The organism is Streptomyces sp. NPDC050147 (assembly GCF_040660195.1).
Taxonomy (GTDB): Bacteria; Actinomycetota; Actinomycetes; order Streptomycetales; family Streptomycetaceae; genus Streptomyces.
Genome location: NZ_JBFALJ010000010.1, coordinates 1 through 57,671, shown reverse-complemented (window position 1 = coordinate 57,671; position 57,671 = coordinate 1). Strand labels below are relative to the sequence as shown.

Here is a 57,671-nt window from a genome sequence, read left to right as displayed (position 1 = left end):
CACGACCTGAGCGTGCGCGAGTACTCCCTGCTGGACGTCCTCAGCCGCCAGCACGACGGGGAGGGCGGCCATCTGCAGATGAAGCAGGTTGCCGACGCCGTCGTGCTCAGCCAGAGCGCGACCACACGCCTGGTCACCCGGCTCGAGGACCGCGGGCTGCTGTCCCGCTACCTCTGCCCCACCGACCGCCGCGGCATCTACACGGACGTCAGCGAAGCGGGCGCCTCACTGCTCGCCGAGGCGCGCCCCACCAACGACACCGCGCTGCGCGAGGCGCTCGACGAGGCGGCACTGAATCCGGAGCTGGCGCCCCTGGTCAGGGCCGTGGAAGCGGTGCGGGTCCCGGCGTAGGGCCCACGCGGGCCGAGTGGCGATCTGCCTGGCTGGCGCGTAGCTGCATAGGCTGCGCTTCATGGGAGATCTTGAGATACGCCCGGCGGTCGCCGACGACATCCCCGCCATCGTGGAGATGCTCGCCGACGACCCACTGGGCAGCACACGCGAGTCGCCGGACGACCTCGCTCCGTACCTCGCCGCGTTCGAACGCCTCGCGGCAGACCCGAACCAGCGCCAAGTCGTCGCCGTGCGCGAGGGACGCGTCGTCGGCACACTGCAGCTCACGATCGTTCCGGGCCTTTCCCGGAAGGGGGCGCTGCGGTCGATCATCGAGGGCGTACGCATCCACGCGGACGAGCGCGGCAGTGGTCTAGGTACCCGCTTCATCGAGTGGGCCGTCGGTGAATCCCGGCGGCAGGGCTGCCAGTTGGTGCAGCTGACTTCCGATGCCACCCGTGCCGATGCCCACCGCTTCTATGAGCGCCTCGGGTTCACGGCCTCACATGTGGGCTTCAAGCTGCAGCTCTGAAGCTGCCGTTGGTGTGTCGCACCGGTGGGGCGTCGTGTTTCACGTGAAACACGACGCCCCACCGAGTTCTCACGAGCTGCGTAGGACCCACCAGAAGCCTGCCCGGCCCTGAAGCAGGCAGACCCTCAACACCCTTACGAAGGAAGCCCGCGCCACCCCTCCGGGTCCACCCCACCCGGCACGGGAGTCCCCGCCTCATACGGTTCCCGGGTGAAGAAGAACGAGCCGAGGTCGAGATGGCTTACCGTCCCGTCGGGCCGCCGCACCGCCCGCAGCTGCTCCCCTGCGAAGTAACCGTCGAGCCCGGTCCAGGCGCCGTCACCGTCCGGCCGGAACCACGATCCTCGGCCCCCGCCGGCAAGGGGCGTCAGCTCGAGTGCGCCGTCGGCCTTCGGCCGCAGCACGAAGGTGCTCGTCCCCCAGTACCAGGGGCCTGCCAGCTCCAGCAGGCCCTTGTCCAGCTCGGGCAGGGGGCGCCACGCCTCAGGGATACGGGGCTCTGCCTCCGCCACGATCTTCAGCAGGTCGAAGGCCAACGCCGTCACGGCGGGACCTGAGGTGCAGTTGGTCAGCGTGACCGCCACCAGGCCGTCCTCCGCACTCGCCCACAGCCCGGCCATGAAGCCCGGCAGCGACCCCCCGTGCCCGAACAGGGTGCGCCCGTCCCCACGGATCAGCTGCGTCCCCAGGCCGTACGTCACGTCCCAGTCCCCCGGCGGCAGAGGCGACGTCGGCGTGCGCATCTCCCGCACCGTGTCGGCTGACAGCACCCGGTCGTCGCCCTCCAGGAGGAAGGCGGCAAACCGCCCCAGGTCCGCTGTCGTGGACCAGAGCTGTCCGGCCGGAGCCATGATCCCCAGATCCTCGGCGGGTTCGGGCATCATCACGTCCGCCCACGGATGGACGGCCCAGCCACCCGCGTGCGGGGCCTGCGGCTGCGCGCTCGTACGGTCCAGGCCCAGCGGCTCCAGCACCTCGCGCCGCAGCACGGCTTCCCAGGTGTCTCCCCGCAGTGCCTCGATCAGCGAACCGAGCAACGTATAACCGGGGTTCGAGTAGTGAAACCGGCGCCCGGTGGGGTGCTTGAAGGGCTGCTCGCCCAGCACGTCCCCGAGCTCGGGACGCTGCGAAGCAGGCGTACGCTCCCACCACTCGCCGGGGGTCTCGGCCGCCAACCCGCTGGTGTGCGCGAGGAGTTCCGCGATGGTGACGTCGCCCGCGGCCGTACCCGGAAGGTGCTTCTCCAGCGGGTCACAGAGGTCGAGGGCGCCCTCGTCGCGCAGGCGCATCACCAGCACGGCGGTGAAGGTCTTGGTGATCGAGCCGATGCGGTACTGAACGTTCTCGTCCGGTGCGTGCCCCTCGACGCAGGTGCGCCCCTCGGTCCACACCAACTCACCGTCCCTGAGCACCGATGCGACGAGCGAGGGCGCCCTCCCCTCTGCCTGAGCGGTGGCGACGCGGTGCAACAGGGCTCGACGGGTGGTGGGCAACAACTCTTCACGCGGTGATGTCATGGCCCTAGTCCACCTTCGGATGGGCCACGCGTCGAGCCAATTCCGCTGTCCGCTGTTGCGAACGCGTACCCGTGGCCTTGATGAACGTGTAGCACCCCGCCCCGCCCGGCAGACATCGCCGAGGGCATGACCACCCTCGGCGAGGCCTTGCGGCGCCCTCCTGGCGCATCGCCTGAATCGCTACGAGGCAGAGCGGTGAGGGCACGTCACGCGACGGCAGTCCCCTCGAGCTCGATCATCTGGCCGGGGATCGCCAACCGCGTCACCCCGAGCATCGTGGTCGTCGGAGCCACCCCGGCGGCGCCCAACCGCGACGCCAGCACGCCGTAGTGCGGGAACAGCAGATCGACGTCGGTGGTGTAGACGTTGAGCCGGACGAGGTTCGCGAGGGACATGCCTGCCTCGCCCAGTACGGCCTCGAGGTTGGCGAGGCTCAGCTCCAACTGAGCGGCCATGTCGCCGTCATGTTGGGGCTTGCCGTCGGCGCTCATCGCGGTCTGCCCGGAGCAGTACAGGGTCCGGGTATGCCCGGAGACGACCTCACCCTGGTTGAACCCCATCTCCACCGACCAGGTCACCGGGTTGACTGCCGTTCGTTCCATTGCCACATCAGCTCCATTCGATTCATGGCGAGCAGGTACGTCCGCCGGCGCGGTAACCGCCATCCGTGACGCCGCTGCTCACGAGCCTCGCAACAAAACACGACATCCTCGGTCATGTATTCGATAGGGTTCTCGTATGCGCGCCGACCGTCTGGTCTCGCTGGTGCTGCTGCTGCGTCAGCGCGGTCGGCTGACCGCGGACACGCTCGCCCGCGAGCTGGAGGTATCCACCCGGACCGTGCTGCGCGACATCGAGGCGCTGTCCGCGGCAGGCGTCCCGGTCTACGCCGAGCGCGGCCGACACGGCGGTTTCGCGCTGTTGCCCGGTTTCCGGACCGAACTCACCGGGTTGAACCACGACGAGGCCCTCGCCTTGCTGACCGCCGGGTCGGGACGTGGCGAGCAGGCATTCGGCCTCGGCTCGGCGCTCGCTTCCGCCATGCGCAAGGTGGTCGACGCACTGCCCGAAAGCCATCAGGCCACCGCGAACGACGCGGCCCGGCGGATTCTCGTCGAACCGGAGACCGATCTGCTCTCACGGCGGCCAATCGCTGAGGAGGTACCCGACACCACCATGGTCGAGGTCCGGCGCGCGGTGCTCGCAGGCCACAGGCTGCGCATCCACTACGTGGCCACGGGCCAGCCCCCACAGTGGCGCACGGTGGACCCGATCGGCCTGGTCACCGTGCGCGACCGGGGATATCTGCTGGCCAGGAGATCCGGCGCGGACCGCACCTACCGGCTGTCGCGCATATTGGCCGCCGAGGAACTCCCCGAACCGGCTCAACGACCCAACCGGGTCGACCTGGAGCAAGCTTGGCGGGAACGCTGCGCGCAGTTTCTGTCCGACGGCCATATCGCCGTGTTGGTACGGGTGAGCCCGGAGCGGCGGGAGGAACTCCTGAGCACCGCGCTGGCCGTCCGCGCCGAAGAGCCCGATGATGACGGCTGGCTACGGCTGGAGGTGACGTTCCAGGACGCACGGCATGCCGAATGGGCGCTGTGGCAGCTCAGCACGGACGCCGAAGCCTTGGCCCCGGAGTCGTTGCGCACCACCCTGCGCGCCCGCGCCGCCACGATCGCCGCCCGCTACGGGGACCCACCATCCCGGTGACGCATCCGCACCGCACCCGCAACCCGCAACCCGTGACCCGCAGCCCGCAGCCCGCAGCCCGCAGCCCGCAGCCCGCTAAGCGGAACCGTTACGTCTGCGCCATGTCCACAAAGCGCGAGTAGTGCCCCTGGAAGGCGACCGTGATCGTCGCCGTCGGGCCGTTACGGTGCTTGCCCACGATGATGTCCGCCTCGCCCGCGCGAGGTGACTCCTTCTCGTACGCGTCCTCGCGGTGCAGCAGGATCACCATGTCCGCGTCCTGCTCGATCGAACCGGATTCACGCAGGTCGGAGACCTGGGGCTTCTTGTCCGTACGCTGCTCGGGACCACGGTTCAGCTGCGAGAGGGCGATGACCGGAACCTCGAGCTCCTTGGCGAGCAACTTCAGGTTTCGCGACATGTCCGAGACCTCTTGCTGGCGGCTCTCGGCGCGCTTGGAACCACCGGACTGCATCAGCTGCAGGTAGTCGATGATCACCATCTTGATGTCGGCGCGCTGTTTGAGGCGGCGGCACTTCGCGCGGATCTCCATCATCGACAGGTTCGGGGAGTCGTCGATGTAGAGCGGCGCCGCCGAGACCTCGGGCATCCGGCGCGCGAGCCGCGTCCAGTCCTCGTCCGTCATCGTGCCGGAGCGCATGTGGTGCAGCGCCACCCGGGCCTCTGCGGACAGCAGACGCATCGCGATCTCGTTGCGTCCCATTTCCAGGGAGAAGATGACGCTGGGCAAGTTGTGCTTGATGGACGCGGCGCGCGCGAAGTCGAGGGCCAGCGTGGACTTACCCATGGCGGGACGGGCCGCGATGACGATCATCTGACCCGGGTGCAGGCCGTTCGTCAGCGAGTCGAAATCGGTGAAGCCCGTCGGCACACCGGTCATCTCGCCGCTGCGCGAGCCGATCGCCTCGATCTCGTCGAGCGCGCCCTCCATGATGTCGCCGAGCGGCAGATAGTCCTCGCTGGTGCGCTGCTCGGTGACCGCGTAGATCTCGGCCTGGGCGCTGTTGACGATCTCGTCGACGTCGCCGTCGGCCGCGTATCCCATCTGTGTGATGCGCGTGCCCGCCTCGACGAGGCGGCGCAGAACCGCCCGCTCGTGAACGATCTCGGCGTAGTACTCGGCGTTCGCCGCCGTCGGCACCGTCTGCACCAGGGTGTGCAGATACGAGGCTCCGCCGACCTTGGTGATCTCGCCGCGCTTGGTGAGCTCGGCCGCCGCGGTGATCGGGTCGGCCGGCTCCCCCTTGGCGTACAGGTCGAGGATCGCCGTGTAGATCGTCTCGTGCGCCGGCCGGTAGAAATCGTGGCCCTTGAGCACCTCGACGACATCGGCGATGGCGTCCTTGGAGAGCAGCATGCCACCGAGCACCGACTGCTCGGCGTCGAGATCCTGCGGCGGTACGCGCTCGAAGGCAGTGCCGCCGCCGTCCCAGCCACCGCTGTCTCGGCCGCGCTCGTGCTGCTCTTCCCGGCCTCTGCCTCCGTCACGACGCTGGCGGGAGGCGGGCAGACGGTCACTGGGACCGCTGTCGGCCCAGGGGTCGTCCAAGGGCTCGGAGATACTCACCGGGCCACCTCCCTCATGTCCGCCGCGCGGACCTCGCCGTGCCCTACTTTCTTACGGCACGACACTGACAAATAAGCGGCCCAACTCCGGTTCTGACGCGTCGGATTTACGGGCTTTCCGAGGCAGGATCACGAGGGGGGCGCCGCCCCACGGTAGGCCCGTGGGCACCGTCAGCCAATCTGGTTATCCACAGGTGCTGTGGATGACGGGCGCGTTGCTGTGGAGAACCCCGCCAAACCTGTGCACGGCTCGGTGGACAGCCCTGTGAACAAGCACTCAGCGTTCCTCACGAACCCACCCTGACCTGCGACTTTCGCATCCACCGGCTGTGCAGAAGAAAAACTTTCGCAGTCAGGCCGAGTTCCTGCCGCACAGCGCCACGAAGAGCCTCCAACTCGTGACCACGTAAGGGTCTTAGGGGCATTGCATCTCTTACCTGTGGAAGATTAGATTGGTGCCCATGACACAGGCTCCCGCGGCGCCCAAGGCCGCTCGGCGACAGCATGACCGAGAGATCATCGCCCTCGCCGTACCCGCCTTCGGCGCACTCGTCGCCGAGCCTCTCTTCGTGATGGCCGACAGCGCCATCGTGGGCCACCTCGGCACCGCCCAATTGGCCGGACTCGGTGTCGCCTCAGCGCTCCTCACCACCGCCGTGAGCGTCTTCGTCTTCCTCGCCTACGCGACCACGGCCGCCGTCGCCCGCCGGGTGGGCGCCGGGGATCTCCAGGCCGCCATCCGCCAAGGCATGGACGGCATCTGGCTCGCCCTCCTGCTCGGCGCCGCCGTCATCGCCATCGTTCTCCCGACCGCACCCGCGCTCGTGGAACTCTTCGGCGCTTCGGACACCGCGGCTCCGTACGCGATCACGTACCTCCGCATCTCGTCGCTCGGCATCCCTGCCATGCTCGTCGTCCTCGCCTCCACCGGTGTCCTGCGCGGACTGCAGGACACCAAGACCCCGCTGTACGTCGCAATCGGCGGCTTCGTCGCCAACGGCGTCCTGAACGTGGTCCTCGTCTACGGCGCCGGTCTCGGCATCGCCGGCTCCGCCTGGGGCACCGTCATCGCCCAGTGCGCGATGGCCGCCGTGTATCTCTTCGTCGTCGTCCGCGGAGCCAGACGCCACGGCGCCTCCCTGCGGCCCGACGCCGCCGGTATCAGGGCCTGCGCTCAAGCAGGCGCCCCGCTTCTTGTCCGTACGCTCTCACTGCGGGCGATCCTCATGATCGCGACCGCGGTGGCGGCCCGCCTCGGCGACGCGGATGTGGCCGCCCACCAGATCATCCTGTCCCTGTGGAGCCTGCTGGCCTTCGCGCTCGACGCCATCGCCATCGCCGGCCAGGCGATCATCGGCCGCTACCTGGGTGCGAACGATCCCCAAGGAGCACGCGATGTCTGCCGCCGCATGGTGCAGTGGGGCATCGCCTCGGGAGTCGCTCTCGGCGTGCTGGTCGTCCTCGCCCGTCCACTGTTCATCCCGCTCTTCTCCAGCGACTCCGTCGTCCAGGACGCGGCGCTGCCCGCACTCGTGGTGGTGGCCATCTCCCAGCCGATCTGCGGCATCGTCTACGTCCTCGACGGCGTCCTGATGGGCGCGGGAGACGGCCCGTATCTGGCCTGGGCGATGCTGGCCACGCTGGCGGTCTTCGCTCCGGTGGCGCTTCTCGTACCCACCCTCGGTGGCGGCCTGACCGCCATCTGGGGAGCGATGACCCTGATGATGACGGTCCGCATGGTGACCCTCTGGCTGCGCACACGCTCCGGCCACTGGATCGTCACCGGCGCCACCCGCTGATCCGGCCCTCCGTACCGCTGGACCAGCTTGCTCTCTCCGGCTGTTTCACGTGAAACAGCTGCCTGTGAAACACGTTGGGCCGCACCCTGAGGGTGCGGCCCAACGGTTGCTTCAGCCCTGCCAAGCGCAGTGCTTAGGCGGAGACGACCTCGATGTTGACCTGAGCGGCAACCTCGGGGTGCAGACGCACGGACGTCGCGTGGGCGCCCAGCGTCTTGATCGGCGAGCCCAGCTCGACACGACGCTTGTCGATCTTCGGACCACCGGCGGCCTCGATCGCCGAAGCGACGTCAGCCGGGGTGACGGAACCGAAGAGACGACCGGCGTCGCCGGAGCGGACAGCCAGACGGACCTTGACGCCCTCGAGCTTGGCCTTGACCTCGTTGGCCTGCTCGATGGTCGCGATCTCGTGGATCTTGCGAGCACGACGGATCTGCTCGACGTCCTTTTCGCCACCCTTGGTCCAGCGGATCGCAAAGTTCCGCGGGATCAGGTAGTTGCGGGCGTAGCCGTCCTTGACGTCTACGACCTCGCCGGCGGTACCGAGGCCGGAGACCTCGTGGGTGAGGATGATCTTCATTTGTCGGTCACCCTTCCCTTATCGCGCGGTGGACGTGTAGGGCAGCAGCGCCATCTCACGGCTGTTCTTGACTGCCGTGGCGACGTCACGCTGGTGCTGCGTGCAGTTGCCGGTCACGCGGCGGGCACGGATCTTGCCGCGGTCGGAAATGAACTTCCGCAGCATGTTCGTGTCCTTGTAGTCCACGTACGTGACCTTGTCCTTGCAGAATGCGCAGACCTTCTTCTTAGGCTTGCGCACAGGCGGCTTCGCCATGGTGTTTCTCCTGTGTGATCAAGAAGTGTGGGAACGGCCCACCCTTGGCCCTGAGGCCTAGAAGGGGGGCTCGTCCGAGTAGCCGCCGCCAGAGCCGCCAGAGCCGCCGGCGCCGCCGGAGCTTCCGCCCCAGCCACCGCCGCCGCCCTGCTGGCCGCCGCCGGCCGGCGCGCCGGTCGCCCAGGGGTCGTCGGCGGGAGCACCGCCGCCGCCCTGCTGCTGACCGCCACCGGGGCCGCCGCCCCAGTTGCCGCCGCCCTGCTGGCCGCCGCCAGAGCCGCCGAATCCGCCGCCACCCTGGCCACTTCGACCGGTGGTCTTGGTGACCTTGGCCGTGGCGTTCTTCAAGCTGGCGCCGACTTCCTCGACGTCCAGCTCGTAGACCGTGCGCTTGATGCCCTCACGGTCCTCGTAGGACCGCTGCTTCAACCGGCCCTGCACGACGACGCGCATGCCTCGCTGAAGCGACTCCGCGACGTTCTCCGCCGCCTGACGCCAGACCGAGCAGGTGAGGAAGAGGCTCTCGCCGTCCTTCCACTCATTGGTCTGACGGTCGAAGGTGCGGGGAGTGGACGCGACACGGAACTTCGCGACCGCCGCACCGGACGGGGTGAAGCGCAGCTCGGGGTCGTCGACAAGATTGCCGACAACCGTGATGACGGTCTCGCCTGCCATGGGGGAACCTCTCGGCGGGTTTGCTGCTGGCTGCTTTTGCTGCTGCTACTCGGATCCCGAGTACCGCTGAGCTAGGAAGCTCAGTGGGTCTCGGGACGGAGGACCTTGGTCCGGAGGACCGACTCGTTCAGGTTCATCTGGCGGTCGAGCTCCTTGACGACCGCAGGCTCGGCCTGCAGGTCGATGACCGAGTAGATGCCCTCGGGCTTCTTCTTGATCTCGTACGAGAGACGACGACGGCCCCAGGTGTCGACCTTCTCAACCTTTCCGTTGCCCTCACGGACGACGGAGAGGAAGTTCTCGATCAACGGGGAGACAGCGCGCTCCTCGAGATCGGGGTCGAGGATGACCATCACTTCGTAGTGACGCATGTGGAACCCACCTCCTTTGGACTCAGCGGCCACGGTCGTTCCGTGGCAGGAGGGTCGTGATGCGTACGCAACGGTATCGGCAGCCACTGACAATCGGGCTCCCCGATCGTTGAACCGATCGGGAGTCCCTGCCATGGCCTGGGCAGACACCGGTGCAGACGGTACAGACTACCCGCACCTAGGCTTCCGGTTGAAATCCGGCTCCGGACGGGCAGAATCTGTACACATCGGGTGTGTATGGCGCTACGATGCGCCGCCTTCCGCAGGAGGTGCCTCATGGCACAGACATTGCGACCGAATTCCGCCGGCTCTCTCTTCGCCACGGACGGCAAGGCCCATCCCATGCAGGACACGCTGCTCGGCGTGACTCTGATCCTGGGTGCCATCGCCTTCGTCTCGGCGATGTTCCACAACCTCCACCTGCTCAGCTCGTGGGCCGGTCTGGTGGGGATCGCCACGGGCGCGTGGGGACAGTTCATCTCCGAGACGACCCGCGAACGCTTCGGCCTGATCCTCGGCCTCGGAGCCTCGGGGATCGGATTCTTCCTGGGTATGGCCCACGGCGGCCTCTTCGGCGGGCTCTGGTAGCCACCCCCGGACGCCCCCGCCGCGCATGCGCCGGGGGCCGAGGTCCCGTACGCCCAGACGGGGCGCTCTCAGGGCACAGTAGGCTTCGGCGCGAGAGCCGGAGCCCCTGTACCCATGGGGACACACCAGCCCGAGGAGCGCCCCGAATGAGTCTGACCCTGAGGACCATCAGTCGCGAGCAGCATCTGGCGTATATCCAGAGCCTGCCGTCGGCAAGTCATTGCCAGGTCCCGGCATGGGCGGATGTGAAGAGTGAATGGCGTTCGGAGAACCTGGGCTGGTTCGACGACCGGACCGGCGAACTCGTCGGTGCGGGCCTGGTGCTCTACCGGCAGTTGCCCAAGGTGAAGCGCTACCTCGCGTACCTTCCCGAGGGCCCGGTCATCAATTGGTACGCGCCGAATCTGGACGACTGGCTGCAGCCGATGCTCGCGCATCTGAAGCGGCAGGGCGCCTTCTCGGTGAAGATGGGTCCGCCCGTCGTCATCCGGCGCTGGGACGCTCCGGCGATCAAGTCGGGCATCCAGAATCCGGACGTGAAGCGCCTGCGGGACGTCGAGGCCACGCACATCGAGCCGCGTGCCTTCGAGGTCTCCGACCGGCTGCGGAAGATGGGCTGGCAGCAGGGCGAGGACGGCGGTGCCGGCTTCGGTGACGTACAGCCGCGTTACGTCTTCCAAGTGCCGCTGGCCAACCGCTCCTTGGACGAGGTCCTCAAGGGCTTCAACCAGCTGTGGCGACGCAACATCAAGAAGGCCGAGAAGGCCGGCGTCGAGGTCGTCCAGGGTGGTTACGAGGACCTGGCCGAATGGCAGCGCCTCTACGAGATCACCGCGATCCGCGACAAGTTCCGCCCGCGGCCGCTGGGCTACTTCCAGCAGATGTGGCGGGCCCTCAACTCCGAGGACCCCAACCGCATGCGGCTGTACTTCGCGCGGCACAACGGTGTGAACCTGTCCGCGGCGACGATGCTCGTCGTCGGCGGGCACGTCTGGTACTCCTACGGCGCTTCGGACAACATCGGCCGTGAGGTCAGGCCCTCGAACGCGATGCAGTGGCGGATGCTCCGGGACGCCTACGCGCTCGGCGCAACCGTCTATGACTTGCGGGGCATCTCCGACTCTCTGGACGAGACGGACCACCTCTTCGGACTGATTCAGTTCAAGGTGGGCACGGGTGGAGAGGCTGTCGAGTACATCGGCGAGTGGGACTTCCCGCTCAACAAGCTGCTCCACAAGGCGCTCGACATCTACATGTCCCGCCGCTGACCGCAACGACCCGGCACGATTTCGCGCAACCCCCAATACTCTTCATACCTCTGATACACCGCAGCCACGAGAAAGGTTCCGGGATCCGGCCATGGCGCTCACGCTCTATGTCGACACCGCGCGCTGGCGGGCACACCACAAGCACGTGCTGGAGCAGTTCCCGGGAATCGTCCCGGTCTGCAAGGGCAACGGCTACGGCTTCGGTCATGAGCGCCTCGCGGAAGAAGCGACCCGTTTCGGCTCCGACATCCTCGCCGTGGGCACCACGTACGAAGCCGCCCGGATCAAGGACTGGTTCAGCGGCGATCTGCTGGTCCTGACCCCGTTCCGACGGGGCGAGGAGCCCGTGCCGCTGCCCGACCGCGTCATCCGCTCCGTGTCGTCCCTGGACGGCGTACACGGCCTCGTGGGCGCCCGCGTCGTCATTGAGGTCATGTCCTCGATGAAGCGGCACGGCGTGAGCGAGCAGGAGCTCTCACAGCTGCACGCGGCCATCGAGGACGTGCGGCTCGAGGGCTTCGCGATCCACCTGCCGCTGGACCGCACCGACGGCTCGGACGCCGTCGAGGAGGTCATCGGCTGGATGGACCGGCTGCGTGCCGCCCGTCTTCCACTGCACACCATGTTCGTCAGCCACCTCAAGGCCAACGAACTCGCCCGCCTGCAGCAGCAGTTCCCGCAGACGCGCTTCCGCGCCCGCATCGGCACGCATCTGTGGCTGGGTGACCACGAGGCCACCGAGTACCGCGGCGCCGTCCTGGACGTCACGCAGGTGGCCAAGGGCGACCGTTTCGGCTACCGCCAGCAGAAGGTCGCGTCCGACGGCTGGCTGGTCGTCGTCGCGGGCGGCACCTCGCACGGCGTCGGCCTGGAAGCACCGAAGGCGCTGCACGGCATGGTGCCGCGGGCGAAGGGTGTGGCCCGCGCGGGCCTCGCGACCGTCAACCGCAATCTCTCGCCGTTCGTCTGGGGCGGCAAGCAGCGCTGGTTCGCGGAGCCGCCGCACATGCAGGTGTCCATCCTCTTCGTGCCCTCGGACGCGCCGGAGCCGAAGGTGGGCGAGGAGCTGGTGGCCCACCTGCGGCACACCACCACGCAGTTCGACCGCATCCTCGACCGCTGATCGCAGCCGGACCGGCCAACGACTGAAGGGCCGGGAGCGACGGTTGTCGCTCCCGGCCCTTCAGTCGTTCCCGGCCGCCTCGGCGGGCTGTTCGCTCAGGGCGAAACGTCGGTCGGCGTCGATCCCCACCGCACCTGGGGCCCTTCGGTGGAGTGGACCGCATGCCGCGGCGGGCGGGCCGCTTGCCCGAGGACGAAGACGTCCTGTGCGCCGTCCAGGACGCCCCCCGAGGGGTCGTCGTCGCCGGACCGCCGCACCGGGTCTCTCTCCGGCATCAGAATGTCGCGGACGACCACGGCACACAGGTACAGCGTCCCCAGCAGGTGGGCCACGATGGCGAGTTGGTAACCCTCGGTCGGCAGGCCCTTGTGGGCGTCTCCGCTCGTCGTGTACGCGAGGTACAGCCAGATCCCCAGGAAGTACGCGACCTCGCACGCCTGCCAGATCAAGAAGTCACGCCAGCGCGGCCTGGCCAGCGCGGCGAGGGGGATCAGCCACAGGACGTACTGCGGCGAGTAGACCTTGTTGGTGAGGATGAACGCGGCGACCACCAGGAAGGCGAGCTGCGCGAAGCGCGGGCGGCGCGGCGCGGTCAGGCCCAGCGCGCCGACCCCGAGGCAGGCCAGCAGCATCAGGGCCGTCGCCAGGGTGTTGACCGTGTCCGTGGACAGCGGGTCGTCCATGCGCTGCGAGAGGATCAGCCAGAACGATCCGAAGTCGACGCCCCGCTCCTGGCTGAAGGTGTAGAACTTCGCCCAGCCCTCGCGGATGTGGAAACCCGTCGCGTCGTGCGTGATCATCACGGGCAGGTTCACCACGAGCCAGGCGCCGACCGCGGCCCCGGCCGTCATCCAGAGGGCCCGCCAGCGCCCCGCTCGCCAGCACAGAATGAGCAGCGGGCCCAGGAGCAACGCCGGGTAGAGCTTCGCGGCGGTCGCCAAGCCCAACAGGACGCCCGCGGAGATCGCCCCGCCGCGCGCCCACATCAGCATGGCAGCGGCCGTGAGAGCGACGGCGAACAGGTCCCAGTTGATGGTGGCGGTCAGCGCGAAGGCGGGCGCCAGGGCGACCATCAGGCCGTCCCAAGGGCGACGCTTGTGGGTGCGGGCGACACAGACGGCGATGACCGCCGTACAGGCCATCAGCATCCCCGCGTTGACCATCCAGTAGAACTTCTCCTGGTGCTGGATGCTGCCGCTGCCCGGGGTCAGCCAGGAGGCCACCTCCATGAACACGCCGGTCAGCACCGGGTACTCGAGGTACTCCATGTCGCCGGGCAACTTGTCGAAGTAGGGGACGAGCCCATCGGCGAAGCCGCGTCCCTGATAGAGGTGGGGGATGTCGGAGTAACAAGCGTGCGTGTACTGCGAGCTCGCGCCCTGGAACCAGGCGCCGTCGTAGCACGGCATCTTCTGCACCATGCCGAGCGCGAACATCCCGATGGCCACGAGCGCGATGACGCGTACGGGAGTCCACCACGTCGCCGCGTACAGCACTCTGCGGCCGATGGGTCCGCCGATCAGCTCGCTGCCGGCCGCGGCGACCTCATCCTCCTTGGTCGGCCGTACGGGCTCCGGCTGTCGTGCACTAGTGGTTTTGTGCACGCTCGTGCGCGTCGTCTCTGCACTGGGCATGCCGCACATCCTGCCGTACGCGCCTGAGAAGACGACGAGGGCCGCCACACCGGTGCGGTGCGGCGGCCCTCGTCAGCGCTCGGTGGCGCATGTTTCACGTGAAACAGTGCGTTTCACGTGAAACACACGCACAGGAGGGTTCGGTCAGCCGTCCGGGCCGCCGAGCCAGCCTCCTCCGTTGCCGTTCCCGTTGCTATTTCCGCCGCCTGTCGGTTCGTCCGTGACCGGTGGCGACTCCCCGCCGGTACTGCCGTCGGTATCCCCGCCTTCAGTCGCGCCGCCGTTGTTCTCGCACTCCCAGTCCCAGTCGGCACAGGATTCACTGGGGTCGGGGCTTTCCGGCTGGGTCGGCGAGGGTTCACTGTCCGAGGGGGTCGGCGTAGGAGACTCCTCCGGCTCCTCGGACGGGGACGGGGTCGGGCTCGGGGCGGGCGGCGGGGTCTCACCGACGACCTTACCGATCGGCTGCGGGACCGGGAAGTTCTCTACACGCTCGCCCTTCAGGGCCTGCTCCATGTAGTCCTGCCAGATCTGCGCGGGGAACGAGGCACCGTGGATCTTCTCTTCGCCACCCGTGCCGAACATCTCCAGGAACTCGCGCTTCTTGTTCCCTTCGTTGTCGTCGAGGCGGTACATGCTGATCGCGGTCGACAACTGCGGGGTGTACCCGACGAACCACGCGGACTTGTTGCCGTCGGTCGTACCGGTCTTGCCCGCCACCTGGCGGCCGCTCAGCTGGGCCGAGGTGCCCGTGCCCTTCTCTACGACGGTCCGGAGCACGTCGGTGACGTTGTCGGCGACTTCCTCGTCGAAGGCCCGCTTGGTCTGCGGGTCGTGCTGCATGACGTTCTTGCCCTTGTACTCGACCTCCTTCACCGAGTACGGCTCGTTCTGCTTGCCGCTGGTTGCGAAGGTGGAGTAAGCGCCGGCCATGCGGATCGCGCTCGGAGACGACGTACCAAGGGAGAAGGACGGGTAATTGGCGCTGGCCAGGCTGTTCTCCTTGATGCCGGAAGCGATGGCCGCCTCCTTCACCTTGTCCAGACCGACGTCCATACCGAGCTGCACGTAGGCCGAGTTGACGGACTCCCGCATGGCCTCACGGAGGTCGATCTGGTAGGTCGGCGCGTTGTACGACGCGTCACCGTCGTTGGTCTGCAGCCACTCCTTGCCTTCTCGGTCCTTCCAGATGGTGCCGTCGTAATTCTGGATCTTGAGCTTGTTCTTGCCGCTGTAGAGGCTCTTCGGGTTGACGATCGTGCGCTGGTCCTCGCCCTGGTCCGGCGGCCCGTCCTTGGCACGCGTTCCATCCTTGAAAGCCGCTGCCAGCACGAAGGGCTTGAACGTCGAGCCGACCTGCGCGCCGGTCTGATCCGCGTTGTTGGTGAAGTGCCTGGTCGCGTCCTCACCGCCGTAGATGGCCTCGATCGCCCCGGTCTTGGGATTCACGGACGCGCCACCGAACTGGACGTGCGTGTCCTTGTCCGGACGCTGCTTGGGCTTGATCTTCGCCTTGCGAACCTTCTCCACGGACTTCTCGAGCTTGTCGACCTTCGACTTGTCGAAGGTCGTGTGGATCTCGTAGCCGCCCTGCTGGAGGTCATTGGCCGTGATCTGGCCGTCGCTGTTGTTGATCACGTACGCCTTGGCCAGGTCGACCAGATAGCCCACCTGTCCGCCCAGCTGAGCGTTGGAGCGTGGGTTCTCAAGCTTCGGGAACTTCGTGTACTTGTCCCGGACCTCGGCGGTCAGGTGGCCGTCCTTGACCTCTTCGTCAAGGATCCACTTCCAGCGCTTCGTGGCCCGCGCGCGGTTGGCTTGCGGCGAGGCCGCGGGGTCGACCTCGGGGGAGCCCGCCGGGTCGTAGTACGTGGCGCCCTTGAGCACTGTCGCCAGGAGCGCGCACTGGCTGGGGTTCAGCTTGCTGGCGTCCTTGCCGAAGTAGGCGCGGGCCGCTGCCTGGATGCCGTAGGCCCCACGGCCGTAGTAGGCGGTGTTGAGATACCCCGCCATGATCTTCTCCTTGGACTCCTGGCGGCCCACCTTTATGGAGATGAAGAGCTCTTTGAACTTACGCGTGAACGTCTGCGACTGGTCGCCCAGGCGTGCGTTCTTCACGTACTGCTGAGTGATCGTCGAGCCACCCTGGGTCTCGCCGCCCTTGGCCATGTTGACCAGGGCTCGCGCGATACCCATGGGGTCGACGCCCTTGTCGTCCTCGAACGTCTTGTTCTCGGCCGAGATGACGGCGGTGCGCATCGCCTCAGGGATCTTGTCGTAGTCGATGATCTGGCGATTCGTCTCACCACCGGTCGCGACCATCTGCTTGCCGTTGGCCCAGTAGTAGACGTTGTTCTGCGCCTTGGCCGCTTCGTCGACCTTCGGCACCTCCACCAAGGCGTACGCGATGCCCGCGACCGCCATCAGACCACCGAGGAACCCGACGAACAGGCCCGTGACCAGACGCCAGGACGGAACCCAGCGCCGCAGACCGTCCTTGTCCGCGCGCGGGTAGTCGATCAGGCGCTTCTTACGGGGCTCGTGGCCGCCACGGCCTCGGCCACGGCCGGGCCCGTTCGGGCCACCTCCACCGCGTCGACCACCACCACCGGCGCCTCCGCGCCCGGCGCCGGCTCCGTCGGCCGCTCTGCGGCGGCCTCCACCCGCGCCGACAGCGCCACTGCGCTGCGCGGCACGGCGGGCCTCGGCACGGCCGCCGTAGGAACGGTCCCCGTCATCAGGGGCCCCTGCTCCGTGCGAGCCGGTTGAGGAAGTGGGCGATCCAGTGGCGCCACGCGGTGCCGCGCGGCGACCCGACGACGCGTCGGGGACGCCACGTCTGGCCGCGGCGCGTCCGCCGCCCTGCGGCTGCGGCGGTTTGCGACGGTGCTCGCTCATCGAACGATTACTCCTCGGGCAGGCGCAGGTATCCGCGCCTGGAAACGGCGGCTGGTTTCCGGTCCCCCCGAAGTACGGATGCACCGTCGTCGACGCTCATCCGCACTACACCAGGGTCAACGACGCCCTCACGCGTCACTTGGTTCCCGGCGGTCTGCATGGCGCACAGACTACGCACCGTCAAAACCCTCTTAGGGCAGAAGTTCACCCCAAATCAGGCAAGTTACTTCCTACGAATCGGTGATGTGATCCCGTTCACCGTTTCCCCCCTTGCCTCAGCAGACGGGTCGTTCTATCGTCTCGATGTATCGAGTCGATACATCAGCTCGGCATAAAGACCGTGTCGACAGACGCTGGCAGAGGGGAGGCGAAGATGAGCAGACGCTCCGGCATCCTCGAGTTCGCCGTCCTGGGCCTGCTGCGCGAGTCCCCGATGCACGGCTATGAGCTGCGTAAACGCCTCAATACTTCGCTGGGAGTGTTCCGCGCCTTCAGCTACGGGACGCTCTACCCCTGCCTCAAGACGCTGGTCGCCAATGGCTGGTTGATCGAGGAAACGGGCGGCGCCCCCGAGGAGGCCCTCGCGGCTCCCCTCTCCGGGCGCCGCGCCAAGATCGTCTATCGGCTGACGGCGGAAGGTAAGGAGCACTTCGAGGAGCTGCTCTCCCAGACCGGCCCCGACGCGTACGAGGACGAACACTTCGCCGCCCGCTTCGCCTTCTTCGGGCAGACCTCGCGGGACGTACGCATGCGGGTGCTCGAGGGGCGTCGCAGCCGCCTCGAGGAGCGTCTGGAGAAGATGCGCGCCTCCCTGGCACGTACCCGGGAGCGCCTGGACGACTACACGCTTGAGCTGCAGCGGCACGGAATGGAGTCCGTGGAGCGCGAAGTGCGCTGGCTGAACGAGCTCATCGAGAGCGAGCGAGCGGGACGGGACCAGCAACGGTCCGCCCCGGACAGCTCCGCTCAGCACGACAGCACATCTGGGGAGTCGGGCGGCCTGCCCCGGCGGCGGAACGAGAACCCGCCGCCGGATCCGTCCGATGACACCGCCAAGTGAGGCCCCGCGGTTTCGCAGGGTCTCTTCCGGAATACACAGATCACAGGGAGCAACCGGAATGGGTTCGGTTCGCGTAGCCATCGTCGGCGTGGGCAACTGCGCCGCCTCGCTGGTCCAGGGCGTCGAGTACTACAAGGACGCAGACCCGGACGCCAAGGTCCCGGGCCTGATGCACGTCCAGTTCGGCGAGTACCACGTCGGTGACGTCGAGTTCGTCGCCGCCTTCGACGTGGACGCCAAGAAGGTCGGCCTCGACCTCTCGGATGCCATCGGCGCCAGCGAGAACAACACCATCAAGATCTGCGACGTGCCGAACAGGGGCGTCACCGTCCAGCGCGGCCACACCCTCGACGGCCTGGGCAAGTACTACCGCCAGACCATCGAGGAGTCCGACGAGACCCCGGTCGACATCGTCCAGATCCTCAAGGACAAGCAGGTCGACGTCCTCGTCTGCTACCTCCCCGTCGGTTCCGAGGACGCGGCGAAGTTCTACGCGCAGTGCGCCATCGACGCCAAGGTCGCCTTCGTCAACGCCCTCCCGGTCTTCATCGCCGGCACCAAGGAGTGGGCCGACAAGTTCACCGAGGCGGGCGTCCCGATCGTCGGCGACGACATCAAGTCCCAGGTCGGCGCCACTATCACGCACCGCGTGATGGCGAAGCTGTTCGAGGACCGCGGTGTCCGTCTCGAGCGCACCATGCAGCTCAACGTCGGCGGCAACATGGACTTCAAGAACATGTTGGAGCGCGACCGCCTCGAGTCCAAGAAGATCTCGAAGACGCAGTCCGTCACCTCGCAGATCCGCGACCGTGACATGGGCGCCGACAACGTCCACATCGGCCCGTCGGACTACGTGGCGTGGCTCGACGACCGCAAGTGGGCGTACGTCCGCCTCGAGGGCCGCGCCTTCGGTGACGTCCCGCTGAACCTGGAGTACAAGCTCGAGGTCTGGGACTCCCCGAACTCGGCCGGTGTCATCATCGACGCCCTGCGCGCCGCGAAGATCGCCAAGGACCGCGGCATCGGTGGCCCGATTCTCTCCGCGTCCTCGTACTTCATGAAGTCCCCGCCGGTGCAGTACTTCGACGACGAGGCGTACGAGAACGTCGAGAAGTTCATCAAGGGCGAGGTCGAGCGCTAAAGCTCTTCCCTTGAACGGCTGTTGAGGGTCCCCGGGCAATCCGCCTGGGGACCCTCCTCGTATGTGAGGCTGTGCCCCATGGCTGTCGTCGGTGACCTGCGCGTACTGCTGCGCCTGCGGGACTTCCGGCGCCTGCTCGCCGTGCGGCTGATCTCCCAGGGCGCGGACGGCGTCTATCAGGTGGCCCTCGCCACGTACGTCGTCTTCTCACCGGAGAAGCAGACCTCGCCGGGTGCGATCGCCTCCGCGATGGCGGTGTTGCTCCTGCCGTACTCGCTGATCGGCCCCTTCGCCGGGGTACTCCTCGACCGCTGGCCACGCCGTCAGGTTTTTCTGTACGGCAATCTGCTGCGGGCCGCTCTCGCCGCGCTGACCGCGGTACTGATCCTGAGCGGCGTGCCGGACTGGCTGTTCTACGCCTCCGCGCTCTGCGTCACGGCCGTCAACCGTTTCGTCCTCGCCGGACTCTCGGCGGCGCTGCCGCGCGTGGTCGATGCCGAGCGCCTGGTGATGGCCAACTCCCTTTCACCGACCGCCGGGACGCTCGCCGCCACCGTGGGTGGTGGTCTCGCGTTCGTCGTGCGCCTGTTGGGCTCCGACTCGGACGCGGTGGTCGTCCTTCTCGGGGCCGCCCTGTATCTCTGCGCGGCGCTCGCCTCGCTGCGGATGGCGCGTGAACTCCTCGGGCCGGACCCGGAACTGGTGCAGCCCCGGATAGGCGCCTCACTGGCCGGTACGGCGCGAGACCTGGCGGCCGGGGTGCGGCATCTGGCGCAGCGGCGCCCGGCCGCCCGTGCCCTCCTCGCGATGACGCTCATGCGGTTCTCCTACGGCGCCTTGTCCGTCATGGTCCTGATGCTCTGCCGGTACGCCTGGTCGTCCTCGGAGTCCGACGGACTGGCCCTGCTCGGGCTCGCCGTGGGGGTCTCGGGGGCGGGCTTCTTCGCTGCGGCCGTACTGACTCCCTGGGCGGTGAGCCGACTGACGGCCGGCGGCTGGATCGTCACCTGCGCCGGTGCCGCGGCGGTCCTGGAACCGGCGCTCGCCCTGCCCTTCACACCCGCCCCGCTGCTCATCGCCGCGTTCCTGCTGGGCCTGACGACGCAGGGAGCGAAGATCGCCACGGACACGGTGGTGCAGGCGACGGTGGACGACAGCTTCCGTGGCCGGATCTTCTCGGTCTACGACGTCCTGTTCAACGTCGCTTTCGTCGGTGCGGCAGGAGTAGCCGCGCTGATGCTGCCACCTGACGGGCGATCGGTCCCGCTGGTGATCACGGTCGCCGTTATCTACGCAGCAATTACTGCTGCTATGACCCGGTTTGACGTGCAGTAAGTGTCACATCAGTGACACAGAGCACCTCTGGGCTTCAGAGATGTCACTCCGTCCCTATAACTTACGGACGTCGTATCCGCGCCATCGCGCTTCCGTTCGAGGGGGATCCTCAAGTGACTACTCCGCCCCAGGGCCAGAATCCGTACGGCCAGGGCGTGCAGCCGCATCCCGGCCAGCCGGCACAGCCCGGCCAGCCCACCGTGCCGCAGCAGCCCTACCCGCCGTACAACCAGGGGGCGCCGGTTCCTCCTCCGGCCGCGCCGCGTGGTGGTGGACGCGGCAAGAAGCTCATGCTGCGCATCGGCGGCTTCATCGTCGTCGCCATCCTCATAGCCGTCGGCAAGTGGTACTTCGGCCAGAGCGACGCCGAGACCACCGCCGTCGGTGACTGCCTGCACAACAAGGGCACCCAGTCGCAGCCCGACCTGAAGAACACCGACTGCTCCTCGAGCGACGCCGAGTTCGAGGTCATCGAGAAGTTCGACAACACGAGCAGCGTCAGCAAGTGCGAAGCGGTCAAGGGGACCGAGGTCTCCTACTACCAGACCGGTGGCAGCCACGACGTGGTGCTCTGCCTGAAGAACAAGTAACGGCATTACGAAGGGGCACTGTTTCACGTGAAACAGTGCCCCTTCGCATGTCCGGATCCGGTGCGATGTTTCACGTGAAACATCGCACCTCGCCTCATCTCACTTCTGCGCGGCCCACCACTCCTTGAGAGCCGCGACCGCCGTCTCCCGCTCCATCGGCCCGTTCTCCAGCCGCAGCTCCAGAAGGAACTTGTAGGCCTGGCCGATCACCGGGCCCGGTCGCACATCCAGGATCTCCATGATCTCGTTGCCGTCCAGGTCAGGGCGGATCGAGTCCAGCTCCTCCTGCTCCTGAAGCCGCGCGATGCGCTCCTCCAGGCCGTCGTACGCACGCGACAGCGCATTGGCCTTTCGCTTGTTACGCGTCGTGCAGTCGGACCGGGTCAGCTTGTGCAGCCGGTCGAGAAGGGGGCCCGCGTCGCGTACGTAACGGCGTACGGCGGAGTCCGTCCACTCGCCCGTCCCGTAGCCATGGAAGCGCAGGTGCAGCTCCACCAGGCGCGAGACGTCCTTCACGAGCTCATTGGAGTACTTGAGCTCTGTCATCCGCTTCTTGGTCATCTTGGCGCCCACCACCTCGTGGTGGTGGAAGGAGACCCGGCCGTCGTCCTCGAAGCGCCGCGTCCGCGGCTTCCCGATGTCGTGCAGGAGCGCCGCGAGCCGCAGTGTCAGGTCCGGGCCGTCCTCCTCCAGCGCCATCGCCTGCTCGAGGACGATCAACGAGTGGTCGTAGACGTCCTTGTGACGGTGGTGCTCGTCACTCTCCAGACGCAGCGCCGGAAGCTCGGGCAGCACGCGCTCGGCGATGCTTGTGTCGACAAGTAGAGCCAGTCCCTTCGCCGGGTGCGGCGAGAGGATCAGCTTGTTCAGTTCGTCACGGACACGCTCCGCGGAGACGATGTCGATGCGCTCGGCCATCGCCTTCATCGCGGCGACGACCTCCGGAGCCACCTCGAAATCAAGCTGCGCGGCGAACCGGGCGGCCCGCATCATCCGCAGCGGGTCGTCGGAGAAGGAGTCCTCCGGGGTGCCGGGGGTACGCAGAGCGCGCTCCGCCAGGTCCTCAAGCCCTCCGTGCGGGTCGATGAACTCCTTCTCCGGCAGAGCGACGGCCATCGCGTTGACGGTGAAATCACGGCGTACGAGGTCCTCCTCGATGGAGTCGCCGTACGACACCTCGGGCTTGCGCGAGGTCCTGTCGTAGGCCTCGGACCGATATGTCGTGACTTCGATCTGGTAGCCGTCTTTCTGGCTCCCGACGGTGCCGAAGGCGATCCCGACCTCCCAGACAGAGTCCGCCCACGGCCTGACGATCTTCAGTACGTCCTCGGGGCGGGCATCCGTCGTGAAGTCCAGGTCGTTGCCGAGCCGGCCAAGGAGCGCGTCTCTGACCGACCCGCCGACCAGGGCGAGAGAGAACCCGGCCTCCTGGAAACGGCGGGCAAGGTCGTCCGCGACAGGGGACACACGCAGCAGTTCACTGACCGCGCGGCGCTGCACCTGACTCAGTGCGCTGGAATTTTCTTCATTGGCGTTCGGCACAACAGAAAAGGGTACGTGCCCCGGACGCCCCGAGCCGCCCCGTTTTCGGCGGGGCCTCTCAGGCCGCGCGCCCCTCTCCGGCCAGGTCTTCCGATCATGTGGAGCAGTCCGCGGCACTTCGCCACAGCGCACCTCGTTACCATGCGTGGACGCACAACCGACGACCACTGACGACGACGAGGACGGGCAACGCGTGGCCGAGGCGGCAGACTTCCCGGGGACCAGTCCCTCACCTGCCCGCCGGTGGCTGAGGCGTACGGCAGCGTTGCTGGCTGTGGCCCCCTTGCTGGCCGGCATGGTGCAGCTGTCGGCTGAGCCGGCCGCGCACGCGACGACGCCGAGCGCGCCGGCAGACGCCACCGGTTCGAACACGGTCGACGTCTCGCTCGACAAACTCACGCCCACTGCCCCGTCGGACGGTGACACGCTCACGGTCTCCGGCACCGTCACCAACGAGGGCAAGCAACCGGTGACGGGGGCGCAGGTCGGGCTCCGCCTGGGGCCGGTCCTCAACGGCCGGAGCCAGATCGACTCCGCGGCCAAGCGCACCGGCTACCGGCCGGGAGCCGACGGCACGGAGGTCGGCGGCAAGTACGTCAAGAAGTTCTCCAAGCTCGCCCCCGGCATCCGCCAGGACTTCAGCATCTCCGTCCCGGTCAAGGCCCTGGACCTCGGCGCCGACGGCGTCTACCAGCTGGGCGTCTCGCTCACGGGCCGGACCACGGCCCAGCCGTGGACCCAGGTGCTCGGCTTCGAGCGGACCTTCCTGCCGTGGCAGGCGGACGCCGCCGACACCAAGACCAAGACGACCTACCTGTGGCCGCTCATCTCCACCTCGCACCTCACGGCGGAGACCGGCTCGGACGAACAGCAGACGCCCGTCTTCACGGACGACGACCTGGCCAAGGAACTCGCTCCCGGCGGTCGCCTGGAGCAGATGCTGTCCCTCGGCCGCCAGCTCGATGTCACGTGGGTCGTCGATCCTGACCTGCTGGCCTCGGTCGACCACATGACGCGGAACTACCGGGTGCAGACCGCCGATGGCAAAGGCACCACAGCGGGCAGGAACCAGGCGGTCGCCAAGGAGTGGCTCAACAAGCTCGAGCAGACCGTGCAGGACGAGAAGGTCGTCGCGCTGCCCTTCGCCGATCCCGACCTGGCCTCGCTGGCCCACAACGGCAGGGCCGTCACCGGCTCCCTGGGACAGCTCAAGGACGCCACCGACGCGGGGGTGATGGCCGTGGATTCCATCCTCCACGTCAAGCCTCAGTCGGACTTCGCGTGGCCCGTGGAAGGCGCCCTCGATCCGTCGATCGTCGACGTCTCCACCTCCGCCGGAGCTCACTCGGTGATCGTCCGGAGCGACAGCCTGCGTGAGGGTGACGCGCTGCCGTACACGCCCAACGCCGCCCGGCCCATCGGCGGCGGCACGACGGCCATAGTGGCCGACGCACGCCTCTCCACGGCCTTCCAGGGCGACATGACGGGGGCCGAGAACTCCACGCTCGCCGTGCAGCAGTTCCTCGCCCAGAGCCTGATGGTCACCCTGCAGGATCCGGACAGGCAGCGCAGCATCGTCGTGGCCCCGCAGCGCATGCCCTCCGCCAGCCAGGCCCAGACGATGGCGAAGGCCCTGACCGCTCTCTCCGACGAGCGCTGGACCGAGCCGCAGGACCTGTCGGCGGCGGCGAAGGCGAAGCCGGACCCGGCGGCCACGACCCAGGTGCCGTCGGCCAAGGCCTATCCGGCGTCGCTCCGCAAGCAGGAGCTGCCGAAGTCGGCCTTCCTGTCGATTCAGGGCACCCAGAACAAGCTCAAGCGCTTCCAGACGATCCTCAGCGAGCCGGACCGCGTCATCACGCCCTTCGGGCGGGCCATAGACCGCGAAATGTCGACGTCCTGGCGGGGCAGGGCCGCCGAGGCGGCGACATTCCGTCAGGGCGTGGGGCGCTACCTGACCACGCTCGTCGAACAAGTGGCGCTGATCGACAAGTCTGACGCGAAGCTCTCGGGGCGCAGCGCGACGATCCCTGTGACGGTGCAGAACAACCTGGTCCAGGGCGTCGACCACATGGTTCTGCGCCTGACGTCGGAGAACCCCACGCGACTGAAGATCGACGGCGAGGCCTATTCGGAGCGGCCGGTCAAGGTCTCGGGCGGGCACGCCCAGTCGGTGAAGTTCACCACCACCGCCAATGCCAACGGCCCGGTCCCCGTCTACGCCCAGCTCTACACCGAGGACGGCCAGCCGTACGGCGACCGAGTTCAGTTCGATGTGAACGTCACCGAGATCACCCTCACGGTGATGCTGGTCATCGCGGGCGGCGTGCTGCTCCTCGTCCTCGCCGGATTCCGGATGTACACCCAGCGCAAGCGGGCCGCCCGGAAGCCGGTCGAGGAAGGCTCGGAGGACGGTCACGACGGCGAGCCCGGCGCAGAGCCGGGGCAGGACGACCCTGAGCAGCCGAGTGACCCGACCCCGGACACCGCTCCGGAAAGCACCGGCCCGTCGGACACGGGTGAGAGAGTGGACCGTTGAGCGATGTCGTGGCCGGTGGGCCCGGGGACGATGAGGTGGGGTAATCCATGAACGCGCCGTACGACGGTGACCGTGGCCAGGGCGCGGGCGGTTCCGGTCCTCCTGAGGACGGGCAGGTGCCACCTCAGCCTGCCCCTGATGCGTACCTCCAGGACGCCTACGACCAGGACCCCTACCGGGCTCAGGACCTAGCCGCGCAGGACCCGGTGAACGAGGCGCTGTACGACCGCGCCGCGCACCCCCCGCCGCCACCCGGCTACTACCAGGATGCCCAGCCGCTCTACGCACAGCCGCCCTCCCCTCAGCACGCTCCGGACCCTCGCGTCTGGGCGCAGACACCGGCCCCCGAACCCGAAGGCCCGACCCGGCACCTCCCGTACGGCGACGACGCCCGAACGACGCAGTTCGTGGGCGTCGACGACCTGGTCACCCAGGCCGGCGAGGAGCGCCACGAGCCGGACGCCTTCGCCCACCTCTTTCGGGACCAGCAGGCGGGCGGCTACCGCGAGCAGCCTGGCGGCCACCAACAGGACGGCTACCCTCAGGGCAACGGCTACCCCCAGAGCAACGGCTACCAGCAGCAGGCCGGCTACCAGCCTCCCGAGCCTCCACTGGTCCCGGCCCCGGCAGCTCCCCCGGCCCCCGAACCCGCCCCCAAGCCGGGCGGCGGCGGACGGGCGGCGAGCCTGCTGAAGTCGAGCGCGGTGATGGCTGCGGGGACGATGGTCTCCCGGCTCACCGGTTTCGTGCGCACCATGGTGATCACCGCGGCCCTCGGCGCCGCGACGCTCGGTGACGCCTGGACCGTCGCGTACACGCTGCCGACGATGATCTACATTCTGACCGTCGGCGGTGGCCTCAACTCGGTCTTCGTGCCACAGCTGGTGCGTGCCATGAAGGACGACAAGGACGGCGGGGAGGCCTACGCCAACCGCCTCCTGACCCTCGTCATGGTCGCGCTCGGCCTCATCGTCGCCCTGGCCGTCTTCGCGGCGCCGCTGCTGGTCAAGCTGATGTCGACCCCCATCGCGAACGATGAGGCGGCCAACAACGTCGCGGTCACCTTCGCCCGCTACTGCCTGCCCACGATCTTCTTCATGGGCGTACACGTGGTGATGGGCCAAATCCTCAACGCCCGTGGGAAGTTCGGCGCGATGATGTGGACCCCGGTCCTCAACAACATCGTCATGATCTTCACGTTCGGCCTGTTCATCTGGGTCTACGGAACGTCCGGCGACTCGGGCATGAAGGTCGAGTCGATCCCGGCGGACGGTGTCCGTCTCCTGGGCATCGGCACCCTGCTCGGTCTGATCGTCCAAGCCCTGGCGATGATCCCGTATCTGCGCGAGACGGGCTTCAGGTTCCGGCCGCGCTTCGACTGGAAGGGCCACGGCCTCGGCAAGGCGGTCAAGCTCGCCAAGTGGACGGTGCTCTTCGTCCTCGCCAACCAGGCCGGCGTCCTCGTCGTCACCCAGCTGGCCACCGCTGCGGGCAAGGCCTCCGGCAAGGACGGCTCGGGCATCATGGCCTACTCCAACGCCCAGCTGATCTGGGGCATGCCGCAGGCCATCATCACCGTCTCCGTCATGGCGGCCATGCTGCCCCGCATCTCGCGGTCGGCCCACGACAACGACCCCGGCGCGGTGCGCGACGACATCTCGCAGGGACTGCGCACCTCCGCGGTGGCGATCGTCCCGGTCGCCTTCGCGTTCGTCGCCCTCGGCGTCCCGATGTGCACCCTGCTCTTCGCCTCCAGCGGCAGCCAGGCCGCCCAGTCCATGGGCTTCGTCCTGATGGCGTTCGGCCTGGGGCTGATCCCGTACTCGGTGCAGTACGTCGTCCTGCGCGGCTTCTACGCCTACGAGGACACCCGGACGCCCTTCTACAACACGGTCATCGTGGCCGCCGTCAACGCGGCGGCGAGCGTCCTCGCCTACGTCCTCCTGCCCGCGGAGTGGGCCGTGGTCGGCATGGCCGCCTCGTACGGCCTCGCCTACGCGGTCGGTGTCGGTGTCGCCTGGCGCAGGCTGCGCAACCGCCTCGGTGGCGATCTGGACGGCGGCCGAGTCCTGCGTACGTACGCCCGGCTGGCCATGGCCTGCATCCCCGCAGCCCTCCTCGCCGGCGCCGCCGGCTACGCGATCCTCAAGGCTCTGGGTGATGGCGCCGGCGGTTCTCTCATCGCCTTGGTGGTCGGTGGAATCATCCTCGGAGGCGTCTTCTTCGTTGCCGCCCGAAAGATGCGGATTGCGGAGCTCAATGCGATGGTCGGGATGGTTCGCGGCCGTCTCGGACGGTGAGATACAGGGGTTCGCACAACCATCACCGGCCACCGCGTGTCGTGCATAGCGCCGGACTGTGGGCACAATTGGCTTTGGCGTCTGACGAAGCGCGATGGATGGGGAGGCAGGAACGACGGTGGCGGAACGGAGCACGGCTGCCGTCGACGTGGCAGACAACAGCGGCGATGAGCCGCTGACCGCGAAGGCGGACGAGGCCACGGCCGACGGGGTGGCCCAGACCCGGGAGCGGGAAACGGCAGAAGAAGGCGCAGCAGAGATTGGTGAGCCCATGGGCGCGGGGGCGGCAACACCCCCTGAGTTGCACAGTGGCCACAAGCTCGCCAGACGCTACCGACTCGAAGAGTGCGTCACCCGTCTGGACGGTTTCAGCAGCTGGCGTGCGGTGGACGAGAAGCTCCGCCGGGCCGTCGGCGTGCATCTGCTGCCCGCCGACCATCCACGGGCACGATCGGTGCTCGCCGCGGCCCGCTCGTCGGCACTGCTCGGCGACCCCCGGTTCGTCCATGTCCTGGACGCGGTCGAGGAGAACGACCTCGTCTACGTGGTGCACGAATGGCTGCCCGACGCCACGGAACTGACAGCGCTGCTCGCGGCGGGTCCTCTTGAGGCGCACGACGCGTATCAGCTCGTCAGTCAGGTCGCCCAGGCCATGGCGGCCGCCCACCGTGAAGGGCTCGCCCACCTGCGGCTGACCCCGAGCGCGGTGCTGCGGACGTCCTCCGGTCAGTACCGCATCCGCGGCCTCGCCGTGAACGCGGCGCTGCGTGGCATCAGTTCAGACACCCCGCAACGCACGGACACCGAAGCGGTCGGTGCGCTCCTGTACGCCTCGCTGACCCAGCGCTGGCCGTACGAGGACGACGCGTACGGCCTCTCCGGCCTGCCCAAGGGCGTCGGCTTGATCGCCCCCGACCAGGTGCGCGCAGGCGTGCACAGGGGGCTCTCCGAGCTGGCCATGCGTGCGCTCGTGAACGAGGGTGCGACGGCCTCCCGCCAGGAGCCACCGTGCACGACGCCGGAGGAGTTGGTGAAGGCGATCGGTGAGATGCCACGCATCCGCCCGCCGGAGCCCGCCTTCACCGCCCCGCCCGAGTACCAGCGCACGACCTACCAGCAGGGCACCTACGGCCGCACCACGCCCCGCCCCGGTGTCACCCAGCCCGTGCCGACCCCTCCGCCCCCGCTGCAGAGCCGTACCGGTAAGGCCCTCAAGTGGGCCGTGTCCGCTCTGCTCATCGCGGCCTTGGGCCTCGGCAGCTGGCAGCTCGCGGACGCGTTGATGGACCGGGGGAAGTCCGAGGATCCGGGCAGCGCCGACACATCCGACGACGGTGACAAGAGCAAGCCGAAGACCACGCATCCGATCAAGATCGTGAACGGTGAGGAGTACGTCCTCAAGGGCGGCCCACAGGACCTCTCGGGCGTCCCCAATACGTACGACGGTGACAACTCGACGTACTGGCGGTCCAAGAGCTTCATAGAGGGCCCCAAGCTGGCCCCGTACAAGCCCGGCGTCGGTATCGTCTACGACCTGGGCAAGGAAGAGGACGTGTCGGCCGCGTCGCTCGGGCTCCGCTACGGCGGCGACCACACCACGGTCGAGCTGTACGCCGCGGACTCCCTGTCCTCGTCGACGTCCCCGAGCTCCATGAAGAAGATCGGGAGCGTCACGACCAACGGCCAGACCGCGAAGATCACGGCGAAGAAGCCGGTCGCCACGCGGTACGTACTGGTCTGGCTCACCGATGTACCGCAGTCACCACGTGACGAGTACAGCAGCGCCGGGTACAAGCAGGCCATCACGGACGTGAAGTTCACGGGCTGAGGCCGAGGCTCATCGGGGGAGGGGGTTCGACGGTGGATGACACCACGCACGGCGAGATGAGCGATCAGGACCTCCTGGCCCGACATGTGGCAGGAGACAAGGACGCCTTCGGCGAACTCGTCCGGCGACATCGCGACCGTCTGTGGGCCGTCGCCCTGCGCACGCTGGGCGACCGCGAGGAAGCCGCTGACGCCGTCCAGGACGCTCTGGTCTCCGCCTACCGCGCCGCCCACACCTTTCGCGGGCAGTCGGCCGTCACGACGTGGCTGCACCGGATCACCGTGAACGCCTGCCTCGACCGGGCCCGCAAGGCGGCATCTCGCAAGACCTCTCCCATCGACGACAACGAACGGTTCGAGCAGCTCCTCGAACCGCACGAGTCAGCGGAAGCCCCTGTCGAGCGCGGCGATCTGCACCGCGAGCTCATCGAGGCGCTGGGCACTCTGCCGCACGACCAGCGCGCCGCCCTGGTCCTGGTGGACATGCAGGGCTATCCCGTGGCCGAGGCGGCCCGCGTGCTCGAGGTGCCCACCGGCACCGTGAAGAGTCGCTGCGCACGCGGCAGAGCCAGACTCCTGCCGCTGCTCACCCACCTGCGTACGGAGCCCCGTAAGCAGAGCGGAGACAGCGGCGACGAGACAGAGGGCAGGAAGTCCGGCCCGGGAAGGAACCGGACGCAGGGGACCTCCGTCCCACCTGCAGCGGGACCACGGGATGCGGGACCAAGCGATTCAGCTGCTGTGAAGGGCGGAGGTGGGCGAGCGTGACAACCACGACCGATTCGGCCGGGCACCCAGAAGTCGCCGAGATCTCCGACCTCACGGAGGGGCTGCTCACTCCGGACCGGACCGTCGACGTCCGGCGGCACCTGGACGGCTGCGTGCTCTGTGCCGATGTCTACGACTCCCTGGAGGAGATCCGCGGCATGCTCGGCACCCTGCCGGGGCCGCCACGGATGCCTGCCGATGTCGCCGGCCGCATCGACGCGGCGCTGGCCGCGGAAGCGCTCCTTGACTCCATCGCACCCGGCTCCGTCGCGTCGGTCGATCCGGAATCTCTGCTCGAGCCCGCTGCCACCGTGCGCGTTTCACGTGAAACATCGCCCGCCCCCGCTGAGCCCTCCGCCTCCCCCCAGCCTTCTCCCTCCCCTGCCTCCAGTCCGCCTGCGGACCGGCCCGCGGGCCACCCCCGCGCTGCCACTGGACCCGGACGACGCAGCCGCTTCCGGAGCGGTCGTCGGCGCAACGCGGTACTCGGTGCCGTCTTCACGGCCGCCGCCATCGGTCTGGGGTCCTTGTTGCTGCAGAACGTGGGTAACGACTCGGGCGGTACGGGCGAAGCGCCTGCGGACCACAGCGACTCCGCGCACGCCTTCTCCGAGGGCAACCTCAAGGGCCAGGTGACGGACCTGCTCGCCAAGGCGCCCACCAAGGCCCCCGAGTCCGGCAGCGAGAAGCCGTCCTTCGACGTGCGGTCCAGCCCGGAGTCCCCGAAGGAACAGAAGATGCGCGAGTCCACGGTCACCGTCCCGGCGTGCATCCAGCTCGGGATCGGCGACAGGACACCGCTCGCCGCCGAAGAGGGCACCTATAAGGGGAAGGACGCCTACCTCGTCGTGGCGTCCCACGACTCCGACCCCACGAAGGTCTCCGCGTACGTCGTCGACGCGACGTGCCTGGACAAGGCGTCTTCCGCCGACGCTGCGGGCAAGGTACTGCTGACCAATTCCTACGCGCGGCCCTGACCGTCTCACCTCGGCGGCAGAAGACTCGGCTCACCGTGGCATCCTGACGTCCCTGACATGCTTCCGTGCGCTCGGACACGTCGGGAATGCATGCCCCGTAGGATCCGTTGGGTGGGGTGAGAGACCTGAGACAGGCACCCGCCAGCAGTACGCAGCAGTCTCCAGAGACGAGGAATCAAGCCGTGACCGACGTCCGTAACGTGATCATCATCGGCTCCGGGCCCGCCGGCTACACGGCGGCGCTCTACACCGCGCGAGCGTCGCTGAAGCCCCTGGTGTTCGAGGGCGCTGTCACCGCAGGCGGTGCGCTGATGAACACCACCGAGGTGGAGAACTTCCCCGGCTTCCAGGACGGCGTCATGGGCCCCGAGCTCATGGACAACATGCGAGCCCAGGCCGAGCGCTTCGGCGCCGAGCTGGTGCCGGACGACGTGATCGCCGTCGACCTGACCGGCGAGATCAAGACCGTGACGGACACGGCGGGCACCGTGCACCACGCCAGGACCGTCATCGTGACGACGGGTTCCCAGCACCGCAAGCTCGGCCTGCCGAACGAGGACGCGCTTTCCGGCCGTGGCGTCTCGTGGTGCGCGACCTGCGACGGCTTCTTCTTCAAGGACCAGGACATCGCTGTGATCGGCGGCGGTGACACCGCGATGGAGGAGGCCACCTTCCTCTCGCGCTTCGCCAAGTCCGTGACGATCGTGCACCGCCGCGACAGCCTGCGTGCGTCCAAGGCGATGCAGGAGCGCGCGTTGGCCGACCCGAAGATCAGCTTCATCTGGGACAGCGAGGTCGCCGAGATCAAGGGCGAGCAGAAGCTCTCCGGTCTGACGCTGCGCAACCTGAAGACGGGCGAGACCTCCGAGCTTCCCGTGACCGGCCTCTTCATCGCGATCGGCCACGACCCGCGCACGGAGCTCTTCAAGGGCCAGCTCACCCTGGATGACGAGGGCTACCTGAAGGTGGATGCCCCCTCGACCCGGACGAACGTGCCCGGCGTCTTCGCCGCCGGTGACGTCGTCGACCACACGTACCGCCAGGCGATCACGGCGGCCGGCACAGGCTGCTCCGCCGCCCTGGACTCCGAGCGGTTCCTCGCTGCCCTCGTGGACAGCGAGAAGGCCGCCGCCGCCGTCTGACACCCCACCCTCCCTACCGCACCACCGAGTTAAGGAGCCCGCCGTGGCCGGCACTCTGAAGAACGTGACCGACGCCTCCTTCGAGGAAGACGTCCTGAAGAACGACAAGCCCGTCCTGGTGGACTTCTGGGCCGCTTGGTGCGGACCGTGCCGCCAGATCGCGCCGTCCCTCGAGGCGATCGCGGCTGAGCACGGTGACAAGATCGAGATCGTCAAGCTCAACATTGACGAGAACCCGGGCATCGCGGCCAAGTACGGCGTCATGTCCATCCCGACCCTGAACGTGTACCAGGGCGGCGAGGTGGCCAAGACGATCGTCGGCGCCAAGCCGAAGGCGGCCCTGGAGCGCGACCTCGCGGACTTCATCGCCGAGTAACGAGCGCCGCTACAACAGGCGATGCGTTGTTTCACGTGAAACACGAATGGGCCAGCCCTCCGGGGCTGGCCCATTCGCATGACAAGGGTAGGCAGACCTGCCGAGCATCAGAGCGGCCGGAGCACAGGCTCCTTCTGCACCGCCCCCAGCAGTCGGTCGAGCGCCATCTCGACGTCTTCCTTCCAGGAGAGCGTCGTACGCAGCTCAAGCCGCAGCCGTGGATATGAGGGGTGCGGGCGGACCGTCTTGAAGCCCACCGCCAACAGATGATCGGCGGGCAGCACGCAGGCGGGCTTCTCCCACCGGGCATCCCCGAAAGCCTCGATGGCCTTGAACCCCCGCCGCAGCAGATCCTTCGCCACTGTCTGGACGATGACACGGCCGATGCCCTGCCCTTGATAACCCGGCATGATCCAAGCGGTCATCAGCTGCACGGCATCGGGGGACACCGGGCTCGTCGGGAAGGCGGTGGCACGAGGCACGTACGCCGGCGGGGCGTACAGCACGAAGCCCACGGGGAGATCATCGACGTAGACGACCCGACCGCAGGAGCCCCACTCCAGCAGGACGGCGGAGATCCACGCCTCTTTCTCGAGCTCCGGCGTACCGGCCTTTACCGCGGCCTGGCCGCTGACCGGGTCCAGCTCCCAGAAGACACACGTCCGGCAACGCTGGGGGAGGTCCGGAAGGTTGTCCAGCGTGAGCGGTACGAGCCGACGCCCCATGAAGGCTGTTCCTCACTTCCTTCGCCCGCCGCATCACGGGCGGCAGTCAGAGCGCTCCGTTCCTTCAGCAGGCTGCCGACGAATCCGCCGACGGCTCCCAGCCCAAGGCCCGCAGTCATCAGGCCGGTGCGGCTCACCGATCGCATGGCGCTCCCTCCGCAATGAGGTGCTGTCAGCTGGATGTGCCGTACCCACTCGCATCGTATCCACGATGCGATTGCACCGATACCGTAGGAAAGCAAAGAGCGAGCCGTGTTCCGGTACAGACCGGACACGGCTCGCTCTCGGCGGACTGACTGATGAGACTCAGGCCTCTTCGCCCTCGGACGTGTCGTCCTCGGCGGAGTCTTCGACGAGCCCGTTCTTGAGGACCGGCCCCTCACCCGGGGCGAGCGTCGCGAGGATGCGCTCCAGATCCTCCAGCGAGGCGAAATCGACGACGATCTTGCCCTTCTTCTGCCCCAGGTCCACTCTCACCCGGGTTTCGAACCGGTCGGAGAGACGAGTGGCAAGGCTGGTCAGCGACGGCGACACCCGAGCACCCGCACGCGGCCCCTTGGCCCGCGGAGTGCTCTGCGGCCGCGACCCCATGAGGGTCACGATCTCCTCGACGGCCCGCACCGACAGCCCCTCGGCCACGATCCGGTGCGCCAGGCGATCCTGCTCCTCCGAGTCCTCGACGGACAGCAGAGCACGAGCGTGGCCCGCGGAGAGCACTCCGGCAGCGACCCTGCGCTGAACCGCCGGCGACAGCTTCAGCAGCCGCAGCGTGTTCGAGACCTGCGGGCGGGAACGGCCGATCCGGTCCGCCAGCTGGTCGTGCGTGCAGTTGAAGTCCTTGAGGAGCTGGTCGTAGGCGGCAGCCTCTTCCAGCGGATTCAGCTGGGCACGGTGCAGGTTCTCAAGGAGCGCGTCCAGGAGGAGCTTCTCGTCGTCCGTGGCGCGGACGATCGACGGGATGCGCTCGAGTCCTGCCTCACGGCATGCCCGCCAGCGCCGCTCACCCATGATGAGCTCGTAGCGCGAGGCACCTACCTGTCGTACGACGACAGGCTGGAGAAGCCCGACCTCCTTGATGGAGGTAACCAGCTCGGCTAGCGCGTCCTCGTCGAAGACCTCACGCGGCTGCCTCGGGTTGGGCGTGATGAAGTCGAGAGGCAGCTCGGCGAAGTGCGCGCCGACCGGGCTCTCCTCGCTCTCCACCTCTCCGTTCAGCGGCTGCTCCGTTTCACGTGAAACGGGGCTCTGCGGGAGCGCCGCCACCTTCGCCGCCGCCACCCCCCGCTCTGCGGTGAGTACCGGTACGGCACTGGGCGATGCCGAAGCTCCGCCCATGGCCTGGGCGGTCGACTTCTCCGTCGGGGCCGCAGGGATCAGGGCGCCGAGGCCACGCCCCAGCCCTCTCCGTCGCTCGCTCACTGCATCCCCTCCGTCGTGCTGTGCTGATCATTCTGGGCGCCCATGCGGGCGTGCTGTACGTCGTAGCGAATGCCGACGCCGCGTAGCGCGATCTCCCGTGCCGCCTCGAAGTACGAGAGGGCACCGCTCGACCCCGGGTCGTAGGTGAGCACGGTCTGGCCGTAGCTCGGCGCCTCGGAGATGCGGACCGAGCGGGGAATGCTCGTCCGCAGGACCTCTTCGCCGAAGTGGGTGCGCACCTCGTCCGCCACCTGTGAGGCGAGCCGGGTGCGGCCGTCGTACATGGTGAGCAGGATCGTCGAGACGTGCAGATGAGGGTTGAGATGCCCTCGCACCAGGTCGACGTTGCGCAGGAGCTGTCCGAGGCCCTCCAGTGCGTAGTACTCGCACTGGATGGGGATCAGCACCTCCGCGCCGGCAACCAGGGCGTTGACCGTAAGCAGCCCGAGCGACGGCGGGCAGTCGATGAGGATGTAGTCCAGCGGCTGCTCGTACGCCTGGATCGCCCGCTGCAGTCGGCTCTCCCGTGCCACCAGCGACACCAGCTCGATCTCCGCACCGGCGAGATCGATGGTGGCCGGGGCGCAGAAGAGTCCTTCGACATCGGGGACCGGCTGCACAACTTCGGAGAGCGGCTTGCTGTCGATCAACACGTCGTAGATGGACGGCACTTCCGCGTGGTGGTCGATGCCCAGAGCCGTGGAGGCGTTGCCCTGCGGGTCGAGGTCGATGACCAGGACACGCGCGCCGTGCAGAGCGAGTGAAGCGGCGAGATTGACGGTTGTCGTCGTCTTACCCACTCCACCCTTCTGGTTGGCAACCACCATGATTCGGGTCTGCTCGGGTCGTGGCAGGCCCTCGCCTGCACGGCCCAGGGCTTCCACCGCCAGTTGGGCAGCACGACCGATAGGGGTGTCGTCCATCGGGGGCGGCGTTTCACGTGAAACATCCTCCCCCGCCGACTCGGTACGGGGACCGGGGACCGGATCGGTCATCGGTCCCGCGATGTTGGCGTCGGACCGCAAGGATTCACTCTCCTCGACTTCAGGCTCGCAATGAACAGAGCCTCCCATGCTTTGAGGGTCGTGAACCAGCGAGGCCCGGTCTTCTGTGGACGAATCCACCTCTGTGGACAACTCCGTTCCCTTATCGAGGGAACCGAGTGGCCGACGCTCGCGAGGTTCCGCAGCGCGGCCGCGACTGATGATGCCATGCAGCAGTGAGCGACGTTTCACGTGAAACACGATGCACGGCAGCCGGGGTGCCGCTTGCGCGACACCCCGGTATGCGTACGTTTGGCAGCTTTTGTGGAGTACGGCTCGTCGTCAGGACGGATCAATGGCGAGATGGCGAGGGCAGGACCACTTACCAGCGAGGCGAGGCGTGGACACGGAACACGCACCGGCGAGAGCTCGGCCCCTCAGCGGCGCCGTCGAGTCCGACCCGTACGCGCGGCCTTCGCGCGCTTGGCCGCGAAACGCACACCGCCCGGGCTCTCCCCGACCTCGACCCGTACGACCGTGGCCAGCGGGTCCACCACACCCTCGCCGACATGCAGCACCGAGGTGCTCACCGCGCCGAGCTTGCTCAGTGCGGCACCTGCGGCCTTGACCTCCTCCTCGGCCGTGTCGCCCTTGAGCAGAAGCATCTCCCCGTAGGGACGCAGGAGCGGCACTCCCCAGGCCGCGAGACGATCCAGCGGCGCCACGGCCCGCGCGGTCACCACGTGGACGGGAGGCAGCTTGCCAAGGACCTCCTCGGCGCGCCCCCGCACGACGGTCACATGGTCCAGGCCGAGCAGCTCGACCACTTCGGTGAGGAAGTTCGTCCGCCGCAGCAGCGGTTCAAGCAGCGTGATCTTCAAATCCGGGCGGACGAGAGCGAGCGGAATGCCCGGCAGCCCCGCCCCCGAGCCGACGTCGCACACCATCACGTTCTCGGGCACGACCTCCGAGAGGACCGCGCAGTTCAGCAGGTGCCGTTCCCACAGCCGAGGCACTTCGCGGGGGCCGATCAGACCGCGCTGCACTCCCGCGTCGGCCAGCAACTCCGCGTACCGGACCGCGTCCGAGAAGCGCTCACCGAATACCGCCCGAGCCTGCTCGGGCGCCGAGGGGAGCTCCGCTGCCTCCGTCACGGGGACCGTCCTTCCGTACCGCACTGGGGTGGCTGACTATCAGGCTGACAAAGACCGGCCCCGCCTGCGGACAGACGGGGCCGGGAAAACGATGTGCGATCAGGCAGGAAGCACGACGACGAAGCGCTGCGGCTCCTCGCCCTCGGACTCACTGCGCAGACCTGCGGCCTTGACCGCATCATGCACGACCTTGCGCTCGAAGGGCGTCATCGGCTTGAGGTTGACCGGCTCACCCGAGCTCTTCACCTCGGCCGCGGCCTTGGCACCCAGCTCGGAGAGCTCCTCGCGCTTCCTGGCACGGTAGCCCGCGATGTCCAGCATGAGGCGGCTGCGGTCGCCGGTCTCCCGGTGCACGGCGAGGCGCGTCAGCTCCTGGAGCGCCTCCAGGACCTCACCGTCACGGCCGACGAGCTTCTGCAGATCGCGGCTGTTCGAGTCGCTGATGATCGAGACAGCGGCGCGGTCGGCCTCGACGTCCATGTCGATGTCGCCGTCGAGATCGGCGATGTCCAGCAGACCCTCGAGGTAGTCCGCCGCGATCTCACCCTCCTGCTCAAGACGGGTGAGAGTGTCGCCGGCCTCGACCTCGGCCTCGACCTCGGCGGGGGCAGTGGTGCCTTCCGTCACGGGATGGACTCCTTCTACTTCTTGGACGGGTGCTTGGGGCGCTGCTGGCCCTTGCGCTGCCCGGACTTGGCTTGGCTGCGTGCGTTCCCTGACCCGGTCTTGCCGCCCGCGGCCTTGCCCTTGGGAGCGGCGTCCTCAGGCTCGTCCGGAGTCTTCTCCAGTGACGTCTTCGCTTCCGAAGCCGTCTCCGTGTCGCTCTCCGCCTTGCTCTGCATGGCGGCGGACTGACGCTGCGACTTGCTCTGGCGCTTGGGCTGCTGCCGCTTCGGGGCACCACCGCCGGTGGCGGGCGTGCCGTCCTCGGTCTCCGTGGCGACAGCGGAGTCGCTCAGCGCGACGGAGCCGTCGGCCTGGGCCACCAAGCCCGCCTTGCTCAGACCGTTGATGAACTTGCGCTCGAACTCGTTGCGGTCGCGGCCCTTGGCGACGATCGCCTTGATGACGTTCGCGTTGCCACGGCCCCGCACCTTCTTGGAGTGCGTGAGCTGCTTCTGCAGGCGCTCCAGGAACGCGGCCTGCGCCTTGGAGCCCGGAGTCGGGTTCCGGCGGATCACGAACATCTGCTGGCCCATGGTCCACACGTTGGTGGTCAGCCAGTAGACGAGAACACCGACGGGGAAGTTGATGCCGAACACGGCGAACATGATCGGGAAGACGTACATCAGCATCTTCTGCTGCTGCATGAACGGCGTCTTGACCGTCGTGTCCACGTTCTTCGTCATCAGCTGGCGCTGTGTGTAGAACTGCGAGAACGACATCAGGATGATCATGATCGCGGTCACGACGCGGACGTCGGTCAGCGAGGCATGCAGCGCCGCGACCTTCTCCTCGCTGTCCATGAACTTCGCGGCCAGCGGGGCGCCGAAGATGTGCGCCTTCTGCGCGCTCTCAAGCAGCGGCTTGTCGATGAAGCCGATGGTGTCGTTCGACGCGATGCTGGAGAGCACGTGGTACAGGGCGAAGAAGAACGGCGACTGCGCCAGGATGGGAAGGCACGAGGAGAGCGGGTTCGTACCCGACTCCTTGTACAGCTTCATCATCTCTTCGGACTGACGCTGCTTGTCGCTCTTGTAGCGTTCCTGGATCTTCTTCATCTCGGGCTGCAGCGTCTGCATCGCCCGGGTCGCCTTGATCTGCTTCACGAAAAGCGGGATCAGGCAGATACGGATCAAGATCACCAGGGACACGATGGACAAGCCCCAGGCCCAGCCCGTGTCAGGACCGAAGATGGCCCCGTACAGCGAGTGGAACTGGACGATGACCCAGGAAACGGGTGTCGTGATGAAGCTGAACAGACTGGCAATCGTGTCCACTAATCAGGCTCCTTGAGCATGGGACGGGGTCTCGGCGGCCGGGCTCCGGGTTTCCGGGGAGATCTCCTCGGAGGGCACGCCAGCGGCGGAGGGCCCGCCCTTGCGCTCGCGCCACATGGCGCGCAGCATCTCGTGCCACCGCGGACGCTTGCGCGGCGGGACATGGTCGACACCACCGAGCGACCACGGATTGCACCGCAGGATGCGCCAGGCCGTCAGCGCCGTTCCCTTGATCGCACCGTGCCGGTCGATGGCCAGGTAGCCGTAGCGAGAGCACGACGGGTAGTACTTGCACACCGGACCAAGCAACGGACTGATCGTCCACTGATACAGCTTGATCAGAGCCAGCAGTGGGTACTTCATCGAGCGCCCCCTCCCAGCAGCCGCTGAAGAGCGGCATCCAGGTCTTGGGCCAGCTGTGCATGGGCGGCGTCACCCGACCCGGGCAACGCTCGTACGACTACAAGGCTACCGGGGGGCAGCTGGCCCACCCGGTCGCGCATCAGATGGCGAAGCCTGCGCTTCACCGTATTGCGTACGACTGCTCCGCCGACGGCCTTGCTCACGACGAAACCCGCACGCGTCGGGGGAACGCTCTCCCCAGGCGCGTGCGGGTCCGTTGCACCGCTACGAAGATGGACGACGAGAAGCGGGCGTCCGGCCCGTCGTCCTCGGCGTACCGCGGTCGCGAAGTCTTCGCGCCGCCTCAGCCGATGCTCGGTAGGCAGCACGACGTCATGACCTAATACGTTTAGGCGGAAAGTTCGGCGCGACCCTTGCCACGACGGTTCGCGAGAATCGCGCGGCCGGCACGGGTGCGCATCCGCAGGCGGAAGCCGTGGGTCTTGGCGCGGCGGCGGTTGTTCGGCTGGAAGGTGCGCTTGCTCACTCGGGGGCTCCAGAAATGATTGTGTGGTGGCGGGACATCGCCTGGCTGTCACCGTGCGCCCACGAGAAGCTCGCGAATACGCACCGAGTGCACCGCTTCACAATCACAGATCGTGATCTTTGCCCATCGGAGGCAGGCGGCAGCAGCCATCGACAACTCGACCTGGTCACGGTACGCGGGGCTGCGCCATCCGGTCAAACCAGCCGTCAGGGAGAGACACTGTGCACAGCCTGTGGACAACAACTTGAACCGCAGCCGTTGCCCTGACTACCTTGGCCAAACTCCGATTCATTCCCTTCTCCCTGCCCATCCCGATTTCCGTCCCAAGAACCACACCTTCGTGGGACCCCGTGAGAGAGCGTGCCTTGTGGCTGACGTACCTGCCGATCTTGCCGCAGTGTGGCCACGAGTTCTGGAGCAGCTGCTGGGTGAGGGGCGGGGGCACGGAGTAGACGCGAAGGACGAGCGCTGGATCAAGCGCTGCCAGCCGCTCGCGCTGGTCGCCGACACCGCCTTGCTCGCCGTGCCGAACGAATTCGCCAAGGGCGTGCTCGAAGGCCGGCTCGCCCCCATCGTCAGCGAGTCGCTGAGCCGCGAGTGCGGCCGTCCCATCCGCATCGCCATCACGGTGGACGACTCGGTCGGCGACCCCATGGACCGGCCCGCCCCGCCGGCACCGCCGCACCAGCAGCAGCCCGGCCAGCAACAGCAGCAACGCTATGAGGAGCCGGAGCAGCACCCGGGCCCCAACCAGGGACACGAGTCCTACGACGGTTACGGCCGCCGCACCTCGGACGAGCACTCCCCGGGTCGCGGTCCCGACCAGCTTCCGACCGCCCGCCCGGCGTACCCCGACTATCAGCGCCCCGCGCCCGGCGCCTGGCCGCAGCAGCAGCCCCAGCAGCAGGACGACTACGGCTGGCAGCAGCCGCGGCTCGGCTTCCCCGAGCGGGATCCGTACGCGAGCCCCCAGCAGCAGCCCCAGCACGACTACCGGTCGCAGCCGCCGCAGGGGCACTCCCCGTACGAACAGCACCGCCAGGAACGCCAGGACCGTCAGGATCAGCAGGACCGCCACGACCGTCACGACAGACGTGATCGTCACGAGCAGTCCTCGGGCCCCGGAGGTCACGACCCCAGGGGCGGCGGCCACGGCAACGGCCACGGTGTCCACGGCAGCGGCAACCCCGGCCCGCTGGCCGCTCAGCCGGCCCCGGCGTCAGCGCCCGGCGAGCCCACCGCGCGCCTCAACCCGAAGTACCTCTTCGACACCTTCGTGATCGGCGCTTCGAACCGCTTCGCGCACGCGGCGGCGGTCGCCGTGGCCGAGGCTCCCGCCAAGGCCTACAACCCCCTCTTCATCTATGGGGAGTCCGGGCTGGGCAAAACGCACCTTCTGCACGCCATCGGGCACTACGCCCGCAGCCTCTACCCCGGCACGCGCGTGCGTTACGTGAGCTCGGAGGAGTTCACGAACGAGTTCATCAACTCCATCCGCGACGGCAAGGGCGACACCTTCCGCAAGCGGTACCGCGAGATGGACATCCTGCTCGTCGACGACATCCAGTTCCTCGCGAGCAAGGAGTCGACGCAGGAGGAGTTCTTCCACACCTTCAACACGCTCCACAACGCGAACAAGCAGATCGTGCTCTCCAGTGACCGGCCGCCCAAGCAGCTGGTGACGCTGGAGGACCGGCTGCGCAACCGCTTCGAGTGGGGACTGATCACCGACGTCCAGCCGCCCGAGCTGGAGACGCGTATCGCCATCCTCCGTAAGAAGGCGGTGCAGGAGCAGCTCAACGCCCCGCCCGAGGTCCTGGAGTTCATCGCGTCCCGCATCTCACGCAACATCCGTGAGCTCGAGGGCGCGCTGATCCGGGTCACGGCCTTCGCCTCGCTCAATCGGCAGCCGGTGGACCTGGGTCTGACGGAGATCGTCCTGAAGGACCTGATCCCGGGCGGCGAGGACGCGGCTCCGGAGATCACGGCGACGGCCATCATGGCGGCGACCGCGGACTACTTCGGGCTGACCGTGGACGACCTCTGCGGATCCTCGCGCAGCCGCGTCCTGGTGACGGCGCGCCAGATCGCGATGTACCTCTGCCGCGAACTGACGGACCTCTCCCTGCCCAAGATCGGTGCGCAGTTCGGCGGCCGCGACCACACGACCGTCATGCACGCGGACCGCAAGATCCGTGCGTTGATGGCCGAGCGGCGCTCTATCTACAACCAGGTCACCGAGCTCACCAACCGCATCAAGAACGGCTGACAGACACCGAGAAACACCTCTGAAGGGCGCCCCGGGACAACTTCCGGGGCGCCCTTTGCCGTTGTGCACGCGCGCGTGGAGCCCGATCCGAACCCGATCCGGACCTCACCAGGACCTCACCCGGACCCCATCCGAGCCCGATCACCCACCTCCGCTGTTCGATTTCCCCAGCTGAGAGGCGTGTTCTCCACAGATCTGCGTACTTTTTCCCTTCCACACCCTGGGGACCGCGAAGTTGTCCAGATGATGTCCACAGGGGACCCTGCTGAAGGATCATCAAGCCAGGTCAGGTGGTTGTGGATTGGTGGACGACGGCCCTCCACAGGCTGTGGAGGAAAATCTCGTCCACAGGGTGTGCACGAACTTGTCCACCGGCAACCCACAGGCTCGGGCCGGTTGTCCCCAGCTTTCCCCAGCTTCTCCACACGCCTGTCCACTGTTCGGCAACGCAACGCGCCCCGTCACCGTGCCGAGTGAAAGGCGTCACACCAAGGTGGTCGGTTGGCCTGTGGGGAAGGTGGGTAAAGCTGGGGACAGTGCTGGGGAGAAGTACCCCCTGCCTGTGTATCGGGTGTGCAGAACTTTCGCCCGTCCACAGAAACCACCGGTTGTCCACCGGTCCCGCCCACAGGCGCGGTGGATAAAAAACCGGCTCTGACCTGCGCATACACCGTTATCCACGGTTTCCACAGGCCCTACTACTACTGCCCCCTAGAGTCACCGGGGAATTGGCTTCGAAGAGGGGCCTGTGCACAACTCGCGCTCCGAGGCTCCGGCGCCCCTCGTCACGACTTGACCCCGACGGGCACCCACTGTCAGTGCTGTGCGTCAGACTGGTCCCCAGTGCCAGCAACAGCAGGAGGGCGGCTAAGTGAAGATCCGGGTGGAACGCGACGTACTCGCAGAGGCGGTGGCGTGGGCGGCGCGCAGTCTCCCGGCCCGGCCACCGGCGCCTGTCCTCGCGGGGCTGCTGCTGAAGGCCGAGGAAGGCGCACTGAGCCTCTCCAGCTTCGACTACGAGGTCTCGGCGCGTGTCTCCGTGGACGCCGAGATCGACGACGAGGGCACGGTCCTCGTCTCCGGCCGGCTGCTCGCCGACATCTGCCGCGCCCTTCCCAACCGCCCGGTGGAGATCTCCACAGACGGTGTGCGGGCGACGGTGGTCTGCGGCTCCTCGCGATTCACACTCCACACGCTTCCTGTGGAGGAGTACCCCGCGCTGCCGCAGATGCCCACCGCGACCGGCACGGTCCCCGGTGAGGTCTTCGCCTCGGCCGCCGCCCAGGTGGCCATCGCCGCGGGCCGCGACGACACGCTGCCCGTCCTGACCGGCGTACGCATCGAGATCGAGGGCGACACGGTCACGCTGGCCTCCACCGACCGCTACCGCTTCGCGGTCCGCGAGTTCCTGTGGAAGCCGGAGGACCCCGAAGCGTCCGCGGTCGCCCTGGTGCCCGCCAAGACGCTCCTGGACACCGCCAAGGCGCTCACGAGCGGCGACACGGTCACCCTGGCGCTGTCCGGCTCCGGTGCCGGTGAGGGTCTGATCGGTTTCGAGGGCGCGGGACGGCGTACGACCACGCGGCTCCTCGAGGGCGACCTGCCGAAGTACAAGACGCTCTTCCCCACGGAGTTCAACTCGATCGCGGTCATCGAGACCGCCCCGTTCGTCGAGGCCGTCAAGCGCGTGGCCCTGGTGGCCGAGCGGAACACCCCGGTGCGGCTCAGCTTCGAGCAGGGCGTGCTGATCCTGGAGGCCGGTTCCAGCGACGACGCACAGGCTGTGGAAAGGGTCGACGCCCAGCTCGAGGGCGACGACGTCTCGATCGCCTTCAACCCGACGTTCCTGCTCGACGGACTGAGCGCGATCGACTCCCCGGTCGCCCAGCTGTCGTTCACGACGTCGACGAAGCCCGCGCTCCTGAGCGGCAGGCCGGCCGTGGACGCGGAGGCCGACGAGGCCTACAAGTACCTGATCATGCCCGTACGTCTGAGCGGCTGAGCCCACAGGTGTGAGCGGGCGTCCGGGCGTAGGCTCGGATGCGGGTACGAAGGTGCCTCCACGCCACATCGCTACTTAAGGAACCACTGATGGAGCTCGGTCTCGTCGGCCTCGGCAAGATGGGCGGCAACATGCGTGAGCGCATCCGCCGCGCAGGCCACACCGTCATCGGATACGACCGCAACCAGGACGTCGCGGATGTCCCCAGCCTCGAAGAGCTTGTGGGCAAGCTCAAGGGACCGCGTGTCGTATGGGTGATGGTTCCGGCCGGAGCCGCGACCCAGTCCACCGTCGATGAGCTCGGCGAGCTGCTCCAGCCCGGTGACGTCGTCGTGGACGGCGGGAACTCCCGCTGGACGGACGACGAGAAGCACGCGGAGGAGCTCGCCGCCAAGGGCATCGGCTTCGTCGACTGCGGCGTCTCCGGCGGCGTCTGGGGCCTCAAGAACGGCTACGCCCTGATGTACGGCGGCGACGCCGAGAACATCGCGAAGGTCCAGCCGATCTTCGACGCCCTCAAGCCCGAGGGTGACTTCGGCTCCGTGCACGCCGGCAAGGTCGGCGCGGGCCACTTCTCGAAGATGGTTCACAACGGCATCGAGTACGCCATGATGCAGGCCTACGCCGAGGGCTGGGAGCTCCTGGAGAAGGTCGACTCCGTCACGGACGTGCGCGAGGTCTTCCGCTCCTGGCAGGAGGGCACGGTCATCCGTTCCTGGCTGCTCGACCTCGCGGTCAACGCCCTGGACGACGACGAGCACCTGGCGAAGCTGCGCGGCTTCGCGCAGGACTCCGGCGAGGGCCGGTGGACGGTGGAAGCCGCCATCGACAACGCCGTGCCGCTGCCCGCGATCACGGCCTCGCTCTTCGCCCGGTTCGCCTCGCGGCAGGACGACTCCCCGCAGATGAAGATGATCGCGGCACTGCGCAACCAGTTCGGCGGCCACGCGGTCGAGTCCAAGAGCGAGCACTGATCCATCCACAGCCTGTGCGGGAAACCGTGCGGGGCTGTCAGCAAGTGAAGTAGGCCGGGGGAGGTCGGCGCACACCATGCACGTCACGCATCTGTCGCTGGCCGACTTCCGCTCGTACGCCCGGGTCGAGGTCCCTCTCGATCCGGGCGTCACCGCGTTCGTGGGCCCGAACGGCCAGGGCAAGACGAATCTCGTGGAGGCCGTCGGCTATCTCGCCACGCTCGGCAGCCACCGCGTCTCCTCGGACGCCCCGCTGGTGCGCATGGGCGCCGAGCGTGCCGTCGTCCGGGCCTCGGTCCGGCAGGGCGAGCGCCAGCAGCTGGTCGAGCTCGAACTCAATCCAGGCAAGGCCAATCGCGCCCGCATCAACAGGTCTTCGCAGGTCAGACCCCGCGATGTGCTCGGAATCGTGCGCACGGTGCTGTTCGCGCCCGAGGACCTGGTCCTGATCAAGGGCGACCCCGGTGAGCGCCGCCGTTTCCTCGACGAGCTGATCGTGGCGCGCTCCCCCCGCATGGCAGGCGTCCGGTCCGACTACGACCGCGTCCTGAAGCAGCGCAACACCCTCCTGAAGTCGGCGGCCCTCGCGCGACGGCACGGTGGTCGCTCCATGGACCTGTCCACACTCGACGTCTGGGACCAGCACCTCGCCCGCGTGGGCGCCGAACTGCTCACGCAGCGGCTCGACCTGATCGCCACGATGCAGCCGCTCGCCGACAAGGCGTACGAACAGCTGGCGCCCGGCGGCGGCCCCGTCACCCTCGAGTACAAGCCGTCGGCGCCCGGCGACGGCCATACGCGCGAGGCTCTGTTCGAGCAGCTGATCGCCGCCCTCGAAGAAGCCCGCAAGCAGGAGATCGAGCGGGGCGTCACGCTGGTCGGCCCGCACCGCGACGACCTGCTCCTGAAGCTGGGCCAGCTCCCCGCGAAGGGGTACGCGAGCCATGGCGAGTCCTGGTCCTACGCCCTGGCGCTGCGCCTGGCCTCGTACGACCTCCTGCGCGCCGAAGGAAACGAACCCGTGCTCGTCCTGGACGACGTGTTCGCGGAGCTCGACGTGCGCCGCAGGGAGCGGCTCGCGGAGCTGGTGGCGCCGGGCGAGCAGGTCCTGGTCACGGCCGCGGTGGACGACGACGTGCCCGCTGTGCTCGCCGGGACCCGGTTCACGGTGGCGGACGGCACGGTGGAGCGCGCATGAGCGCCCAAGAGCCCGCCAAGGACACTCCGCAGGGCGCGCCCAAGGAGACGCCGAAGACGCCCGAGCCCTCCGGCGTCGACCTCGCCCGGGTCGCCCTGCGCGCCGCCAAGGAACAGGCACGCGCGCGTGGCGATGCCGCGCAGCAGAAGAAGCAGGCCCGCAGGGGCGGCCTTCGTTCCGGCGCGCGCGCCGACGGGCGTGACCCGCAGCCGCTCGGCTCCGCCATCAACCGTCTGATCACCGAGCGCGGCTGGGAGACGCCGGCCGCGGTCGGCGGTGTGATGGGCCGCTGGCCGCAGATCGTCGGCGAGGACCTGGCCAACCACTGCGTCCCGCAGCGGTACGACGAGAACGAGCGCGTCCTGACCGTCCAGTGCGACTCCACGGCCTGGGCGACGAACCTGCGCCTCCTCGCCCCCCAGCTGGTCGCGCGCCTCAACGAGGACCTGGGCCACGGCACCGTGCGCCTCATCAAAGTCCTTGGTCCCGGTGGCCCCCCGCGCCGCTTCGGACCCTTGCGCGCACCGGGCAGCACGGGCCCCGGCGACACCTACGGCTGAGGCCGTACCGGGTGGTAGCTCGGGGTTGACACCCCGAAGCGCTGAGTGCCGCTGTGAGCCTCCTAGGGCCCCGCTCCGTATATGGGGAGTCGGAGGACGCCGCTTCAGGACGGCACATGCGGACTCAGGTACCGGCAAACCCCCATCACTGTCGGCGCTACCGGTAGACTGGAAGCTAATCGCGCCCCACTCGTGGGGCGCATAGAAAAACGCTGACTATCGCTGAACGACGCAGCCGCTCCGGCCACGGCCGGGTGCTTGGCTTGTGCTGTGCCAGAAAGGGCGCTTCGTGGCCGATTCCGGCAACCCCAACGAGAACATCCCGTCTACCGTCGCTGGCGAGAACGGCGAGGTCACAGCCTTGTACGACGCCAGCGCGATCACCGTCCTCGAGGGTCTGGACGCGGTCCGCAAGCGGCCTGGCATGTACATCGGGTCGACCGGTGAGCGTGGCCTGCACCACCTCGTGCAAGAGGTTGTCGACAACTCCGTCGACGAGGCCCTCGCCGGGCACGCGGACACCATCGACGTCACGATCCTCGCCGACGGCGGCGTACGCGTCATCGACAACGGCCGAGGCATCCCGGTGGGCATCCACCCCGTCGAGAAGAAGCCGGCCGTCGAGGTCGTGCTCACCGTGCTGCACGCGGGCGGCAAGTTCGGCGGCGGCGGATACGCGGTCTCCGGTGGTCTGCACGGCGTCGGTGTCTCCGTCGTGAACGCCCTGTCGACGAAGCTCGCCGTCGACATCAAGACCGACGGCTACCGCTGGACCCAGGACTACAAGCTGGGTGTTCCGACGGCCCCGCTCGCCAAGCACGAGCCGGTCGAGGACACGGGCACCACGGTCACCTTCTGGGCCGACCCGGACGTCTTCGAGACGACCGAGTACTCCTTCGAGACGCTGGCACGGCGCTTCCAGGAGATGGCGTTCCTCAACAAGGGTTTGACGATCAAACTCACTGATGAGCGCGAGTCGGCGAAGGCGACGGCGGGTGCGGACTCGGCCGAGGCCACCGACGACGAGGCCGCCGAGGCCCGCACGGTGACGTACCACTACGAAGGCGGCATCGTCGACTTCGTGAAGTACCTCAACTCCCGTAAGGGAGAGATGATCCACCCGACCGTCATCGACGTCGAGGCCGAGGACAAGGAGCGCATGCTCTCGGCCGAGATCGCCATGCAGTGGAACTCGCAGTACACCGAGGGTGTCTACTCCTTCGCGAACACGATCCACACGCATGAGGGCGGTACGCACGAGGAGGGCTTCAGGGCCGCGCTGACGGGCCTGGTCAACCGGTACGCGCGCGAGAAGAAGCTGCTGCGCGAGAAGGACGACAACCTCACGGGCGAGGACATCCGCGAGGGTCTGACGGCGATCATCTCGGTGAAGCTGGGCGAGCCGCAGTTCGAGGGCCAGACCAAGACCAAGCTGGGCAACACCGAGGCGAAGACCTTCGTACAGAAGGTCGTGCACGAGCACCTCACGGACTGGTTCGACCGCAACCCGAACGAGGCCGCGGACATCATCCGCAAGGGCATCCAGGCCGCCACGGCGCGCGTCGCCGCCCGCAAGGCGCGCGACCTGACCCGCCGCAAGGGCCTGCTCGAATCGGCCTCGCTGCCCGGAAAGCTCAGCGACTGCCAGTCGAACGACCCGACGAAGTGCGAGATCTTCATCGTCGAGGGTGACTCCGCCGGTGGTTCGGCGAAGTCCGGCCGTAACCCGATGTACCAGGCGATCCTGCCCATCCGAGGCAAGATCCTGAACGTCGAGAAGGCGCGGATCGACAAGATCCTGCAGAACCAGGAAGTCCAGGCCCTGATCTCGGCCTTCGGCACGGGCGTGCACGAGGACTTCGACATCGAGAAGCTCCGCTATCACAAGATCATCCTGATGGCGGACGCCGACGTCGACGGCCAGCACATCAACACCCTGCTCCTGACCTTCCTGTTCCGCTTCATGCGGCCACTCGTCGAGTCCGGCCACGTCTACCTGTCGCGCCCGCCGCTCTACAAGATCAAGTGGAGCCGGGACGACTTCCAGTACGCGTACTCGGACCGTGAGCGCGACGCGCTCGTCGAGCTCGGCCGTCAGGCGGGCAAGCGCATCAGGGACGACTCGGTCCAGCGCTTCAAGGGTCTCGGTGAGATGAACGCCGAGGAGCTGCGCATCACGACGATGGACCAGGACCACCGCGTTCTCGGCCAGGTGACCCTGGACGACGCGGCGCAGGCCGACGACCTGTTCTCGGTGCTGATGGGCGAGGACGTCGAGGCGCGGCGCTCGTTCATCCAGCGCAACGCCAAGGACGTCCGCTTCCTCGACATCTGAGTCGGCCGCACAAGCCGCACCTCGAAAGGACTTTGACCAGCAATGGCCGACGAGAACACCCCTGTGATGCCCGAAGAGGAGCCCGCCGTTCCCGGTGTGGGCCTGCGTGTCGAGCCCGTGGGGCTCGAGACGGAGATGCAGCGCTCGTACCTCGACTACGCGATGTCCGTCATCGTGTCGCGTGCGCTGCCCGACGTACGGGACGGCCTGAAGCCCGTCCACCGTCGCGTCCTGTACGCGATGTACGACGGCGGATACCGCCCCGAGAAGGGCTTCTACAAGTGCGCCCGCGTCGTCGGCGACGTCATGGGCACCTACCACCCGCACGGCGACTCCTCCATCTACGACGCCCTGGTCCGCCTGGCCCAGCCGTGGTCGATGCGGATGCCCCTGGTGGACTCCAACGGAAACTTCGGCTCTCCGGGCAACGACCCGGCGGCCGCCATGCGGTACACCGAGTGCAAGATGGCGCCGCTGGCCATGGAGATGGTCCGTGACATCGACGAGGAGACCGTCGACTTCACGGACAACTACGACGGCCGCAACCAGGAGCCGACGGTCCTGCCGGCGCGCTTCCCGAACCTGCTGATCAACGGCTCGGCGGGCATCGCGGTCGGCATGGCCACCAACATCCCGCCGCACAACCTCCGCGAGGTCGCGGCGGGAGCGCAGTGGGCCCTGGAGCACCCCGAGGCCTCGCACGAAGAGCTGCTCGACGCCCTGATCGAGCGCATCAAGGGCCCCGATTTCCCCACCGGCGCACTAGTAGTGGGCCGAAAGGGCATCGAGGAGGCGTACCGCACGGGCCGTGGCTCCATCACGATGCGCGCGGTCGTCGCGGTCGAGGAGATCCAGAACCGCCAGTGCCTGGTGGTCACCGAGCTCCCCTACCAGACCAACCCCGACAACCTCGCGCAGAAGATCGCCGACCTGGTCAAGGACGGCAAGGTCGGCGGCATCGCCGACGTCCGCGACGAGACGTCCTCGCGCACGGGCCAGCGCCTCGTCGTCGTCCTGAAGCGGGACGCGGTCGCCAAGGTCGTACTGAACAACCTCTACAAGCACACCGACCTCCAGTCGAACTTCAGCGCCAACATGCTGGCCCTGGTCGACGGCGTGCCGCGCACCCTCTCCCTCGACGCGTTCATCCGGCACTGGGTGACGCACCAGGTCGAGGTCATCGTCCGGCGTACGAAGTACAGGCTGCGCAAGGCCGAGGAGCGGGCGCACATCCTGCGCGGCCTGCTGAAGGCCCTGGACGCCATCGACGAGGTCATCGCGCTCATCCGGGCCAGCCAGACGGTCGACGTCGCGCGTGAGGGCCTGATGGGCCTGCTCTCGATCGACGAGATCCAGGCCAACGCCATCCTCGAGATGCAGCTGCGCCGGCTCGCCGCCCTGGAGCGCCAGAAGATCGTCGCCGAGCACGACGAACTGCAGACGAAGATCAACGAGTACAACGCGATCCTGGCCTCGCCCGAGCGGCAGCGCCAGATCATCAGCGAGGAGCTCGCGGCGATCGTCGACAAGTTCGGCGAGGACCGTCGCTCGGCGCTCGTCCCCTTCGACGGCGACATGTCCATGGAGGACCTGATCGCCGAAGAGGACATCGTCGTCACCATCACGCGCGGTGGCTACATCAAGCGCACCAAGACCGAGGACTACCGCTCGCAGAAGCGCGGCGGCAAGGGCGTGCGCGGCACCAAGCTGAAGCAGGACGACATCGTCGACCACTTCTTCGTGTCGACGACCCACCACTGGCTGCTGTTCTTCACCAACAAGGGCCGGGTCTACCGCGCGAAGGCGTACGAGCTTCCGGACGCCGGACGTGACGCCCGTGGTCAGCATGTGGCGAACCTGCTCGCCTTCCAGCCGGACGAGCAGATCGCCGAGATCCTCGCGATCCGTGACTACGAAGCGGTGCCCTACCTCGTTCTCGCCACCAAGGGCGGTCTGGTCAAGAAGACCCCGCTCAAGGACTACGACTCGCCTCGCTCCGGTGGTGTCATCGCCATCAACCTCCGCGAGACGGACGACGGCAAGGACGACGAGCTGATCGGCGCCGAGCTCGTCTCCTCGGAGGACGATCTGCTGCTCATCAGCAAGAAGGCGCAGTCGATCAGGTTCACCGCGACGGACGATGCGCTGCGGCCCATGGGCCGCGCGACGTCGGGCGTCAAGGGAATGAGTTTCCGCGGTGGCGACGAACTGCTCTCGATGAATGTCGTCAGGCCGGGTACTTTCGTCTTCACCGCAACCGACGGCGGGTACGCGAAGCGCACCAACGTCGACGAGTACCGCGTCCAGGGTCGTGGTGGCCTCGGCATCAAGGCCGCCAAGATCGTGGAGGACCGCGGAGAGCTCGTGGGCGCGCTGGTGACGGAGGAGACGGACGAGATCCTCGCCATCACGCTGGGCGGCGGTGTGATTCGTACGCGAGTCAACGAGGTCAGGGAGACGGGCCGTGACACCATGGGCGTCCAACTGATCAACCTGGGCAAGCGCGATGCCGTGGTCGGTATCGCTCGTAACGCCGAGGCCGGGCGCGAGGCTGAGGAAGTCGACGGAAGTCTCGTCGTCGAATCGGCCGACGACGAGCCGGCCGCAGGTACGGACGAGGGCACGGAGTCCACGGCCGAGTAGCGCGAGGAGAGAGTCATCGTGAGTGGAGCCACGGACGCCGGAGCGAGTGGAACCGGCCCAGCCGGTACAGACGGTGTCCGTGGCTCCGCCACAGATTCTCCCGACTCGCATGAGTCCCGTGGATCCCAGGGGGGAACCGTGACCGACACCCGAGGGCCGCAGCCGGCTCAGTCCGCGCAGTACGCCGACGAGTCCCAAGGGAGCCAGGGCGCCCAGAACGCCACCGGGGCTCTGCCCGGCGAGCGCCAGCCCCAGAAGCAGGCGTCCCAGCCGTACCACCCGCCCCAGGCCTACCAGCAGGGTTCCCAGACGGGTTCCGTGCGCAAGCCGCGGACGGGGGCGCGCACGACGCCTCGTACACGCAAGGCGCGGCTGCGAGTGGCCAAGGCCGATCCGTGGTCGGTGATGAAGGTCAGCTTCCTGCTCTCCATCGCGCTCGGTATCTGCACGATCGTCGCGGCCGCCGTGCTGTGGATGGTCATGGACGCCATGGGCGTCTTCTCCACGGTGGGCGGCACGATCTCGGAGGCGACGGGCTCGAACGAGTCCAACGGCTTCGACCTGCAGTCCTTCCTGTCGCTGCCGCGCGTCCTGATGTTCACCACGATCATCGCGGTCATCGACGTGGTCCTCGCCACGGCGCTCGCGACGCTCGGCGCGTTCATCTACAACCTGTCCGCGGGCTTCGTGGGCGGCGTCGAACTGACGCTGGCCGAGGACGAGTAGTTCTGTTCCCGGTCCTCTTCCCGGTTCTCTTCTTGTAGCTCGTCGTTCCGAGCTCCATCGCCCCTCCGGTGCTCGACGCCGGGGGTCTTCGCGGCCAGGGTCCCGCCTGCTCAGGGCGGGGCCCTTTCGCGTGTCATCGCCTGTGTGGTGCCCACGGAGGTATCGATTTTGGGACTGGCCCGCACGTGCGCTAATCTTCAGGGGTCAGCGCGCGGGACACCACCGCAGCGCGGCGGGGCTATAGCTCAGTTGGTTAGAGCGCATCCCTGATAAGGATGAGGCCACAGGTTCAAATCCTGTTAGCCCCACCAGCACGAAGGCCCCCAGTCGATTACGACTGGGGGCCTTTGGCATTCACGGGTGACATCGGCCGATGAATAAATCTTCCAGGGATTCGGCGCGCAGTGAGAACGGCTGGCCGGATGCCGGGGCGGCCGGCTCCGCGGATGTCGAGTCCAACAGCCACGCAGAGATGAAGAAGACCCCCAGCCCGTGTCGGCTGGGGGTCTTCCTCATGTCTGTGGGGCCCTGGGGGCGGCGGCCGGGTGGTGGTGGCCGGTTGTGACTACGGTTCCGCGGCGAGCCTGCCCGGATGGGCCTCGGCCTCGATGGCCGTCTCCGTGTCGTCCGTCGGGACGTGGCGGCAGCTGGGCGACGATCCGTGGGCCTCGGCGCGGATGCGCTGCTTCATCGTGGGCGGCAAGGACCGTTCGTACGCTGCCGCCCAGTAGGCCGCGAGCGGGGCCGTCATGGTCGGCGTGCTCTTGCACGTTTCCGTGGCCTGCTGTACCGGCGTGGCCGCCGCTGCCGTCGTGCTGAATCCCAGCGTGGCGAAGAGTGCGAGGAAGGCGGTGATGAGCGTGGTCCACAGCTTCATGGCCTTGGTGCCGGTCATGGCTTCTCACTTTCGGGTTGGGCGATTTGCGTACTTTCCTCATGATGTGTATGTGGAGCCGAGAGTGGGGGACCGACTCTCGTGGCGCGTGGATGTTCAGATGAACACCACCCGTATGGCCGTAAAAGGCCCGTGGAGGGCCTGACGGAGGCCCGGATGGGGTCCGAAGCGGTGAACGGCCGCGGCGGGCCGTGAGGCGCCGGTGAGCGGCGCCCCCCGATTCGACTGCTGTTTCCGGGGCGGGAGTTGGGGCGGATCCAGGTCACCGATCGGTATCGGTCGGTGTGTATAGTCGGGCGCCAGAGGTCCCTTACGTCAAGAAAGACGAGGTCGCGCGGTGAAGAAGCTTCTCCTGGTCGCACTGGCTGCCATCGGCGGACTCCTCGTGTACCGCCAGATCCAGGCGGATCGCGCCGAGCAGGATCTGTGGACGGAGGCGACTGACTCCGTGCCCACGGGTTCGTGAGTACCGACAACAGTCTCTTAACAGGGCCCCGGCCGCTTCTGCGGCCGGGGCCCTGTGCTGTCCGCCGTGCCGCCACCGGTCTGCCCACCGGTCTGCCCACCGGTCTGTCCGCCGTACTGGCCGCCGTGCTGGTTACCGTGCGGTCCGGATCTCTTCCGTCCTTCGGCCGCTCGGGTTTGCTCAGGCAACCCCTCGCCTTGCGTGAGCAAAGGTTGTCGTGGCTGCGCCTGGGCATAGTGGGCGGGACGGCTGCGGCTCAGGGGAGGGGTGGCACGTGATGGGGCGGCTGTGCGGAAGCCGGGCGATGCCGGCCGTGGGGGCGGCGCTGTGTGTGCTGCTGTGCGCGGTGCCGTCGTCTGCGGGGGTGGCCGCGGCCGCGGCGCAGGGTCCGTCGTCGGGCCCGGGCTCGGCCCCGAGTCCGTACGCCTTCTCCGAGCAGGCCGTGGCGGTCGACGGCGCCCTGACCAGCATGGACAGCGAGCGGCTCACGCCCGGCTCGACGTACAAGAGCTCCCTCCCGCGCGGTGCCAAGCTCTACTACCAGCTGCAACTCGACGCTCGCGAGACCGTGTACGTCTCTGCCACCGCCGTGCCCGGGCTCGACGCCAAGGTCGCCTACGGGGACGGTCTGGAGGTGTCCTTGCAGGACACGAACGGCAACAACTGCAACTCCGGAGACGAGCGTTTCGGTACGTCGCAGAGTCCGCGGCCCCTCTCCGCCTGGGCGGTACGGGCGGTCGGCCCCGCCGAGAACCGGTGCAAAGCGGCCGGAACGTACTACGTAGTGGTCGAGCGGAACAGCGACCCCGGTTCCGGTACGGAGACATGGGACACGGAGCTGCGCGTCGTGTCGGAGCCCGAGGTGGCCGAGAACGTCCCCACGACGCCGCCCGAGTCGTGGAACTCCGCCTCACCCGCCCCTCCCGGTGGCGCGCGCAAGATACGCAGGGGCGGCACCGGCTTCAACGACGCCCGCGCGCTGAGGTCAGGCGTCTGGGGCGACCGGATCAGACCCGGCCAGACCCTCTTCTACCGTGTGCCGGTCGACTGGGGACAGCAGATCTCCGCCAGTGCCGAGCTGGGAAGTGCGAGCGGGGGCGGGGGCGAGTACGTCACGTCGGCGCTCGTGTTGTCACTGTCCAATCCGGTACGCGCACGCGTCGACGACGCCACCACGGCCTACGACGGCCAGCAGAAGTCGACCACGCTGGACCCGGCGGCCCCCGTCGCCCACGAGAATCGCTACTCCCCGATCGACGGCGTGGCGGGGACGCGGTTCGCCGGGTGGTACTACCTCTCGGTCCATCTCAATCCGCAGGTGGCCCGGCAATTCGGCAAGGGGGCGCTGGATCTGACGCTGCGGGTGAACGTCGACGGCGCGGCGAAGGCGGGGCCCGCGTACGTGGGGACGGCGCGGCCGGCCGACGAGTTCAGCGTCACCGGTGAGGACAAGGACGCGGCGGCGCGGGGTGAGACGGGTGCCGGCGGTGGTGAGGACGGGAGCGGCGGCGGCGACAGTGACGACGATGTCATGGCAGTGGTCGCTGCCGGCGGGTTCGGGGCCGGGGCCCTGCTGCTGATGATCCTTGGCGCGTGGACGCTGATCGGGCGGAGGAGGGCGGCGGCCGCGGGGGTTGCGGGGGCTGCGGCGGCTGCTGACGCGGCGGCTTCCTCTTCGGCCCAGGGCTCGGCTTCGGGCTCGGCTCCGGGGTCGGCTTCTGGCGCGCAGTACGGGCCGCCGCCAGAGGTTTGGTTCAGATCTGAGTAAGGGCCCAGATGCCCACCGCGAAGCACGCGAGAGCGGCCAGCAGCATCGGGACCGCCACCTTCGCGGGCGGCCCCGGTCGTTTCTGCCGGTGCCCGACCGGCCGACGCTGGAGTGGAGCCCGCGGGGCGTGAGCGGTGTGCGGGGCAGGGTGAGCAGGGGCGGACACGCGGTGCGCCGATGGCGGTACGGACGGTGAGAATGCGTGCGCCGGTAGCTGCTCCGGGAGCTGAGCCGGGGCTTGATCGGGGACGTGAACTGGGACCGGAGCGGGGGTCGGAGCTGGGGGCGGGGCGGCCTGCGGCGGAATCCCCGGCGGCGGCGTCCCCTGCGAAGGCGTGGCCTGCGGTGGTGTGGTCTGCGGTGGCGGTGGCGGTGGAGCCAGCGGGAAGGTGCCGGTCTGGGGTGCGGAGCGGGGCGGGGGCGGTACGGAGGGGGGACTGAAGCGTGGCTGTGGCGGGGCCGTGAGGGGGCCTTCGGGGCCGAATCCCTGGGGGAGCGGGCCCAGTTGATCGAAGATCTCGACGATCTCGTCGTCAGGCCCCGGCTCGGGCAGCAGCTCGGCGGCCGAGTTCAGCGCCTTGCGCGCGCCCGTGGCGGTGCGGAACCGCGCTTGCGGGTCCGGCTGGAGCAGCGTGGCGACGACCTGCCACAGCGGCTCCGGAACACCTCGCGGAGCCGCAGGTGTGCCATGCGCGGCGAAGTGCTCGATCAGGGCCTTGGCGTCCGGCTTTGCGCCCTGCAGCAGATAGAGGGCGACGAGCCCCACGGCGAAGAGGTCGGCGGTGAAGTCCGGTTCCGCGCCCAGCATTTGCTCGGGCGCGAAGTAACCGGGAGTGCCCACGACATGGTTGGTTTCGGTCAGCCGCGGCTCGCCCATCCGCATCGAGATCCCGAAGTCGGAGAGCCGCAGATGCGGGCGCGCGGTGCCGGTGGCTTCGAGCAGGATGTTGGCGGGCTTGATGTCACGGTGCACGACCCCCTCGGCATGCACCGCGGCGAGCCCGGAAAGCAGCTGGTCCAGGAGCGTGCAGACCAGGCGGGGCGGCAACGGGCCGTAGTCCCCGATCACATGGGCCAGCGAGCCGCCGGCGACCAAGGCCATGGTGAACAGGACCTTGTCGTCGTCGGCGGCCCAGCTGGCGGGCGCGAGCACATGAGGGTGGTCGATCCGCAGCGCCTGCTCCCGTACGAAGCGCAGCAGTGCGTGCGCGTCGCTCTGTTGCAGGACCTTGGCCGCCACATACCGGCGTCGCCGGTGGTCCCAGGCCCGCCAGACCGCTCCGACTCCCCCACGGCCGACCGGGTCGACCAGTTCGTAGCGGCCCGCGAAGACCTCACCCATGGTCGCGCATCGCTCCCCCTCCGGGCCGCCCGGTGGCCCGGCCGACGCTCAGTTCTGGTGCGCCTCGTAGTGCGCGACGGCGTCCGCGGTGCGTCCGGCGCCGTATACCCGGAGGAACTCTGCCAGTTCCGGGTGGGTCGGGGCGAGGGAGTCCGCGGCATCGATGATGTCGCCCGCCGCCGAGACGGAACGCAGCAGCGACTGGATCTCGCGTACCACGCGCTTCACCGTGGGCGCACCCGAACTCGTCGTCGACTGCGAGGTGTTGGTCAGGACGGAGCCGCCCTGGGACTTCTTGATCTCGTCCATGCGGTCGGTGGCCTCGGCGGCGCTCACACTGCCGTCGGCGACCTGGCCCGCCAGCTCCTGGAGGAGCTGTACGCGCTGGACGACCGCGGGGTTGCCGATCTTGGCGCGCTGCCCGCTCATCAGCTGGGACAGCATGGGCGCGGACAGACCGAGTACGCCGGCGAGGCGTGCCTGGTTGAGGCCCAGATCATCGATGAGACGACGGAAGAGCGCCCCCAGCGGCTCCCCGTACCAGTTCCGCTGGAGCTCTCGTGCTCTCGCGGTTGTCTCTTGTTGTGCGGCGTCCATTGCGTCTCCCCATCGCTTCCCCAAAAACCGTGGTTCGCTGCCGCGAACCACGCCGAGCATCTTACGGAGCGTGGTCGTTCACCGGGACCCCCAATCCTTTTGCGAGATCCGGGGGGAGACCCGGTACTCTGGTCTGCGTTGCCCACCGGAACGAGGTTCCTTCCGGCTGTGCGCACCGTTTTCGGGGCCTTAGCTCAGTTGGTAGAGCGCTGCCTTTGCAAGGCAGATGTCAGGAGTTCGAATCTCCTAGGCTCCACAGAAACGCCGTAGGGCGGGATCACCGACTCCGTGGAGCCGGTGATGCCCGCCGTGTCCTGGCTGAACGCCTGCGCGC

Annotated in this window: 50 protein-coding genes and 2 tRNA genes (1 of these 52 running past the window's edge); 30 read left to right on the top strand and 22 right to left on the bottom strand. The window is 68.0% G+C overall.

Annotated features, from left to right (window positions below; all coding sequences use genetic code 11):
• Window positions 1-351 carry the 3' portion of a MarR family transcriptional regulator gene (locus tag AB0I94_RS17380; RefSeq protein WP_363310425.1) on the top strand. 108 nt of this gene lie to the left of the window's left edge, so the window shows 351 of its 459 coding nt (coding positions 109-459); its start codon lies beyond the left edge, outside the window; its stop codon occupies window positions 349-351.
• Window positions 352-412: 61 nt separating this feature from the next.
• On the top strand, window positions 413-865 hold the full coding sequence (locus AB0I94_RS17375; RefSeq protein ID WP_363310424.1) for a GNAT family N-acetyltransferase: 453 nt from the start codon (window positions 413-415) through the stop codon (window positions 863-865).
• 134 nt (window positions 866-999) lie between these two features.
• Here AB0I94_RS17375 and AB0I94_RS17370 read toward each other — a convergent pair whose 3' ends face one another.
• Both AB0I94_RS17370 and AB0I94_RS17365 read right to left on the bottom strand, forming a co-directional pair.
• Window positions 1,000-2,382 (bottom strand): serine hydrolase domain-containing protein, encoded by a 1,383-nt coding sequence (locus AB0I94_RS17370; RefSeq protein ID WP_363310423.1) that lies wholly within the window; start codon window positions 2,380-2,382, stop codon window positions 1,000-1,002.
• 206 nt (window positions 2,383-2,588) lie between these two features.
• Entirely contained in the window at window positions 2,589-2,984 is a 396-nt protein-coding gene (locus AB0I94_RS17365) for a RidA family protein (RefSeq protein ID WP_363310422.1), read from the bottom strand.
• A gap of 136 nt (window positions 2,985-3,120) precedes the next feature.
• On the opposite strand from AB0I94_RS17365, the gene AB0I94_RS17360 reads away from it, so the two are divergent.
• Window positions 3,121-4,098 (top strand): WYL domain-containing protein, encoded by a 978-nt coding sequence (locus tag AB0I94_RS17360; RefSeq protein ID WP_363310421.1) that lies wholly within the window; start codon window positions 3,121-3,123, stop codon window positions 4,096-4,098.
• 88 nt (window positions 4,099-4,186) lie between these two features.
• Here the strand turns inward: AB0I94_RS17360 and dnaB are convergent, their stop codons facing one another.
• A complete protein-coding gene (dnaB, locus tag AB0I94_RS17355) occupies window positions 4,187-5,665 on the bottom strand; it encodes a replicative DNA helicase (protein WP_363310420.1) in 1,479 nt (492 codons plus the stop codon).
• Window positions 5,666-6,125: 460 nt separating this feature from the next.
• Here dnaB and AB0I94_RS17350 point away from each other — a divergent pair, with 460 nt between their 5' ends.
• Complete coding sequence (locus tag AB0I94_RS17350) at window positions 6,126-7,463, top strand: MATE family efflux transporter (protein ID WP_363310419.1); 1,338 nt, start codon at window positions 6,126-6,128, stop codon at window positions 7,461-7,463.
• 133 nt (window positions 7,464-7,596) lie between these two features.
• Here the strand turns inward: AB0I94_RS17350 and rplI are convergent, their stop codons facing one another.
• The 4 genes from rplI to rpsF all read right to left on the bottom strand — a co-directional run bounded on the left by rplI (window position 7,597) and on the right by rpsF (window position 9,344).
• A complete protein-coding gene (gene rplI / locus AB0I94_RS17345) occupies window positions 7,597-8,043 on the bottom strand; it encodes a 50S ribosomal protein L9 (RefSeq protein WP_363310418.1) in 447 nt (148 codons plus the stop codon).
• Window positions 8,044-8,061: 18 nt separating this feature from the next.
• On the bottom strand, window positions 8,062-8,298 hold the full coding sequence (gene rpsR / locus AB0I94_RS17340) for a 30S ribosomal protein S18 (RefSeq protein ID WP_003949403.1): 237 nt from the start codon (window positions 8,296-8,298) through the stop codon (window positions 8,062-8,064).
• Between the two features lie 57 nt (window positions 8,299-8,355).
• Window positions 8,356-8,973 (bottom strand): single-stranded DNA-binding protein, encoded by a 618-nt coding sequence (locus AB0I94_RS17335; protein ID WP_363310417.1) that lies wholly within the window; start codon window positions 8,971-8,973, stop codon window positions 8,356-8,358.
• 80 nt (window positions 8,974-9,053) lie between these two features.
• The gene (gene rpsF, locus AB0I94_RS17330) at window positions 9,054-9,344 is read right to left on the bottom strand and encodes a 30S ribosomal protein S6 (RefSeq protein ID WP_006604399.1); all 291 of its coding nucleotides are present in this window, start codon (window positions 9,342-9,344) and stop codon (window positions 9,054-9,056) included.
• Between the two features lie 276 nt (window positions 9,345-9,620).
• Between rpsF and AB0I94_RS17325 the strand changes: the two genes are divergently transcribed.
• The 3 genes from AB0I94_RS17325 to AB0I94_RS17315 all read left to right on the top strand — a co-directional run bounded on the left by AB0I94_RS17325 (window position 9,621) and on the right by AB0I94_RS17315 (window position 12,323).
• Window positions 9,621-9,932, top strand: a complete 312-nt coding sequence (locus AB0I94_RS17325; protein ID WP_363310416.1) for a hypothetical protein — start codon at window positions 9,621-9,623, stop codon at window positions 9,930-9,932.
• Between the two features lie 146 nt (window positions 9,933-10,078).
• Window positions 10,079-11,200, top strand: coding sequence for a peptidoglycan bridge formation glycyltransferase FemA/FemB family protein (locus tag AB0I94_RS17320; protein WP_363310415.1), 1,122 nt, complete (start codon window positions 10,079-10,081; stop codon window positions 11,198-11,200).
• 91 nt (window positions 11,201-11,291) lie between these two features.
• The gene (locus tag AB0I94_RS17315; RefSeq protein ID WP_363310414.1) at window positions 11,292-12,323 is read left to right on the top strand and encodes an alanine racemase; all 1,032 of its coding nucleotides are present in this window, start codon (window positions 11,292-11,294) and stop codon (window positions 12,321-12,323) included.
• 95 nt (window positions 12,324-12,418) lie between these two features.
• On the opposite strand, the gene AB0I94_RS17310 is transcribed toward AB0I94_RS17315, so the two are convergent.
• Together AB0I94_RS17310 and AB0I94_RS17305 are read right to left on the bottom strand one after the other, a co-directional pair.
• Window positions 12,419-13,966: a glycosyltransferase 87 family protein gene (locus AB0I94_RS17310; RefSeq protein WP_363310574.1), complete on the bottom strand. Its 1,548-nt coding sequence runs from the start codon at window positions 13,964-13,966 to the stop codon at window positions 12,419-12,421.
• A gap of 135 nt (window positions 13,967-14,101) precedes the next feature.
• A complete protein-coding gene (locus AB0I94_RS17305; protein WP_363310413.1) occupies window positions 14,102-16,855 on the bottom strand; it encodes a transglycosylase domain-containing protein in 2,754 nt (917 codons plus the stop codon).
• 373 nt (window positions 16,856-17,228) lie between these two features.
• On the opposite strand from AB0I94_RS17305, the gene AB0I94_RS17300 reads away from it, so the two are divergent.
• The 4 genes from AB0I94_RS17300 (at window position 17,229) to AB0I94_RS17285 (ending at window position 20,981) form a co-directional block, all read left to right on the top strand.
• Entirely contained in the window at window positions 17,229-17,915 is a 687-nt protein-coding gene (locus AB0I94_RS17300; RefSeq protein ID WP_363310412.1) for a helix-turn-helix transcriptional regulator, read from the top strand.
• Between the two features lie 58 nt (window positions 17,916-17,973).
• Window positions 17,974-19,056, top strand: a complete 1,083-nt coding sequence (locus AB0I94_RS17295; RefSeq protein WP_363310411.1) for an inositol-3-phosphate synthase — start codon at window positions 17,974-17,976, stop codon at window positions 19,054-19,056.
• 78 nt (window positions 19,057-19,134) lie between these two features.
• Window positions 19,135-20,391 carry an MFS transporter gene (locus AB0I94_RS17290; protein ID WP_363310410.1) on the top strand — a complete coding sequence of 419 codons (1,257 nt, stop codon included), beginning with the start codon at window positions 19,135-19,137 and terminating at the stop codon, window positions 20,389-20,391.
• Window positions 20,392-20,504: 113 nt separating this feature from the next.
• Window positions 20,505-20,981: a hypothetical protein gene (locus AB0I94_RS17285; protein WP_363310409.1), complete on the top strand. Its 477-nt coding sequence runs from the start codon at window positions 20,505-20,507 to the stop codon at window positions 20,979-20,981.
• Window positions 20,982-21,080: 99 nt separating this feature from the next.
• On the opposite strand, the gene AB0I94_RS17280 is transcribed toward AB0I94_RS17285, so the two are convergent.
• A complete protein-coding gene (locus AB0I94_RS17280; protein ID WP_363310408.1) occupies window positions 21,081-22,523 on the bottom strand; it encodes a CCA tRNA nucleotidyltransferase in 1,443 nt (480 codons plus the stop codon).
• A gap of 193 nt (window positions 22,524-22,716) precedes the next feature.
• On the opposite strand from AB0I94_RS17280, the gene AB0I94_RS17275 reads away from it, so the two are divergent.
• From AB0I94_RS17275 to trxA, 7 genes are all read left to right on the top strand, one after another.
• A complete protein-coding gene (locus AB0I94_RS17275; protein ID WP_363310573.1) occupies window positions 22,717-25,062 on the top strand; it encodes a DUF6049 family protein in 2,346 nt (781 codons plus the stop codon).
• A 47-nt stretch (window positions 25,063-25,109) separates the two neighbouring features.
• A complete protein-coding gene (gene murJ / locus AB0I94_RS17270; RefSeq protein ID WP_363310407.1) occupies window positions 25,110-27,362 on the top strand; it encodes a murein biosynthesis integral membrane protein MurJ in 2,253 nt (750 codons plus the stop codon).
• A 118-nt stretch (window positions 27,363-27,480) separates the two neighbouring features.
• Entirely contained in the window at window positions 27,481-29,190 is a 1,710-nt protein-coding gene (locus tag AB0I94_RS17265) for a protein kinase family protein (protein WP_363310406.1), read from the top strand.
• 32 nt (window positions 29,191-29,222) lie between these two features.
• A complete protein-coding gene (gene sigM, locus AB0I94_RS17260) occupies window positions 29,223-29,957 on the top strand; it encodes an RNA polymerase sigma factor SigM (protein ID WP_363310405.1) in 735 nt (244 codons plus the stop codon).
• Window positions 29,954-30,934 carry a hypothetical protein gene (locus tag AB0I94_RS17255; protein WP_363310404.1) on the top strand — a complete coding sequence of 327 codons (981 nt, stop codon included), beginning with the start codon at window positions 29,954-29,956 and terminating at the stop codon, window positions 30,932-30,934. The genes sigM and AB0I94_RS17255 overlap by 4 nt, the downstream gene beginning before the upstream one ends.
• A 182-nt stretch (window positions 30,935-31,116) precedes the next feature.
• Window positions 31,117-32,076, top strand: a complete 960-nt coding sequence (trxB, locus tag AB0I94_RS17250; protein ID WP_363310403.1) for a thioredoxin-disulfide reductase — start codon at window positions 31,117-31,119, stop codon at window positions 32,074-32,076.
• A 43-nt stretch (window positions 32,077-32,119) separates the two neighbouring features.
• Entirely contained in the window at window positions 32,120-32,452 is a 333-nt protein-coding gene (gene trxA, locus AB0I94_RS17245; RefSeq protein ID WP_135332065.1) for a thioredoxin, read from the top strand.
• 107 nt (window positions 32,453-32,559) lie between these two features.
• Here trxA and AB0I94_RS17240 read toward each other — a convergent pair whose 3' ends face one another.
• From AB0I94_RS17240 to rpmH, 9 genes are all read right to left on the bottom strand, one after another.
• The gene (locus tag AB0I94_RS17240) at window positions 32,560-33,177 is read right to left on the bottom strand and encodes a GNAT family N-acetyltransferase (RefSeq protein ID WP_363210329.1); all 618 of its coding nucleotides are present in this window, start codon (window positions 33,175-33,177) and stop codon (window positions 32,560-32,562) included.
• Window positions 33,178-33,483: 306 nt separating this feature from the next.
• Window positions 33,484-34,596, bottom strand: a complete 1,113-nt coding sequence (locus AB0I94_RS17235; RefSeq protein WP_363310402.1) for a ParB/RepB/Spo0J family partition protein — start codon at window positions 34,594-34,596, stop codon at window positions 33,484-33,486.
• Window positions 34,593-35,669, bottom strand: coding sequence for a ParA family protein (locus AB0I94_RS17230; protein ID WP_363310401.1), 1,077 nt, complete (start codon window positions 35,667-35,669; stop codon window positions 34,593-34,595). The genes AB0I94_RS17235 and AB0I94_RS17230 overlap by 4 nt, the downstream gene beginning before the upstream one ends.
• 347 nt (window positions 35,670-36,016) lie before the next feature.
• A complete protein-coding gene (gene rsmG / locus AB0I94_RS17225) occupies window positions 36,017-36,733 on the bottom strand; it encodes a 16S rRNA (guanine(527)-N(7))-methyltransferase RsmG (protein ID WP_363310400.1) in 717 nt (238 codons plus the stop codon).
• A gap of 99 nt (window positions 36,734-36,832) precedes the next feature.
• A complete protein-coding gene (locus AB0I94_RS17220) occupies window positions 36,833-37,360 on the bottom strand; it encodes a R3H domain-containing nucleic acid-binding protein (RefSeq protein ID WP_363310399.1) in 528 nt (175 codons plus the stop codon).
• Window positions 37,361-37,374: 14 nt separating this feature from the next.
• Complete coding sequence (gene yidC, locus AB0I94_RS17215; protein ID WP_363310398.1) at window positions 37,375-38,673, bottom strand: membrane protein insertase YidC; 1,299 nt, start codon at window positions 38,671-38,673, stop codon at window positions 37,375-37,377.
• A 3-nt stretch (window positions 38,674-38,676) separates the two neighbouring features.
• Window positions 38,677-39,036 carry a membrane protein insertion efficiency factor YidD gene (yidD, locus tag AB0I94_RS17210; RefSeq protein WP_363310397.1) on the bottom strand — a complete coding sequence of 120 codons (360 nt, stop codon included), beginning with the start codon at window positions 39,034-39,036 and terminating at the stop codon, window positions 38,677-38,679.
• On the bottom strand, window positions 39,033-39,404 hold the full coding sequence (rnpA, locus tag AB0I94_RS17205) for a ribonuclease P protein component (RefSeq protein WP_363210336.1): 372 nt from the start codon (window positions 39,402-39,404) through the stop codon (window positions 39,033-39,035). Before rnpA ends, yidD begins: the two co-directional genes overlap by 4 nt.
• Before the next feature lie 20 nt (window positions 39,405-39,424).
• Window positions 39,425-39,562 carry a 50S ribosomal protein L34 gene (gene rpmH / locus AB0I94_RS17200; protein WP_100597229.1) on the bottom strand — a complete coding sequence of 46 codons (138 nt, stop codon included), beginning with the start codon at window positions 39,560-39,562 and terminating at the stop codon, window positions 39,425-39,427.
• A 367-nt stretch (window positions 39,563-39,929) separates the two neighbouring features.
• Here rpmH and dnaA point away from each other — a divergent pair, with 367 nt between their 5' ends.
• The 9 genes from dnaA (at window position 39,930) to AB0I94_RS17155 (ending at window position 52,580) form a co-directional block, all read left to right on the top strand.
• Window positions 39,930-41,831, top strand: a complete 1,902-nt coding sequence (gene dnaA, locus AB0I94_RS17195; RefSeq protein ID WP_363310396.1) for a chromosomal replication initiator protein DnaA — start codon at window positions 39,930-39,932, stop codon at window positions 41,829-41,831.
• An 871-nt stretch (window positions 41,832-42,702) separates the two neighbouring features.
• Window positions 42,703-43,833: a DNA polymerase III subunit beta gene (gene dnaN / locus AB0I94_RS17190; RefSeq protein ID WP_363310395.1), complete on the top strand. Its 1,131-nt coding sequence runs from the start codon at window positions 42,703-42,705 to the stop codon at window positions 43,831-43,833.
• 89 nt (window positions 43,834-43,922) lie between these two features.
• A complete protein-coding gene (gene gnd, locus AB0I94_RS17185; RefSeq protein WP_363310394.1) occupies window positions 43,923-44,807 on the top strand; it encodes a phosphogluconate dehydrogenase (NAD(+)-dependent, decarboxylating) in 885 nt (294 codons plus the stop codon).
• 76 nt (window positions 44,808-44,883) lie between these two features.
• Window positions 44,884-46,005: a DNA replication/repair protein RecF gene (recF, locus tag AB0I94_RS17180; protein WP_363310393.1), complete on the top strand. Its 1,122-nt coding sequence runs from the start codon at window positions 44,884-44,886 to the stop codon at window positions 46,003-46,005.
• On the top strand, window positions 46,002-46,565 hold the full coding sequence (locus AB0I94_RS17175; protein WP_363310392.1) for a DciA family protein: 564 nt from the start codon (window positions 46,002-46,004) through the stop codon (window positions 46,563-46,565). Before recF ends, AB0I94_RS17175 begins: the two co-directional genes overlap by 4 nt.
• A gap of 265 nt (window positions 46,566-46,830) precedes the next feature.
• A complete protein-coding gene (gene gyrB, locus AB0I94_RS17170) occupies window positions 46,831-48,900 on the top strand; it encodes a DNA topoisomerase (ATP-hydrolyzing) subunit B (protein ID WP_363310391.1) in 2,070 nt (689 codons plus the stop codon).
• Between the two features lie 42 nt (window positions 48,901-48,942).
• On the top strand, window positions 48,943-51,543 hold the full coding sequence (gene gyrA / locus AB0I94_RS17165) for a DNA gyrase subunit A (protein WP_363310390.1): 2,601 nt from the start codon (window positions 48,943-48,945) through the stop codon (window positions 51,541-51,543).
• Between the two features lie 18 nt (window positions 51,544-51,561).
• Entirely contained in the window at window positions 51,562-52,269 is a 708-nt protein-coding gene (locus tag AB0I94_RS17160; protein ID WP_363310389.1) for a DUF3566 domain-containing protein, read from the top strand.
• 234 nt (window positions 52,270-52,503) lie between these two features.
• Window positions 52,504-52,580 (top strand) — tRNA-Ile (locus AB0I94_RS17155).
• A gap of 254 nt (window positions 52,581-52,834) precedes the next feature.
• Here AB0I94_RS17155 and AB0I94_RS17150 read toward each other — a convergent pair.
• Window positions 52,835-53,164: a DUF6344 domain-containing protein gene (locus AB0I94_RS17150; protein WP_363310388.1), complete on the bottom strand. Its 330-nt coding sequence runs from the start codon at window positions 53,162-53,164 to the stop codon at window positions 52,835-52,837.
• A 337-nt stretch (window positions 53,165-53,501) separates the two neighbouring features.
• On the opposite strand from AB0I94_RS17150, the gene AB0I94_RS17145 reads away from it, so the two are divergent.
• Window positions 53,502-53,630 (top strand): DLW-39 family protein, encoded by a 129-nt coding sequence (locus AB0I94_RS17145; RefSeq protein WP_003999697.1) that lies wholly within the window; start codon window positions 53,502-53,504, stop codon window positions 53,628-53,630.
• A gap of 304 nt (window positions 53,631-53,934) precedes the next feature.
• The gene (locus AB0I94_RS17140) at window positions 53,935-55,398 is read left to right on the top strand and encodes a hypothetical protein (protein ID WP_363310387.1); all 1,464 of its coding nucleotides are present in this window, start codon (window positions 53,935-53,937) and stop codon (window positions 55,396-55,398) included.
• Here AB0I94_RS17140 and AB0I94_RS17135 read toward each other — a convergent pair.
• Both AB0I94_RS17135 and AB0I94_RS17130 read right to left on the bottom strand, forming a co-directional pair.
• The gene (locus AB0I94_RS17135; RefSeq protein ID WP_363310386.1) at window positions 55,385-56,740 is read right to left on the bottom strand and encodes a serine/threonine-protein kinase; all 1,356 of its coding nucleotides are present in this window, start codon (window positions 56,738-56,740) and stop codon (window positions 55,385-55,387) included. The two genes, AB0I94_RS17140 and AB0I94_RS17135, sit on opposite strands and share 14 nt — an antisense overlap.
• Window positions 56,741-56,788: 48 nt before the next feature.
• Entirely contained in the window at window positions 56,789-57,337 is a 549-nt protein-coding gene (locus AB0I94_RS17130; RefSeq protein WP_363310384.1) for a DNA-binding protein, read from the bottom strand.
• A gap of 183 nt (window positions 57,338-57,520) precedes the next feature.
• Here AB0I94_RS17130 and AB0I94_RS17125 point away from each other — a divergent pair.
• Window positions 57,521-57,593: transfer RNA gene (locus AB0I94_RS17125), tRNA-Ala, on the top strand.
• Window positions 57,594-57,671 lie beyond the last annotated feature (78 nt).

What these genes read in the sequence shown, in the direction of transcription:
- rpsR (WP_003949403.1), bottom strand. Translation starts at nt 8,298, where the DNA reads ATGGCGAAGCCGCCTGTGCGCAAGCCTAAGAAGAAGGTCTGCGCATTC.
- yidD (WP_363310397.1), bottom strand. Translation starts at nt 39,036, where the DNA reads ATGAAGTACCCACTGCTGGCTCTGATCAAGCTGTATCAGTGGACGATC.
- AB0I94_RS17370 (WP_363310423.1), bottom strand. Translation starts at nt 2,382, where the DNA reads ATGACATCACCGCGTGAAGAGTTGTTGCCCACCACCCGTCGAGCCCTG.
- AB0I94_RS17295 (WP_363310411.1), top strand. Translation starts at nt 17,974, where the DNA reads ATGGGTTCGGTTCGCGTAGCCATCGTCGGCGTGGGCAACTGCGCCGCC.
- AB0I94_RS17135 (WP_363310386.1), bottom strand. Translation starts at nt 56,740, where the DNA reads ATGGGTGAGGTCTTCGCGGGCCGCTACGAACTGGTCGACCCGGTCGGC.
- AB0I94_RS17305 (WP_363310413.1), bottom strand. Translation starts at nt 16,855, where the DNA reads ATGAGCGAGCACCGTCGCAAACCGCCGCAGCCGCAGGGCGGCGGACGC.
- AB0I94_RS17175 (WP_363310392.1), top strand. Translation starts at nt 46,002, where the DNA reads ATGAGCGCCCAAGAGCCCGCCAAGGACACTCCGCAGGGCGCGCCCAAG.
- AB0I94_RS17130 (WP_363310384.1), bottom strand. Translation starts at nt 57,337, where the DNA reads ATGGACGCCGCACAACAAGAGACAACCGCGAGAGCACGAGAGCTCCAG.
- AB0I94_RS17230 (WP_363310401.1), bottom strand. Translation starts at nt 35,669, where the DNA reads ATGGGAGGCTCTGTTCATTGCGAGCCTGAAGTCGAGGAGAGTGAATCC.
- AB0I94_RS17240 (WP_363210329.1), bottom strand. Translation starts at nt 33,177, where the DNA reads ATGGGGCGTCGGCTCGTACCGCTCACGCTGGACAACCTTCCGGACCTC.
- AB0I94_RS17335 (WP_363310417.1), bottom strand. Translation starts at nt 8,973, where the DNA reads ATGGCAGGCGAGACCGTCATCACGGTTGTCGGCAATCTTGTCGACGAC.
- AB0I94_RS17365 (WP_363310422.1), bottom strand. Translation starts at nt 2,984, where the DNA reads ATGGAACGAACGGCAGTCAACCCGGTGACCTGGTCGGTGGAGATGGGG.
- AB0I94_RS17290 (WP_363310410.1), top strand. Translation starts at nt 19,135, where the DNA reads ATGGCTGTCGTCGGTGACCTGCGCGTACTGCTGCGCCTGCGGGACTTC.
- AB0I94_RS17320 (WP_363310415.1), top strand. Translation starts at nt 10,079, where the DNA reads ATGAGTCTGACCCTGAGGACCATCAGTCGCGAGCAGCATCTGGCGTAT.
- AB0I94_RS17315 (WP_363310414.1), top strand. Translation starts at nt 11,292, where the DNA reads ATGGCGCTCACGCTCTATGTCGACACCGCGCGCTGGCGGGCACACCAC.
- AB0I94_RS17310 (WP_363310574.1), bottom strand. Translation starts at nt 13,966, where the DNA reads ATGTGCGGCATGCCCAGTGCAGAGACGACGCGCACGAGCGTGCACAAA.
- gyrA (WP_363310390.1), top strand. Translation starts at nt 48,943, where the DNA reads ATGGCCGACGAGAACACCCCTGTGATGCCCGAAGAGGAGCCCGCCGTT.
- rplI (WP_363310418.1), bottom strand. Translation starts at nt 8,043, where the DNA reads ATGAAGATCATCCTCACCCACGAGGTCTCCGGCCTCGGTACCGCCGGC.
- recF (WP_363310393.1), top strand. Translation starts at nt 44,884, where the DNA reads ATGCACGTCACGCATCTGTCGCTGGCCGACTTCCGCTCGTACGCCCGG.
- AB0I94_RS17350 (WP_363310419.1), top strand. Translation starts at nt 6,126, where the DNA reads ATGACACAGGCTCCCGCGGCGCCCAAGGCCGCTCGGCGACAGCATGAC.
- rpsF (WP_006604399.1), bottom strand. Translation starts at nt 9,344, where the DNA reads ATGCGTCACTACGAAGTGATGGTCATCCTCGACCCCGATCTCGAGGAG.
- AB0I94_RS17150 (WP_363310388.1), bottom strand. Translation starts at nt 53,164, where the DNA reads ATGACCGGCACCAAGGCCATGAAGCTGTGGACCACGCTCATCACCGCC.
- AB0I94_RS17360 (WP_363310421.1), top strand. Translation starts at nt 3,121, where the DNA reads ATGCGCGCCGACCGTCTGGTCTCGCTGGTGCTGCTGCTGCGTCAGCGC.
- gnd (WP_363310394.1), top strand. Translation starts at nt 43,923, where the DNA reads ATGGAGCTCGGTCTCGTCGGCCTCGGCAAGATGGGCGGCAACATGCGT.
- AB0I94_RS17375 (WP_363310424.1), top strand. Translation starts at nt 413, where the DNA reads ATGGGAGATCTTGAGATACGCCCGGCGGTCGCCGACGACATCCCCGCC.
- AB0I94_RS17140 (WP_363310387.1), top strand. Translation starts at nt 53,935, where the DNA reads ATGCCGGCCGTGGGGGCGGCGCTGTGTGTGCTGCTGTGCGCGGTGCCG.
- AB0I94_RS17325 (WP_363310416.1), top strand. Translation starts at nt 9,621, where the DNA reads ATGGCACAGACATTGCGACCGAATTCCGCCGGCTCTCTCTTCGCCACG.
- murJ (WP_363310407.1), top strand. Translation starts at nt 25,110, where the DNA reads ATGAACGCGCCGTACGACGGTGACCGTGGCCAGGGCGCGGGCGGTTCC.
- AB0I94_RS17300 (WP_363310412.1), top strand. Translation starts at nt 17,229, where the DNA reads ATGAGCAGACGCTCCGGCATCCTCGAGTTCGCCGTCCTGGGCCTGCTG.